This window comes from Aquiflexum lacus, from assembly GCF_015476655.1.
GTDB lineage: Bacteria > Bacteroidota > Bacteroidia > Cytophagales > Cyclobacteriaceae > Aquiflexum > Aquiflexum lacus.
This window is the reverse complement of record NZ_JABFHF010000001.1, coordinates 230,687-288,357: the sequence shown is the minus strand read 5'-3', so window position 1 is coordinate 288,357 and position 57,671 is coordinate 230,687. Positions and strand designations below refer to the sequence as shown.

The following is a 57,671-nucleotide window of genomic DNA, read 5'->3' as shown; positions in this document are numbered from 1 at the left end:
CTCCATGTTTTTCCATTCGGCGCAATGCAGTTTCGTCTGCCAACTGAGTAGGAGATCCACCAGCATCTACAACAACCTGAACTTGATACCCTTCTTCTACTGCACTAATAGCTGGAAATACTGTACAAACATCATTTGTAAGTCCCGCTAAAACAATATTTTTTTTTCCTGTTGCTAAGACCGCATTTTTGAATTCAGCATATTCCCATGCATTTACCATCCCGGTTCTTTTCACCCTTGTCTCATATTCTTTTGGGGCTATATCCAAAAAATCATTTATTAATGGGCCTTGAAAATTATTTTCATTACTAGTAGTCAAAATCAGTGGAATACCACACTCTATAGCAGTCCTTGCCAAAGCTCTTGCATTTTTGATCAATTGCTCATGTGAGATATTTCTAGCCAGTTTGATAGTACCTACTTGATGATCTATCAATAAGAAAACAGTATTTTCCGTATCGTATCTGCTCATTTTTATTTTATAATTATTGAAAACAAAATTCTAAAATCTTAGAATCATAAAAAATGTCAAAATCTATTAAAATGCTATCAAAACAAAGAAAATATCCACGAAAAATAAGGAGTTATCACTTTTGAAAATTCTTGATTTTCGTGTTTGGAACTGTGAAACCATGTTTGTTGTAAAATTTAAGCAAAATCAATATCAGCAGGATTTTTGGTATTTACTTTTATAATTAATGAAAATATTTTATGAATAAATCAACAAATTCAGCAACAGTCTTCATCCAGGACCAATCTTTTACTAAGACTATTAAGCTTTTGAATAAAGAGAAAAAAAATTCTTCTCAAATTTTGATCAATTTGGTTGACCATTTTAATCTTGATGAGCCTATTTGTTTTAAAGTTTTAAGAAAAAATAAAGAATTTAAAATTGGCCTGTCTGAAATTCTTGAATTATCTATTTCTTTTTCTCTCGAAAATCTAAATACCGAAACCTATCCAATTTCTTTTATCGCAGAATTAGAGCATTTATTTATGGATAATAGGATAGATGAAATGATTATTAAAGAACAGGATATGAAAAGAATCATATCAATAATTTCGGTCTTAAGTGACCTACAAAGTCCAAAGGAAAATAATATATTATTTATGTATTACTTCAGGATTTTTATCAAGGAATTGATTCTTTTTTCTAATTCATCGAAATCAGAAAACAGAATTATTAGTCGGGATGACCATATTTATTTATCCTTTAAAAGACTATTGACTATTCATCATATTAAAGAAAGGAAAATTCAATTTTACGCAGACAACTTATTTATTTCTAATCAGCAATTATCACTGATTGTAAAGAAAAAAACAGGCCATAGTGCAAAGTCAGAAATTCTTAAATTCCTACTTAGAAGGATCAAACAAATGTTGATTGAAACTTCTATGACTATTTCTGAAATCTCTTATTTTTTAAGTTTTAATTCACCTGCGGAGCTCAATAAGTTTGTAAAAAAATATACTGGACTTAGTCCCCAAAAATTACGGACGAACTTCCTTAAACACATCGAATCAATCTAAAATAAGCAAAATATCATATTTATTTTCATCGGGTTTATAGGAGGTCGAACATGATGCCAGCTAAAATGATACTCTCCAAGTTTATTTTCAAAATTTTTGAATTTGTTCAGATAGATTGTTTTGGATAGTTTTTCTCTTGAGTTTGTCACCCTGACATCTTCTCTCAGTTTTTTTTCATCATAAATTGAATCTTATACAATAAGGCTATTCATTTTACTTCAATACTACTTTACTTTTAGCATTCCAGGTGGAAACCTTTCTTTTTTATTATGGACATAGATAAAATCTTCTAATTTATCAGAGCGAATGTTTGTCTTTGGTGTGATTGATTTTAAACCTTTTTATCCAAAAAACGGTCTTGTCGTTTTATTAACGTCTGAGTTTACATAAGTCGCTTTTCTCTTTATTGCCTCCTTTTCTCTTTTAGCATTAAAGCCTGTGGCTCACGGAGGTCTCCTCTAATAAACCATAGTTTTTATTTCATTCTGCCGGCAAAAAAAGCTTCATCGTTCCTTTTTTAAACAACACTTCGTCCAAATGCCCCATTTTTTGTTGGTCAGTTGTCATTAAGTGCATATGCAGATAAGTGTCATGGTGGGTAAAAATTGCTTTATGCTCTGTTGAGAAGAATCCGATTAATTCCGATTGTTCATTGTTTACTTGATAATTCACTTGTCCTTTATGGGCTTCCTCCGGCGAACTGACATTTGAACCTTTTGGCAAATTCACGATATGGATTGTCGCATGTTCAACTATTCCGTCCATTTTAAACATATATGGTCGAGATAGGTTCTTAGTCACATCGTCGAGATATATTTCTAGTTGTTTAATTGTTTGAATGCTATCGGGTAAGGCCTGCTCTGTCCACTTCGAGATGTTTGCATAACCAAAAAATGGGGCTTTAATGTCATAAGTTTCCTCAACTTTCATTGTTGAGTCAGAAGTAACGGTTGATTTATAAGATTTACCGTCAATAATTAAAATTTCTCCTGCTAGGTATTCGACTGGTCCAAGTCCGTATAAATTTGTCTTGTTTGCAATGGTATCAAGGTTTATGTTTCCATAAAGTTGTCCATTCAACATTACTTTTTTCATCTCTCCAACAATTTTTACTTCGTTTGTAGAATGTTTGGCCTTGGTCGTGCAATTTGTTAAAGTCAAAATTGTCAAACAGAGAAGTATTGTTTTAAAATTCAATTTTATCATTTTGTTTTTTTTATTTGTCTTTCAACAATGAGGCATAACGTCTGAAGGTACCTCACAATAGGCGGCGACTTAGAAGTACTTCACTGTCAATCAAGTAACCCACTACAAATTTCACCAATCCTTACAACCACCAACTATTCTTTGAATGATTTCGATTGTCAATGGTTTGGAAATATATTCATCTACTATTTCAAATTGCAAAGCATTGTTAATATCCTCGACATTGGTTGAACTGCTGGATACGATGATTTTGAATTGCTTTTTCACGCAAGAATCCAAGGCTCCAAAACTTTTCAGAAATTCCCACCCATTTAAAACAGGCATCTCTAAGTCCAAAATTATTAAAGTTGGAGTTAAATTTAATGTTGATGTAGTCTGAAATTCTTGGTTGATGTAATTGAGGGCCTGAAGTCCATTATTAAAATCTAATACTTCACCTTTAAATCCAATAAAATTTAGAATCTTTCTATGTATCAGATTCAGTATTATATCATCATCAATCAAGATAATTTTTAGGGAGTTTGAGGAATTAACCATGAATGGGAAATTAGTTAAAGAGTGATCAATAGAATTTATATTGGTCTTTCTCATTCTGGTCATCCGAAAATATTAATTTATCTTGACATTAATCAATAATAATTACTTTTTTTTCTGTTTTCACGAAATTCCATTACCTAATTCGTTCATTTAAAAAATTTATCGTAAAACCTTATTACATCATTGTAAAAACCTGTTGAGCCTTTTATCAGCCTCCTACTCTCTCCCAAATAAATTAACAACCTTAAATTTATTTATTGATAAATGACCAGAATATATATGAAAATAAAAGGTAATCCTTTTAGAAAATTTCATCAGTTTTAATTAAACAGAACCAAATAGTCCGTTACCGAACGTTTTTGTCCGTAATAATTAAGTTTTTATCATGCAATGTTACTTTTTTGGGCCAAATGAGGGTTTAGAACTGGCATGAAAGTGGAATTATCCTTTGGAAAAAAGATTAAAAACTTGAATCCAAATAGTTTTTTCCTGATTTAGAAAACCATAAAAAAAATGATTAAAAACTACCTGAAAATCGCTTTTAGAAATCTTTTGAAAAAGAAAGCATATTCCTTTATCAATATATTTGGATTGGGACTGGGAATGGCCTGTTGTTTCATGATTTTTATGTTTGTCCAGGATGAACTTTCTTATGATACTTACCATGAAAAAGGAGATAGAATATACCGTGTGACACATGGGAGTCTTCCGTCCAAAGACCAACCTGAAAATGCGGGAGCAAATCCTTTTTGGGTTTGGAATAATGCACCGGTGGGACCTGCTCTCAAAAGCTATTTTCCTGAAGTAGACAAAGTGGTCCAATTCTCCGGTAGTTCTGATATTCTGCTGACTGATGGGGAAAATTCTTATCAGGAAGAGGGCGTATTTTTTATGGATTCGACAGCTTTTGATGTTTTTAGTTGGAAGGTGGTTAAAGGCGATTCCAAAAATGCCTTGACCGCACCATACAGTATGGTGATGACGGAAAGTACTGCCAAAAGGTATTTTGGAAACGAAGATCCGATCGGCAAAACTATGAAAGGAAGTGACTCCCCAGGAAGGTCAAACGCCGGGGATTATACCGTAACAGCGGTTATTGAAGATGTTCCTACCAATTCCCATTTCAAATTCAACATGCTGTTATCCTTAAGTACATTTAGGCAATATAGGCCTGAAGTATTTGATTGGTGGGGTTATGCAGATTTCTATACTTATTTCTTGGTCAACGAGAATTTTGACCTTGAAGCTTTTGAGCAAAAGATACCTGATTTTCTAGCTGCAAGGCAAGATGATCCACTCTATACCATCCGTGTCGAGCCATTGAAGGATTTTTACCTTAGAACAGATGCTGATAGACAACCCGGCGAAACAGGAAGTTTGTCCAATATTTATGTTTTTTCGGTGATTGGAATTTTCATTTTGGTCATCGCCATGATCAACTTTATGAACCTGTCCACAGCCAGGTCCATGGAGCGTGCCAAGGAAGTCGGAATCCGGAAGTCTGTAGGAGCTGGAAGAAAACATCTGGTATTCCAGTTTCTCGGGGAATCCATCATCATCGTGTTTCTTGCAATGCTGGCTTCAATCATTTTAGTTTCTTCTTCAATGCCACTTATCAATGGTATTACCGGAAAGGAACTGGAGTTGGCCCGGTTTATCAGTTGGCAAACTGTTCCTGCTTTGGTCGGGATTTTATTTGCAGTTGGGATTTTAGCTGGATCGTATCCCGCCTTTGTCTTGTCCGGATTTAGGCCTGTTCAGATCCTAAAAGGGATTTCTGTAGCTAATAGCAGTGGGGTCAGCCTAAGAAAAGGACTTGTGGTTTTTCAGTTCAGCTTGTCCATTATCCTCATTGCAGGAACCATCATAGTGTATAATCAAATGAACCACCTGTTGGACAAAGACATGGGCTTTGATAAAGAACAAATGTTGGTGCTTGATTATAATTATGATGAAATAGTCAACAGCAGGTCAAGTGCTCTCAAAAGCGAACTGGAAACAAATCCTGCAATTATTTCTGCAGCTTTCTCTAGGAGTGTTCCGGGTGGTTATTTCCCCAATGCCGGAACTGAAATAGAAAATCCAGATGGTGAAATGAAAATGGACGGACAGGCGATATTCCAGGTTGGGATAGATTTTATAGATCATTTTGATATGGAGTTGGTGGCCGGAAGATCCTATTCAAGGGATTTCCCTTCTGATTCCACTTCGGCCTTGGTCGTCAACGAAGCTGCTGCCCGTCAATATGGCTATGCCAATCCTGCTGATATTGTTGGGAAGAAATTTGACCAATGGGGAAGGTCAGGAGAAGTTATTGGAGTGGTGAAGGATTTCAATTTCATTTCCCTTCACCGCACCATCGAGCCATTGACGCTGCCATTTGTAGCCTATGCCAGTAGGTTCCTTTCACTCAAAGTAAAGTCTGACAATTTGCAGAAAACCATAGCTGAAGTGGAGGAGGTTTGGAAGAGTATCGCTCCTCACAGACCGTTTTTATACAGTTTCTTGGATGAGGATTTTAACAAACAATACCAAGCTGATTTCAAATTCAGGAAGATTTTTACCGCATTTTCTGTATTGGCGATACTGATTGCCAGTTTGGGATTGTTCGGTTTGGCTACCTATACGGCAGAAATCAGAACCAAGGAAATAGGAATCAGAAAAGTACTTGGTGCAGAGGTTTCAAGTATAGTCACTTTGCTGTCCAAAGATTTCATCAAACTTGTATTGGTGGCAATTGTGCTTGCAACCCCGATCACTTGGTATGCGATGAATAAATGGCTGGAAGGATTTGCTTATAAAGTGGAAATTGCTTGGTGGGTTTACCTATTGGCAGGAATGGTTGCCGTCATCGTGGCTTTGGCCACCATCAGTTCACAGGCGTTTAGGGCAGCGATGCTGAATCCGGTGAGGAGTTTGAAGAGCGAGTAAAGAAGGGAGGAAGGATAGAAGGTCGGGTATATGCTAGAAGCGAGAGTTTAGCGACGAGCGGAGAAAAGCAAAATAGACTGACAGCAAAAGAAGGCCTAATATTTCAAGTTAATTACATTAAAACAACATTAATGAGTATATCAAACCGAATTATTTTATTTTCCTTTTTATTAATTGGTTTAGTAATATTTTCTTGTAATGATGAAAAATCTAATTATCAAAGTGTTAATCAAAGTGCAATTGAATATCAAATTGATTCTATTGTAAAACCATTTATTTCAGATTCTTTAATTGCAGGAACAGTGGTAGGGGTGGCTCATAAAGGAGAGGTTAAACTTATTAAGTCCTACGGTTTCTCTGATTTAAATAAAAAAAATTCGTTAGAAAAAAATGCCGTTTTTCCCATTGCATCAGTTTCAAAAACATTTACTGCTATTGCAATAATGCAACTAGTAGAAAAAGGACAAATCAATTTGGATGATAATATTGAAAAGTTCATTGATTTTGACACAAAAGGCAATGTAATTACCGTTAGAGAACTGCTAAATCATACTTCTGGAATTAAAGACTATACTGAATCAGATATACCAAGCAAATTACAAAAGATTGGATATTCATCGGAAAACTTACTCCAACTATTAGAAGAAAAAGAGTTTGATTTTAAGCCTGGCGAGGCAATGGACTATAATAACTCGGGGTATTACCTTTTGGCAATAATAATTGAAAAGGTAAGCGGATTATCGTATCAACAATTTTTAAATGATAATATTTTTCAACCTGTTTCGATGACAAGCACTGCTAACTGCTATTCATTAACTGGAAACTTAATTGTTAATGGGTATAATTTGAGCAGAGAAGGAAACCTCAATGCAGCGGAAGTATTAGATTTTCAAATGGCTACAGGTGCTGGCTCGATATGTTCAACAGTTGAAGACTTACTAAACTGGCAAATCGCTTTTCATAAATCAAATGAGCTTTTAGAAAAGAATAGCTATAACACTATGATAACTGCCAATAAATTACAAAATGGAGGTTTCACCAAATATGGTCTCGGTATTGAAATAAATCAATACAATGGAAATGAAGTGTTTTCTCATAATGGAGTGATCGAAGGATATTTATCTGATATGAGGTATTTTCCCGAAAGCGATTTGATAATTGTAACTTTGATAAACACACTGGGAAAAATAAAGCCAATGAATGTTTCAAATACTATTGCTGATTACTTTATCCAAAATAAGAATGTTGCTAAATCCTATGATGGTAATATTGAAGAATTATCGGGCAGTTACATAGGGTTGGTTATGGGCATTAAAATACAAATGAGTGTTTTTGAAGAAAACGGGAAGCTATTTATTGAAAGCCGAGGAAATAAGTTTCAGATACAATTTATAGGACAAAATATGTGGTTAGCGGAAGATGGGTATACTTATACGTTTATCGAGAATAAAATGCAGGTAAATGATCCCAAGGTGAGTATAATATTTAACAAAGAGGAATAATACTCAATTTATAACCCTTGCTGATTGGCATTGGGTAGTGTCCTCGAAATGCATTTTGCTTAATGTACATTGTACCCCTATTTGAATTTTATCTTGGATATTGTCTGCCCTGTAAATTTTGTAGGCTTGTCCATATCACGGATTGCAAACTCAATTGCTTCTTCAATCAATGCCTTCACTTTTGGGTTTCTGTAGTCGGATGGCATTTTCACATCTACATGCCTTATCAAATTCCCAGTTCCTATCAAAAGTTTATTAGGATCTTTTAAAAGTGTCCCTTTATTAAATCCCAAATTCAGGTGGTTTGAATAGATCGGCAACATACAAAATGCATCTGTTAGCTTGTCTGAAATTGAAAATACTGCTGTCAAGGCGTGGGTATGATACAGAAGTTCATTGCTGTCAGGATATAAATCCAGGATATATTGGCGTATATCATTAAACAGGTCAATTACTTCCTGGTCTTTTAAGTCCAAGAAAAACTGAAAGTCAGGATGAATTGCTTTTGGTTTTGTCATATTGCATCATTGTCATATTGCATTGCACAAAATAGATTCCCTTCAGTGTCTAAAAACTTTGATATCCAGCCGACATAGGGTATTGCCGTCTTTGGCATAAGGACTTGCCCGCCATTATCCTCAACCTTTTTAATTATGGTTTCTATATTTTCAACCCCAATAGTGCATTCCAATCCAATTATTTTTTCAGAAACCGGTGAATATTTTCTTGACTGCATTGCTCCAATCAATTCTCCATCTTCAGTTTTATCAGCTTTGATTTGTAAAAAGTCATCTTGTCCATAAGAGTTAAAACCCCAATCAAAAACCCCATCATAGAATTTTTTAGCCCGTTCAATATCGTCTATGTGAATGGCGAAGTGTGTCAATTTGTTTTTCATACCCTAGTTTTAATTTGTTTCAGTGTTGTGGTTTTATTGCCTGCATAAGGTTTCGCAAATAAGAAGATTGGTTTTAAAAACTCAGAATACTTTCCTAACACCAACCATTAAATCAATTCAAGCATTCAATTTAAATTACAAAGCATCTGGACTTAAAAAAACATTAGCGGTTATTATCTATCCCTCTTGAAATTTAGGGTTTTCATAAATGAAAAAAATACCCTAAACACGGTATTTTTCGATGATATTATTGTATTCCCTAAATTTTGGACACCTTAAAGTGGCTTTGATCTGATCAATAATACCTGATAAAATAGGATTGGTATTTATCTCGAATCTATTCTTCATTGTCTTCAGTTTCCCTTTAATACCTATACATATTTTCCACCGCCACATTCAATTTTTTTTCATTATGCAGGAAATAGTCAAAGAAATCCTCGGGCAAAGTCAGGTGCCTGTTAACCTCATCATAAAAATGTAAAACCCTCGAATAAATCATTGTTTTCCCCTTATACAACCTGAAAGTCAAGGGCGCTTCCTGTAGTTCTGATTGGGTAACTTCCATTTCAGCTTCCCTTTTGAGATACCTGATCCAAATGTCCCGGTAACCCATATCATCAATTTTATCCAAACTCTCCAACTTATAATTTTCAATAAATTCATGAAGACTTTCAGGTTCGGTAAATAATTCATAATCAAAACCAATCTCCTCAACTGAGAACTTATGACTGGAATAGATCCCCTCTTCCAGTTGTCCCAATGTCAACCCGTTTGAGGAGGTAAACACCTTACTTTTCTTTGACAAGTATTCATTTAATAAATCTGTTGATTCCATGCTTCTATTTAGATCATATTAAACACAAGGCATTCATTTCCTCTTCTTTCTCGGTAATTTGTCAAGCAAAGTTACTAATTTTGCAGACTTATAAATTTAATTAATACCTCTATGTTTTGTCTTTGCAGACTATGGACTTCTATCTAAGTGATAGGCAGTCCTGAATAAATTCCAATCAATCTTTTTGGTCAAGACAATCAGTCTATGCTTTGTGAGTGCTGTCTTTTTTTTGATGGCATTGCTTTGTCCTAGTTGCTCTGTCGGGTAATACTGTCTATTCACTTCTCTACGATTTGAATTCAAGTATTCACCTGAAAGAATAAATTAATGACAAAAAAGAAATTGCCCGTTCGTTTCACGGGTCAGCACTTTACTATTGATAAAGTGCTAATAGAAGATGCAATAAAACAAGCAAATATAAATAGTCAAGATACGGTTTTAGATATTGGGGCAGGCAAGGGGTTTCTTACTGTTCATTTATTGAAAATCGCCAAGAATGTTGTTGCTATTGAAAACGACACCGCTTTGGTTGAACATTTACGCAAGCTATTTTCCAATGCCTGTAATGTTAAAGTTGTCGCTTGTGATTTCAGAAATTTTGAGGTTCCCAAATCGCCCTTTAAAGTAATCTCAAATATTCCATTTGGTATTACTTCAAATATTTTCAAAATCCTGATGTTTGAAAGTCTTGAAAATTTTCTAGGAGGCTGTATTGTCCTTCAGTTCGAGCCTACTCAAAAGTTGTTTTTTAACAAGATTTACAATCCCTATACAGTGTTATATCATACATTCTTTGATTTAAAACTTCTATATGAGGTAAGTCCGGAAAGTTTCTTACCTCCACCAACTGTCAAGTCAGCTTTGTTAAGCATTAAAAGAAAACAGTCGTCATTTGATTTTGAGTTTAAAGTCAAATACTTAGCGTTTATTTCCATTCTTTTAGAGAAGCCTGATTTAACTGTCAGAACAGCTCTAAAGTCGATTTTCAGAAAAAGTCAGGTCAGGTCAATTGCGGAAAAGTTCGGAATAAACCTTAATGCCCAAATTGTTTGTTTGTCCGCAAGTCAATGGAAAAACTGTTTTCTGGAAATGCTGGAAGTTGTCCCCGAAAAGCGACATCCATCCTAATTCAATGTTGCTTTGTCAGGATCGGATTCTGACAAGAAATCAATGGCTTACATATTCGTTTGACTAAGTTTTTCAATTTTCATTAACCATTTTGCGGTCAATTCATCTTTGGAAAGCCTTACAGGACCGAAAGTTGTATTTCGCACTTTTTTTACTCCAAAAAAAACACTGAAATCCTCAATCAGCCAAAGGCTCCTCACCGATTCCTAAAAAAAAATGGAGCTGGCAATATGACCAGTCTTGCGGAGGGCTGGCAGCGTTTTATTAAGTGGCTTTACAATCCGCACAAATACTTAGTTGTTGGCTGAAGTAATTATGATCATTAAACCTTTGGTTCCCAGAGATAATTCAATAATGGTTAAATTTGTAAACGAAAATAACTTTAAATTGAAATAAATAATATTTATTTTAGATAACACATTCACAACAATAAGAATGTTACGCTGGAAAAATATCAAATCTGTCTATAGCGACCCAATAATAAAGGTTTCCAATTTTGTATTAATTGGATTACCAATTGCAATCGATTTCTTAGGCCTATATAATAAAAAATTAAAGTTGGGAAATAGCTTTTACGAGATTTTTTATTCTAGCGTAGCGTTGTTAATTATGTTTATTCTTTATCGATCTACTGCTCCTACAGAAATAAAAGATTTCAAAAATATGGAAGCTTTTATTGAAAGGCGTAGGTTAAAATTAGCTGATTATCTTCCTGATAAAAAAAAGGAAATTGTTTTAGCAAATTTAGACGATGCTCAAGAAGAGTCAAGATACAAAATCATTAATCTAATGAGGCAAACTGATTCAGCTAGTGATGAGAAAACAAAACTACAAAAGCAATTAGAACTAAATGCTTTGGTTGATAATTTGTTCCCTGGTTGTTTGACTAGATATTTGGAAAATCAATGGATAAGTGTCAATAAGAAAATAACATTCCCGTTAGTCTGTTGTACTATTTTATATATTAGTGCTGCAATAATAATTGCTATAGTTTGCTTTCAACGAATAATGACTGTCATTCAAAATCAAATATTACCATGATAATTATTCCAAACTTATTCAAGGACAATCTCTCTTTAAATACATATTCTACAAAAACTTCAGAACTAGAAATTGTAAATGAATTTTTAGTTAATCGAAAATTTGTATTCGAAAAGACAAATGTTGTGTCAGATTCATACGGAAGAAAAGGGCAACGATTCTTAATTTTAGGTAACGACCAGGTTAAGAAATTTGAAGTAATTTTAAAAATTAAATTTAAAGTTTTAGCAGGATTTGAATTTGATGGGGGTTATGAAAGTGGTTCTTTTACTTCTTCTGACGAAGGCAATGTAGATTTTGATTTTGAAAATGATCCTAATGAAGATTCCTATTGTTGTAAGAGAATTAATGATAGACCTGCAAACCGAGAGTGCGAAGAAATAACTGCACCAGATTATTATGCTGCTGTATTAAAGTGTGCAATGATGGCGAATACAAAAAAGTGGTTTGCCGCAAATACATCAAAGGGGAATTGTCCGTAATGAATACACATTATATTTTTTAATGCGCTAAATAGTATAAAACAACTGAAAATTGACACCAACGTCAGACCGTGAAGAAAGTCCCGTTTATTCTTAGTTCTCCATTTTCAGGTCCTGCTAAAATTAGTTGAAGTTCATTTTGGGTATCCTTAAAATTTCACCTTGCAGCATATTCCTTTTTGACCATCTGCAGAAAAGCATTCCTTTTTGCCGGATCATTAAGAACAGGGGAAATGATCGCTGCCGCAGACTCCGTCAAGGCAACCTGCGAAAACCATAAAATAAACATATTTGACTATCTTAATGACGGGTTCGAAAGAGTCCAAAGCCATAAACAAAAAAGACCTTTATCAGCACCTACCCTCAGACTGGGAAGAATACCTGTCTAAATAAATTAACCTATCTCCGACTCCGGGACTGTCGGATGGATACCCATACTTTCTCAGGAAAATTTATTGCCAAATTAGCTGAAGTAACGGATTTTTGAACTTTTTAAAGAATTCAAAATATACAATTTAATGGAGGTTGGATATCTATTACTAAGTAGGAGGTAGTATTGATGATTTAATTCCTGAGATTGCTTTTGAATACCCGACTTGAAACTGAACAAAATCATTTCCTTTATTTGTTAAATTAAAGAATTGATAAAATCTTATGAAAAGTCGATCTTCTAACTTTTGACCTAAACCATGAATTAATTCAATCTTGTTTCTTACTAACGTAATGTTGTTAAATTCTGGGTCTTCATTAAATCTTGCTAAATTTAATGTCCTATTTATTGAATGTCTTTGTAAGCTTGGATTTATTCTAAAAATTGTAAAATCTGATATTCTGAAATCCAAATAGGTCTCTACCATACCAATATGTGAATTAATTCTTATTCTATTTTCACTTTCAATAGTATTTTCTGGGGTAAGTGTATTTAAAGATGATAAATAATACTCGTATCCAAAACTAACACCTAGCTTAGAACCAGATAAATATTTAGTTTCAAAGAAGTTAAAATTGGTTCCAAATGTTAATGGTCTTTTTTGGATTAGCTCCATCCTATTTGTGATTCTATCATTTTCAAAAATGACATCCTGAAATTCATTATCAAATCTAGAAATTTGGAAATAGGGATTAATATAATTAAAGAATATCGAATTAGAATTTGGTAAATTTTGAGTGTTTAGTGTTATTTTGAATTCACCTTCAGTCATGATTAATCCATTTGGTTCATTAAAAATGGTAGCCATTAAGTCTGTATAGACTCTTAAATCTATATTTAAACTACCTCCTTTTTGAAAAGTATGTGAAGAGCTTTCTTTCGTGAGAGTAAATGTTACATCATCAGGAATTAAATTATTTTTAGATAAATTATCATAATACAAAAAATCTCTTAACTGGATTCCAGTACTTAATTCAGATTTACTTTGCCTTACGTTATAAAAAAAATCTTCTAACCTTCCTTGGTTAAGGTGCTTCAAAGAGATAATCTTTTCATTTTCAAATCTATAATCAATAGGGTTATCAGTTTCAACAAACATCCTTTTTATCACCCCTTCTTCGACATGTATTGTAACAGCTGTTATTTTAAAAGGTGTTTTTAGGTGATTAATTTTTTTAGATTTATTTTCTAATAATTCCTTTTTTTCTAATTCATCTATTCTAAGATAGATTTTACTAATTTCAGTTTGAGCAAATGAAGAAGCAATGAATGTGAATAGGAAAAATATTATTGAAAATCTTTTCATAATTAATATTTTTTAAAGTAAATCAATGAATTGGTTAGAAAATTAATCAAAGAAAATAAAACAAAAAATACCCTATTCACGGTATTTTTTACCAAAAAATTAAAATTTAAAGCTGGTTAAAATAATATTTTTAGGTTTTTATTCCTACCCCCTCAATTATCCCTCCCCTCCACCTGTGCAAACTCTGCCAGTATCCTAGGTAGAAAATCTTCAACAGATATCCCGAACCGTCCCTCCAAGCCACCCACAAAAAGCGTAAGGTCCCTGAGTGGATTGGACTCGGACAGAAAGTCTATGGCAACCTGCCTCGACTTCCGGTGATGGTATAAGATAGCATAGATACCCTTGCCATACAAAAGGGTAAACTCATACCCATCTCCATCTATAAAACACCAAACATGATTGAAATAGGATTCCAGCACTTCGATATCATCCCTTAGTCCAAATTGATAATCCCTTACTAATTCCCTAAGTGCTGCGCTGTCCATGGAAGAAATATATCAATTGATTTTTAAGATAGGAACTGTTTTCTTTATTTAGAATTCCCGGCATTTTTAATAACAACCCTCCCCTAGATTAAACAACTACTTCTAAAGATCCTGCTTGATGGCTATATACATCATTAACGGTTCGGCTTTATTTTTTTGCCCTTTTCAGTTAAAAATCTCATTGTTCTCTGTTAGGATAATCGGATGTCCGTCCGTTATGACAATTGTATGCTCGTGCTGCGCCATAAAGCCACCTTTGTTACCAACCATTGTCCAGCCGTCATTAAGTTCAACCGTGTATGAGGACAAAGTTGAAATAAAAGTCTCAATTGCCACAACAGAGTTCTTTTTAAACCGTCTATGGTCAAATCTGTTTTTATAATTTAGTAACTCGTCCGGTTGCTCGTGTAAACTTCTTCCGATTCCGTGCCCTCCCAAATTTTTAACAACTTTATACCCTCTCTTTTTAGCTTCGGTTTCCATAAGATGCCCTATGTCAGCTATTTTTACTCCTCCTTTAATATTATTTATTGCCTTTTTTAATATTTCTTTAGATGCGTCAACTAATTTTTGATGTTGATGAATATCCTCTCCAAGGACAAATGAGCCACCATTGTCAGACCAATATCCTTCAAGTTCTGCTGACACATCTATATTTATTAAATCACCTTCTTTTAAAATTCTTTTATTTGATGGGATACCGTGACAAAATTCATTATCTACACTGATACATGTCCAACCTGGAAAATTGTATGTTTCGTAAGGTGCAGACTTTGCTCCATAGCTTTTTAAAATATCTGCTCCATAATCATCCAGTTTTTTAGTAGTCATGCCTGGTTTAGCAAATTTTATCATTTCCTTTAAGGTGTAGGCCACAACGTCACTTGCCTTTTTCATGGCTACTAATTCACTTTCTTTTGTTATTGACATATCGCTTATTTATTCTTAGGTTGTATGTTATTAAGCCTCACCGCTAATAAATTTGTCCGGAAAAACCAGACTATTTTTATTTAAACAGAAACAAATAAGCTAGGTTCACTAAACCTAACAATTCCACCTCAAACAAAAGATGCCAACTAAGTGGTATCTTTTGCCAAATCCGTAACCCTTTTTAGAAAATTTTAAAGCGTAAATCTCCAACAGGGTACTCCACAAAAGAAAGGCTAGTTCAAATTTGATGATTTTCTGAGATTTAAAATGACCATGCCTTTTGATCTCTGCAACCGGTTTTTTTCAGTACCTACCCTTTCAATTATCCCTCCCCTCCACCAATGCAAACTCCGCCAAAATCCTTGGAAGAAATTCTTCAACAGCTATCCCAAACTGCTCTTCCAAACCACCCACAAAAAGCGTAAGGTCCATGAGTGGATTGGATTCGCTCAGAAAATCAATGGCAACTTGCCTCAACCTCCGGTGATGGTATGAGATGGCATAGATTCCCTTACCATACAATAGGGTAAGTTCATATCCTTCACCATCGATGAAATACCAAACTTGATTGAAATAGGATTCCAGCACATCGATTTCATCCCTTAGCCCAAGTTGACAATCTCTTACTAATTCCCTAAGTGTAGCGTTGTCCATGGAAGAATTTTCTCCATTTATCTCTAAGGTAAAGCCCTTGTTGATGAAATCATCAATCAGAGCATTGAACATATTTTTTTTCAAGTGAGCTAAATTTCAATTACTCGTATTCTTTTCGACAGTTTTGAAAATCAACAATGTGCCTAAGGCAACAAATACAATTAAAGTAAAGTAATCAATAACAGTAGGGAAAATCGGTGCATCTGAACTTATAATGGTTCTGATTGACCAAACTCCAGTGAATAGTCCAATACTTTGGGCTAAAACATCAGTTTTTGATTTTTTAGACCACAAATAAATGGTATAAAAACTCACCAAAATCACAAAAACAAGTGTGATAATCTTAAATGTCCATGATCTGCTAAGGTTGAAATCATATCCAGAATCTTTAGTTATGATAAAATTAGGTACTTTACAGGTAATAGTAATTTTTTCGGGATCTATGTTTGTTACAATACCAGAGTAAGAAGCTTGTTCTTCAAAACTTAAATGGAATTTATAGGAATCAAAAGGATAAAAAATTGATGTTTCTTTATTTGGTGTCCATAGGATGGTTTTTGATGTAACAGTTTCAATTAAAGGTGGGAGTTTATAAACATATTCACCTTCTTTATTTTCCAAAAAAGTAGCAATCCAGTCTACTTTGTTTGAATATTCAATAGAACTGTCAAAAATGTAAGACCTTAATAATAAACTTCCAAACCTAGCACTATCTATATATGATTTTTCTCTGTCAAGGCACGGAAATGATAGGTCTTTCAACCAAATATTACATTGAAATTGTCGTTGCTTAAAATCATTTATGTCAATTAAATATTCTGTTTTTGGAAAGCAAAATAAAGTGTCCTGTTCATCAGCCGGATAATTATATGTCTGTTCATTATCATTCTGAATATCTTTAAAAAAGAAAAATGAAGTCGTCCCAATTAGGAGAATCAATAATATGAAAGCGAATTTTCTCATGTATCTGGTTTAGATTATGAAGGGGTCTTTTTTTATTTTGTAATTTTCAATTCTAAAACAACGCCTTTAATCAACCAGCACATTCCAAATGCCACTAATGCAACCACTTCAACTATAAATACAATTTTATGTTTTGATAGAAAATCACTATAGTTATCTAAAAAAGTCATGGGAATAAGAGTTAGGATACACAGCCACATTATTATACCGCAAACACGGTAAAATCTATTTCTTGATTTACGTTTATTTTTATTTTCATTAGGTGCTGTGATTCTTGGAAATTGAAAGAATGCTACTCCACCGAGGATAATAAAAAATGCACCTGCCGAGAGTAAATGGATCGTTGATACCCATTCAGGGTATATAAAAGAAAATTCCGTACAAGTGGTATTTTGTTGATGATAACTAGTGGGAAAAAAGGCAACTCCTAAAGCGCATAAGCCAGCTATATTCGTCCAAATATCCTCTAATCTGCCTTCCCCTGGATATAAAATAAGAAAAAAAGCAACTGCACAAACAAGTCCTACAAAAACATCCCCTGAAATGGTATAATAATAATGGCTAATTGATTCCTGAACTGTATAACATTGCTTGAATAGAAGCGATACCAATGGCAATAATATTACAATACTTAAACCTAAAATTCCAACAATCCTACGCATCAACCAAAAAGATAATATAATGACAGTTGTATTTCTATCTCTTATAATTGGAGTATTTGGATTTATTTTGATAGAGGCCATAAAAGAAATAATATTTAAAAATCAAGGTTAAATTACCAAAATTCAATATATATTTTAAAAATAATAAGATTTTTTTTTTAAATAAAACGCATCATTAAGAATAGGTTATGGTTTTATAAATATAAATTTATAATATCTTTATTATACCTTGCTGTTATAACCCGAACTCTCCAAAATCCTGAAGTAAATTATTTTTTAGTAATTTTTTAAAAAAAGTAATTTGGTTTAATTCCAACCCCTCAATTATCCCTCCCCTCCACCACTGCAAACTCCGCCAGGATCCTGAGAAGAGATTCTTCAACAAAGATCCCGAACCGCCCCTCCAAGCCACTGACAAAAAGCGTAAGGTCCCTGAGTGGATTGGATTCGCTAAGAAAGTCTATGGCAAGCTGCCTCAGCTTCCGGTGATGGTATAAGATGGCATAAATTCCTTTGCCATACAATAGGGTTAGTTCATATCCATCACCATCGATGAAATACCAAATATGATTGAAATAGGATTCCAGCACTTCAATATCATCCCTTAGTCCAAGTTGATAATCCCTTACTAATTCCCTTAGTGCTGCGCTGTCAATGGAAGAAATATATCAATTGATTATTAAAATAGGAACAGTTTTATTGTTTTAGAATTCTTGGTATTAGGATTAATAGCCCTCCTCTGGATTGAGCTTTCCATCTGATGGAGTCTTAGCATATCGAAAAAATCATTTTATGGAATCACTCCTCTCCTACTCTTTCCATCCTAGAAACTGGGATGTTTTTTGATACTTATCACAACCCGAAAACTTAAAACTCCATCAATAAACAATATTTCAATTTCCCTCCATTAAAACTGGAGATTTTGCCCTTCTTTTATTAAAATACCCTAAATACGGTATTTTTATAGTCCTAAACTTTTCTTTAATTTAATTCCAACTAATCCATTACCTTTAAATTAATGATTTTGAATCCTTTAGAATACCCTTCAAATGAGTTAAAGTTTATACGCCTTAATTTCCAAATCGGAAAGGTCAATTCCACAGAAATAATTGAAATTATTCGTGGCAAGATTATCAATATAAGTTTAGCCTCAAATTCTCCTCACTTACCAACTGATTTAGAAATTCGATTTAATAATTATGAAAAAAGGTGGTTAAATTTATTTGAACTTAAGAAATTCAATTTTTCAAGTTCCATTTATCAATAGTTTTGAAAAAACTTATAAAACATAATTATGAATGAGCAAGAGGAATTGAGACAGATAAGAAAGCTGATCGGAATTTGGCTCAATGATATCTCTCTTGCCAATGCTGAATTTTATTTTGATATCAACAAAGTTTCAGAGGACTTTTGTAGACAACTGCTCAATATGGTCTATGGCTATGAGCTGGTAGATCTTAATGACGAGGAGAACCCTAATTTTCCTGGACTTGACATTGGCGACAAGGATATCGCAAAAATCGCCTTCCAAATTACCTCTAGGATAGACCGTCAAAAGGTGATCAAAGATCTTCAGACTGTGATCAAGTACGGCTACGAAAAAGTATTCGATTGCGGAATAAAGTTCATGATTTTGAAGCTAGAGGGAAAAGTCACGTTCACCAAAAAAATGGATCCGACTAAGATCCTACCATCGTTTGATCCTGAAAGGGACATCATCTATCCCCAAGATATTATAAAAAAAATCAAGGCTATTTATAAAACTGAAGGAGACTTGATCAAGTTTAATAAAATCAAAGGACTTCTGGAGAAGGAGTTATATCCAAAATTTCCTTCACATATTATAAAGGAACAAGCTAAGGAGATCAAGGTTTTAACTCAAATGATGGAAATGTCCATTGAAAAAGGTTCAATGAGTAATTTCGGAACTTCCTACGACTATGCTGATATAGACCTCCAGCTACCTGTCATTAAGAGCCTCGTGCCAAGAGAATCTCTAATCAAAGAATACCTTTCTTTGTTAGCTGAAAACAGTATTCTTTGGGTTAAAGGGCCGTTTTCTACTGGAAAAACTAGTATTGCTGTCTCGGTATGCCAGAAGAACCGCAAAAATGCAATCTGGCTGGAATGCAGAGCCATCACAGAGAATCAACTTGTCGACCATTTGCTGAACTCCTTAAGTTCATTTCTAAATATTCGAAGGAAACCGAATTTTAGGCAGATGGTAGTGGACTTGATTGCTGCTTTGCCAGAGGAGACATTACTGGTTCTTAACGATGTGGTACAATTTAGTCAAATTGAAGCGTATGAGGACCAGATTTTATTTTTTCTGTCAGAACTTGAAGCATCAGGCCACAGAGTGTTGGTGACTTCTAATTTTTCTGCACCAGAAATATTTACTTACAAATATGGACTGAGAGTCGTCTCTAAAAATATACCTCCGTTTTTACCTGACGAAACTGCGCAATTACTAAAGACCTATGGAGCAAGTCCGGAAATCACTGATGTTCTTAGTGGACAGATAACTAGCTCAACACAGGGGCACCCTTTGCTGATCCGGTCGGCGGCAAAATACCTCAAAGAAAGAAATTGGAAGATTAATGATGAAGAGCTAATCGCAATATTCTCGGGAAAATTTGATCCATCCACCGACAAGGCAACTTATGGAAAACTCCTTCGGGAAACATCTGACAAAAAAACGGTAGAACTACTATACAGGTTGAAATACATCATAGGAAGTTTTTCAGGAACAATTGTATATGAAGTTGCTCAAATTGAACCTGCGATCGATAGAGTTGGTGAAAGGCTGAACGAGCTTTCTGATTTATGGCTCCATCAAAATTGCTATGGAAAGTATTTTGTCTCCCCACTCATTAAACATTTAGATGATAATGTAAATCTGGAAGTAAAAAAAGGAGTTTACCTTGCTCTTGCCAAAAATGTCCTTTGTGTCAATCCTGTCTCCCCAATTCAAGCATCTTCTGCAATCCTTTATTATTCGTTTGCAAATGATTTTAATAATGCAGCAATGGTATTAATCAAACTGCTGCAAGCCTTTGCCAAATCACCTGAACTGTTCTTTTAATGGAGCCTTAATATACATTGGTTCCATACCCCGTTACCAAAAGAAATCATTCCACATTTCAAGGTGCAAATTCGAGTGGGACAAATCCAACTCGCCAAGGACAGGGACAAGGAACTCAAATTCTTAAGGGAGGATCTGATCTCGATCCTAAGTGAGGAAGATACCGGGCTTATGGACAGGTATCTGGCCAATACTGCTCTGTTCCAGATCGATTTCACACGACATCCTCTGAAGGCGATGGATGAACTTACTCAGATTCAGCATGATGAGATCAAAATGAAATCAAATGAAGCTTTTACAAAAATACTTAAAGAAAACGGTAAGGTATTACTAGATGACAATCTATTGAATGGAATTTGGATGATATTTGCTCAGCTTAGCTCTTTTGACGAATTCCAATCCTGGGCAGAAAAACTTGCCCCAAGCTACCCAGAGAGTATTACTGATCCAGAAAGCAATGAAGCGTATGTTATGGCAGCGGCATCCATCTACCGAAATGTAATTGCTGCAAACTCGGCTTCGGAAAGTCCTGAGGAAACTCTTAAACTTCTTCTTAATATTGGTATAGAAAAAAAAATGTATTTGATATTTGCCTATTCGTTAAAGTATTTGATTAAATACATGGTGGAGAAAAATAATGACCTAAAAAGAGCTATTCTCTTAGTGGAAAGTTATCAGGCACAATTGGAAATGTCACGCATATATTTTTATCTAGTAAGGGCGGAACTTGGTGCATTGTGCCTAAATAAAGGAGAAAGGCAGCTTGCTTTCGATTATCTATCCCCCCTTAGGGAAACCGAATTGCCATTTTTCTATATTGAGAAACTAGACTATTTAATCGCTGCAATGCAGGTATTTTTTGACCGTGATAAGGAAATTTCAGCAGCCCAATCGTCTAGGGCACTTGAATTTTCTAAGAGTAATCAGTCAATTCTAAACATAGACAGGTTCAAAATTTACGGGGAGACAGCAGTTGGGTTGGCCCATACAAACAGGACAAGAGAGGCTCTTTATTTACTCGCTGAGGGCTATGAAAAAATACTGGACGAGTTTATTGACAGCGATGAATATAAAGCGGTCATTATCCGCTTTGGCCACACAATCATGTATGTGATGCAGATCCTGAACTACCAGAAACCAATAGACTTCGGCGAAAATCAAAAATTTGTAATTCCAGAGCCAGGATTCTTTTATCGCAATAATGATGCATTGCTTCAAGGAGGTTTTTATTTCGAAGAGCGCAAGTATATGGTGGCTACTCTCACTACCGATGGTTTTGAAGAAATTTTGGATTTTGAAAATGCTAGGAAATGGGCGTATAAGGCAATAGAGCTGATTACTTCGTTGCTTGAAGAGCCAAGATTTATTGCCTTAATCCAGAAGTTCGTCTTTTATCCCGTTAACGACAAGCAGTACTTGCACGCCTTTAATATGCTCGCAGAGGTACAGAGTTTCTATAAAAGAATCGCAAAAAAAGTCGAAGATAGCAATGAGAGCCAGGAGGAAACTGAAATTGGGGAGATGGTCAGGGCAGCGGGTTTGCTATCCGGAGACATAGAAATCTATCTGTACATCCTTTTCCCTGTAGCATTGGACTTTTCGCTAAGTATTTTAAGCGGAGAGATGAAAAGGGAAGATTACGAGACTCACATCGATGCAGTCTTTCATTCCGGGAACTACAATATATTTGACCCAGAGGAGTTTGCCTATGCAAAATCGGTATTTGAAAATATCTTAGTTCACGGAATGGACTTTAATGGTTTTATGGAGGTTCATGGAAAAATCACAAGTTCAAACAAAGATTTAATCCATAAAATAGGCTGTTTCTTGTTAAGCACATTTTCCAGTCCTACAGAGGCAGCAAACATCCATCTTGCTAATCTAATTACTCTGGATAAAATCTACAGGGTGACTTTTAAATCATTTTATAATTTTCAAGTGATTCCTTATTTTGAAAATTTTTGGAAACTAAAGTTCAAAAATGATCCTAAGGCATTTCAACATTCCGAACACCTTTTAAATAGGGGTTTTCCTTTAATTGAAAAAACCATTCCGCACAAGAGGATTAAAAAGATTTTTATTGTATTACTAAACCACTTGTCAATTTCTCTTTCTTCGGAGATTGAACAGTTTATTGAAACAGAAGATTGAGAAATATCTAAGGAAAAACTCTTTGATTAGCTATAAAACCGCAATCAAAAATCAAAAGTTGGTTATCTCTTCAGTCAAAAAATAATTTGGGACACCAGGTGTCAAAATGTGGCATTTTTCTTCAAGCAATGAGGAGGTAAGTACAAGAAAAAAGCTCGAAGGGAACTCAATGGTAAAACTTATGATGAAATACCGGAGATTGAGTTGCGGAAATTTATTTAATTAAACATAAGAAGTCTTATAACTTAGGGGTGCAATTTAGATTTCACTTTGTCACGATAAAATACAGTATTTATTATCAATGCAACTTGACCTTAATGAATACATTCATATCAATGTATCAATTCAAATTCAAGCGAAGTCAAAATAATATACAATAATATGAGAGACGAAACTATTAGAGATTTGCTTAGAAACCTGAATAAAGGGAAGGGTAAAAATCTTGTCTTTAAAAGCTCAATAGGTGGTAATATAGAATTTGCCAAGGTTTGGATTTACCAAAAGAATGGATTCACCTACAAGTCTCAGTTTTTTTTCCTGATCAAGAATGATCTTGGCAAGTATGTTGCAGCTGTTTGTGGATTCAACAATTTACATTGGTACACTTTATTTGAAGAAAGGAGGAAAGGATATTTATCAAAAGCCCTAAAGGAATATATTATTCCTTTCATTTGGGGGAAAGAGCTGCATCCTATTGAGTATCCTATTAATATTTCAATTAGCAGAGGAATTGGACCAAGGAATTTCAAAGCCTCTATCAACTTGGCTAAATCAATTGGTTTCAAATGTGCTAATCCAAATGAAGATTTAGCAGAGATGAATTTAAACTATAATGAATTAAATTTCCCTACAAATAAACTTAAAGTTGATCACTACATCAGTAAGCAATCCATAGATTCCATAAAACAAAAAACTAAGACCATTATAGACATCTATAACCAAATAAAGGATGAAATTTTCGTTAAAGTAGGTAATCAGGATCTGGATGAGTTTGACATTCCTTACAAGTTGTCACTAAAATTAGATGCTATTTTTTGGGAATATGAGAATAAAATTTCTCATTAAAAAATTAAAGACTATCGGCTCAAAATACTTCTGATACCAATATAAAACTCCTTATTTGTTGAACCAAAAGTATTATAAACTTAATCCAAGCAGACTTCTGTTTTCTGTAATAATTTCTATTCCAGAATAATTAAAATCTCCATCATCAGTCACAATGGATAATCCTTGATCCAATGCCATCTCATAATATAAATAATCATTGAAATCAGAACTAACTGGTAAATTTTTAATTAGATAACCTAACTCGTATTCATACTCCTTGTCAATAATTTTGAAATAAGGTAAATAAGCCTGAAAGTCAGATTGAAATCTTTTAAAGGTATTGGAATATTCTTCCATCCCTCTAAAATCTTTCTTAAAATCCAATTTTGGTTTAGTTCCTGTTTTCAATTCTTCCATCTTCAAATAATCAGAAAAAGCAATTCGCATCAAAGCATTGAAGACTTCTGAGATCAAAATTGTATGACAATAAATAGGAGATTCATTTTCAATTAAAGAATCTAAAAATTTAATGTATTGTACACCATTAGTATTTGGTCCAGGTGGATTTCCTAAAGCAAAAATCCAAACATTAGCATCTAGGAAGTATTTCTTTTCTATATCGATTGTCTCTTCAGAAAGTTTAAAAAATCCTTTCCTCATAATTAAGCATTTTCAAGATACTCAATCATTGATTCTTCCCTTGCATGCCTTTTAGCTTCATTTAAAGCATTTTCCTTTACCCACTCAATTTTTTTTAGAATATCTTCACTGGCTTCAATGATCTTCATTTTTTTTACAGATTCCGGTGCGTTTAAAAGAAGTTTCCCAATAGAAGCATTTAAAAATGCTGTAGTACATGTTTCTATTGATTCAAAGCTCAATGAAAATTCATTTCGCAAAGCGAATTCCTCAGTCAATGCATTATATACTTTAAGGCCATCAGAATGAAGTATCGCAATATTTTTAGAGAGTATTTCTTGGATTTTTATCATTGGAGTGCAAACTTAATAATATTATACAATATACTATATATCTCTGAATATGTTTTATTTACAATTAAAAATTAAATTAATTACTGTCCCAGGGAAATTGGGAACTGACCAATAATTTACCAAGCAATCATCATTAGTCCAGCAAAGTCCATTAGTGATTATTTGGAATCCATGTTTATGATAATCGCAATAATCTTTCGAATAAGACAAACCCAAACCACCTGGTGCATCTATCTTTGTACTATTGGTCTTAATTAGAGCCCACTCTATCGCTCCTTGAGGTGAATTAATTTTTCCTCTTGTAAATTTTGAGATTGGATCCAAAAACCCAACCCCTAAATCTACCAAGGTGAATTTTAATTGAAATAATTTAGGATAGTATTGGCCACATGCAAAAATTGGGTCTTCTGTTTTTGCATGGGTTTGAATATTTGCGAAAATCTCAAGAAAATGTTCCAACAAATTAGCTTTGACCTCAGGCATATCCTCAAAAGCTTTGTGACCAAATAAAGAATCACCTATATAGCCGTAAAATTCCCCATCACTATCTGTTAAAAATCGTGTTAGTTTAACAGTTGTTTCCCTATTATCAATCAAAACTTCCCCATTCTCAGATGGTTTCAAAAATCCATTTCTTTGAAATATTTCAAATTTCCCATTTATATCCTTCTTATCAATATAGAATCTATGTCCCCAATCCCGATTCAATACAAAGATTATTGAGTCAAGTATGGCACAAAGGTTTGCGTCAATCCAATTTAGCTCACTAAAATCCAAAAATATATCCAAAGAGGTCTTTCCCCTATAATAATCAAATATATCGTACAGTTTTCTTAAAGCTGGAGGACCCGAAATCAACCGACCTTCAACAGTATACTTCTCTGTAGCATTTGATTTCATAATATTGATTCAGTATTTATACTTTCTATATTCCTTCCAATTGTTCAAATATAGAAAAACTTATCTTAGCTAAATGAACCTAATTTTTGAAGTTGCTTTATATCTTTAACCAAACTATTCATTCATTTTCAGGAGGGAAAAATGGAGGAAAGACTTATAAGTCCAATCTTAGTAAAGCCTTTAATAAAATTTTGAAAAAAGTAATGGATATAAATTTTTTCTCTCCCAAGTCAGTCTAGTTTTATGGAGATCAATCATATTTCGAACCAACCTCAGATCGTGAAGAACTTACTGATGAGCAACTTGTCGGTTGGTTTCAGAGAATTCATATGGATAAAGGGTTGGGAGAATTGAATAAAGGTGATATTCCACCTGAGAAATAAATGTATCCATCCGACCAACAGCTATAACAAATAAAAAAAACACTGCCCAGTTTTTGACCTTTAGTGATATAATAAATTATAAAATCTAATTGATTCTGACACAACTGGCTCTCTTTTAAAACCAATATCAGGGATGGTCAAAGAAAATTAAGATTGACCGGTTGAAGAGGATTCCTCCAAACTGAACTTCCTGCACCAATAATAAAATGTTGTCTTTGAAATGCCCTCTTCCTCAGTGCAAAAGAGGCTTAACTTTTTCCAGAAGCCTGCCACCTATTAAACACTTCGTAATACTCATCGATGTTGATCTTTTTCATGATGCACCTTTACGAAGTTATCACCGTCCAGGAAATATGGGGTTTATCGGATGGATAAGGATGTCAGTCAACAGCCACTAGCAAAAAGCCCTGATAGATGAATGCATCAATCAGGGCTTTTTTCAAGGGCTTTCCTCTAGTGGGCTAAATGTTATGCACAGTTGTTCTTTTAGAAGGGTATGTCAAGTCTGTCATTTTCAATATTCAATAGTTCGGTTATTTCACCATTTGACTTTACACTTAGTATAATGGTTCTTTCATCATTCACATCAAATGTAAAATTATAGATGTTGAAAGGTTTTGAAGTAAAACACTCCACTTCACGTTGTCTAAACCAAGTCGAAAAGTCTGCTAAATATATAACCTGACTATCTTTTAAGGCAATGTTTGTTAAATTGTATTTTTCAGCAATGTGTGTAATTGCGATTATTTTTGCACCGTCTTCGTCAATGTAAAGTTTATCACTTTTAGGAAACAACTTAGAAATTCTTTTCCCAATTTTTATCCATCCATCTATTCCCTTTTCTAATTTGTCACCTACTGATATTACATAAGCAATAGAACTTAATGTTGCCACTAATAATATCCAATCAGCACCTTTTCCAAAATTTGTTTCTGTTATCTCTACTTCGTTGTCAATATATTTAAGTTGTTCAAGTATTTCATCAAGCTCAGTCGAATTTATCTCTGAAAGATTGAAATTCATTAAATCATCGGATAGTCCAGTTGGAATAAATACTATTTTCATCTTATTGAATTTCTATTCGTTCATAATTAGTGATATCACCGTCTGAGGCGATTAAATAGACATACCTATATTTTTTACTTTCAAAAGTTATATTAGCACAATTGACCTTGTCCAAAGTTTCCTCATACGGAAAGTCTATGTCAGAATCATATCTATCGATACCTTTATCAACGAGCTTCTCTGATTTTGTTATTTCTGCATTCTTAACTCCCTTGTGATTGATTAAGTCATATCTGCACAGATTTTCAAGCAAAGTCAAATTAAGAACTCTCACAATCTTACCTTTATCTCTTTTGCTTTTTATGTGATTGGATATTTTTTCCCAAATAGATAAAGTTTCATCAGCTAATGGAATTATGTCAATTAAAACTTGAAAAAATATCCCTGCATATTCACCAATGTAAGCGGATGCATGTCCTCTGCGAACATTAAAATAAAACAGTGTATTGTCTTCCTCAATTTTATATAGTTCCTTTCGTATGTCTATCCAAAATTGTTCAATTTCAAACTCATCTTCAATTGAGTCAGTCTTTAGATATTCTATGTTTATTCTTTCCATTTGTGTCGTTTTTTGTCGTTGTCACGTCTTTTCAATTGTACGTAACGTCCAACTATCATCCGTAAGCTGGACTTTTTAAATATCTATAAAAGTATCTCTTCCCACTAGCCTTTGCAAATAGCTCGGTAAGCTTATGGATGATAGTGTTTGTTACAGGCCGTTTTGATGCCAGTCAGGGAGTCTGCCGAATTCATTTTTATATTGGTTGGTAAGTTCGAGTTCAACAACCATTGGAAAATCAGAATACTAATGATCATAAGTGAGCCACCAATAAATCTTAATGGTTTTTAGACCTTCGTTCAGCATTTGTTTTGGAAATGAGTTGGCACGTTTAATCCTTTTTTGTTCGCCAAATCTGTTTGGATGATACCCGTTGACAAGCCGGTCATAAATTCCTCCTTTTCTGTGTTTGATTTTGCCATCTTTTGTTCGCTGGCCACTTGATCCAATATAAATCAGTTCTTCCTTGTTGTTAATGATTCTGTATATGGTGTACACACCGGAACAGTCATTCGGAGCATTGCATTTGTCTCTAAATTTGTCGTTTATTTGAAATAGGACATCCCGTTCCGCTTATATTTTTCCAGTTCTTCAAACTTCATAACTAAGTGTTATATTGATGTTGATCGTACACTGACCTCACGTCAATTCCATAGTTCACTCGATAGTCATTAATCTCTTGTTCAGTAAGTTTTTTTATGTATTCGAGAATTTTAGAGTTCGCTTTTATTGGAAAATAAATAAGAGGTAAAGGAAGTCTCACGTTCCCGACCTCAATAGGGTTTGCACTTTCGTCCAAAAGGAATAATACATCACCGCCTGTTGTAATAGGATGATGCTTCTTTTCTTCATGGAAGGGAGTTATGTCAACTAATGTTCCATTTGGGTTGTGCCATACTGCATGATGTGTTGCAAATAAGTAGTCCCCAAAATCAGGATTAACACGATGATGGAAAGTCCATCCATACTTAACAGCTCCTCCTTCTTGATCGACCTTGTTCGAAACATTCTGAATGCAATGTGTTTGCAATGCGTTAGGGTCTGGTCTATAGTAAGCTAATCCCAGAATATTGGCATTCCGTGATCGAGCAAATCCTTCAATTGCCTCTTGTCTATCTTCATAAGTTATCATCTTCTAAGTCCTCTATGGCCTGTAACGTTTAATATACGCCAATTATGTCTTATATCTCTTGATTTTTAGTTATTGTCGCAATGAATTGCGGATATTTCCAAATTAACATTTCCTAAACCTACCAAATCCCACACACAAAAAAAATACCCTGATCAGGGTATATTTGCCTCTATAAATCAAATAAAAGCCCGGAATCCGGAGCTTCTGTTAATTGCTATTAAAGACTTTAGGAAAATGGGAAGTCAAAGACTGGAAGGATTTAGGTTCGAGTTTGAAGAACTAATATGGGAATAATATTCTGGTTCAACACATTTCTTTTTAATCAATAAAATAAGATAAAAGTTAGGTATTTTTTAATTTTAATCCTTGACATACATATTCCAATAGTTCTCCAGGATCTACATCAATTGCAAGTGCTATGAGATACAATTCATCAGCTCTAAGTTTCGTCTGAGGATTGTTAGTTAATTCAGTTAACCTTGGTTTACTTAGGCCTGTTTTTCTGGCAACATCGGATTTATTAATAGATTTTTTAGCAAAAAACTCTCCTAATCTGGTCATTTGTTCAGTAATTCTTTCAATAAAGATAGACAATCGATAAACATTTTCAGAATTATAGAATAAATTTATTTGTAATGTTAAGAATTACTTAATATATTTACAGAAAGTCTTAAATAATGATAGTCTTTGATAAAGAAAATGAGAAAATACATATTCATATTCCTTTGACTGGATATGAAGAACTCTTATCATATCAAAGGAGTATTTTGGGAGTTTTAAGTGAAATCGAAATTCAAGATTGTAACCCCGAATTAAAAGAACATTTAAAAAAAGTGTATTGTCTTTTAAGTCATTTGTTAATGGACTCAAATTTGAATCATTAATTAATATAAATTATGGAGCAAAGGATCCTAACAACTATTTCAAATTCAAACTCTTCCAGTTTGGAAAAATATAGGATAGGTCTTGAATACCAAAATCCAATTCAATCTGAACAAATATACATCCATAGTTCCCCAACCATCTTCGACATCATTTTCGAAAGAAAACCAAAAAACCCTATTTAGAACCTATTTTCCCAGGATTGGCCGGCATATAAGCCCACATGTAGACCAAGACACCCTTTTCAGGCCGGCAGTCCACCCTTCTTTAAGACAAAAGACTTAAGACTTAAGATACAAGACTGGCGAGCCCTTTGCTAGCAGGGCACTTCTCAAATCGAATCTAGTCTTTTGATCCAGCCGCAATGGTAAGTCTTGGTACTTAGTACTATGTACTTTGTTCAATTTCCCACCTATAGGGGCTGTATTTCCATCATATCTAAACTTCCCTCCAATGAAGCTATTCATCAAATACTGCTTCCTGGCACTCCTATGCCTATACCGAAGCCATCCAACAACCACCCCCTTTAGCGGGCAGGGGGCAACACCCCCCACCCTCCAAGGTCTCAAAGCCGTCGCCTACATCGGCAGCCGCTACCCCTGCCTCCTCGCCAAACTCCTAAACCTCTCCCACCTCATGATAATAGTAAGACAAACATTCCAATTCCCCTTTCCACCATCCCATACTTTTTTACCCCGAGCCAAGTCTCAATTCTCACAATTCCCTTCTTGGCTTCCCGATACTCGGGACAGGACTTTGGTTCTTGTCTCTTGTTTCTCATATCTCATCTCTCACATCTCAAATCTATTCTCCCGCTTCTCGCTTCTCGCCTCTCTAACCCTCCTCCTATTAGCACCAAAAGTTGCCCTCACCCAATCCACCGGAGTTCTCTCATTTGACCCCGCTCCGGTGGTTATTTATGGGGAAGTGGAGTCCTATCATCGAGTCGATTCTATCAATATTTATCTACACCACAATTTGTTGAATTCCAATAATAATATACCCAAGGGTTTAGTAAAATCTATTAAACTTCAGGAGGGAAAGATCTTTGAAGGAACCAAAAACAAGAAAACCTTCCAGTTTACATCCGATCTGCAACATGAGAGTGGGCTATTATCCATACAGGTAGAAGGTTATTATCCGATCCAAAGATTGAGAGTTTACCGGGGAGATACCATTAGAGTCAGAATTGACAGAAATAAAAACATGGTTTTCTTCAATGGTCCCTATGCTGACAAATACACCTGCCAATACCTCACCACATATCTTGTGGAACAAGCGAGGCTAGAGGCAAATCCAATAATGTGGGTGAAAGACAAAGAATCCTTTTTGGAAAATGAAGGTATAGTACAGCAGATTTCCGATGCCGATAACGCCATTCGAAAGACACATCTGATCAGTTCAGACCAGGAAAGTATCAATATCATCCGGGATTTTTTGAAAAAGGAACCATTCCAAAATCCTTCATGGAAAGTAATGGAATCATATTCAGATAGACTTGAAAATGAGATCCATCAACAACTTTCAGCAGATCTGTATGGAAAAATAGCATCCTCTTCCACCAAAAAAGCCCTGACCTATTCAAGGTTTTTTCCTGAAAATGCAAGTTTATTGGCTGACCTATTACCACATACCATTGAGGAAGGTAAACTTTTTGGTGACTCAATATATTCATTTGAGTTTGCAGAATACCTCTATGAATTGGCAAGGTTTAATACGCTTGTTCATCAAGGCTCATTTTATGAACAGGTTTCTGAATTGCCTCAGGCCATTAAGGAGGTAGTAATCGGGATGTACCTTATCGAAAATATTTCCATTGTTTCAGAGCCTGGATTTAGGGATTCTCCACTTTACACAGAACTCATCTCCGATTGGCTTATTCAGGAGGTAGACTATATCCTGGACCATATGTCTGTCGGTTCAAAACTCTCTTCTGAAATCTTGCTTGACTTAAAAGGCGATGAAGTAATACTCGACAAATACCAAGGGAAAGTTCTTCTATTAGACTTTTGGTTTACGGGCTGCAGGGCATGTCTGGAACTATACTCCAAGATCATTTCACCCCTTAAAAAACACTACTACGATGACCATGATGTAAAATTTGTTTCCATATCAGTGGACAAAGATCCTACTTCATGGGCCAAAAGCATTGAATCCGGAAAATACACTTCCCCTCAAGCCATCAACTTAAATACCCGAGGCCTTGAACATCCATTTCTGGAGCACTACAAAATAAGGTCCTTTCCTACTGTCTATTTGGTAAATGCCCATGGGCAGTTGGTGAAAACCAGAGATTTTCCTAAGGATGTCCAAAGTTTTATTAACCTGATCGAATCCACAAAAACCCAAAACTAACATGAAAAAAACCTACTTACTTCTATTGGTATGGATGATAATTCCATTCATAACAAATGCCCAGTCTGAGGCAGAATTTGCCATCAGAGGGAAAATCATCAACAAAAGTGACAATGAAGCACTGCCAGGTGCTATCATAAAGGTCCTTGATAAGGAAATTGCTGCCGTTGCAGATGAAAAAGGTGAGTTCCAACTCAAACTTGACCACGGTGAACATCGGTTGGTTGTCAGTTACATTGGTTTCATCACTGTGGAATATAGCCTCTCAGTACCTAATGAGGGGTCGGTGGTAATTTTAATGGAAAACCGGGAAATCGACATTGAACAGTTTGATCTGGTTTCCACTGGATACCAGGAACTTTCCACCCAAACTGCCACAGGCTCTTTTGTAAAGATTAACCAGGAGATGGTTGATAGGCGGATCAGTACCAATATTTTGGACAGGCTGGAAGACATTACTCCAGGTCTGATTTTTAACAGAAATGGTCCGTCCGATGATGTTTTGAGTATTCGTGGAAGGAGTACGATTTTCGCCAATACCATGCCTTTGATCATCATTGACAGGATTCCCTTTGATGGACCTTTGGAGTCAATAAACCCAAATGACGTAGAAAGCATAACAGTTCTTAAAGACGCTGCAGCCGCATCCATCTGGGGTGCCAGAGCGGGAAATGGGGTAATTGTAATCACTACAAAATCCGGGTCTTACAATCAGGGGGCAAGGATTTCTTTCAATTCCAACATGACCATTGGAGAAAGACAGGATTATCACTATTTGCCCCTTATGGGAATCTCAGACTTCATCGACATTGAAAAGTCACTTTTCGAACGGGGTTATTACAATAACCGGATCAATAATATTACCAGACCTGTACTTTCACCTGTGGTGGAAACTCTCCTTGCTGCCAGAAACGGGACTATTTCCCCGGACCAGGCAGATGCCCAATTGAACCGGTTCAGGAACAATGATTTCAGGTCGGAACTGTATGACCACTATTCCAGAAACAGTGTTTTTGAGCAATATGCCTTGAACTTAAATGGCGGCACAGAAAATTTCAGATATGTTTTCTCCACTGGATTTGACAACAACCGGTCGAATACAATTGGGAACCAGATGCAAAGGATCACATTGAACAACAAAAACTCTTGGAACCTATTCAACGACAAAGTGGAGTTTTATACAGGCCTTTATTTCTCAAGACAAAAATCCTTTCAGGATACTGAAATACCAAATACCCATCCTTATGAATCCTTGACAGACCATAACGGTTCTCCTGCAATGATTGTGGCGGGATTCACTGACAGGTTCAAGAACCAATTCACTGATTCAGGTCTGTTGGATTGGGACTTCAGACCCCTTGAAGAAAGAGGAATGCTGGACAACAGAACTATTTCCAATGACCTGAGAGTCAATACCGGGATAGTATATTTCCCCACCAGGGATCTGTCTTTAAGAGCAGACTACCAATATTGGAACAATAGCTCAGACACCAGAAACCGGACACCTCAGGAGGCATTTCAATTACGGAATATGATTAACAGTTATTCAAGTATTGATGATGATGGACTTATCAGAAGACCGGTACCTCTAGGAGATAGACTATTTGTGCAGAATGGTACCAACTACAGCCATACAATAAGGTTGCAAGCGGACCACAGCACGCTGATCGGCAATGACCATAGGATTGAGTCTATTGCCGGGTTTGAATTAAAAAACCAGACGAGCTTATCCAGTGGAAGCTTTTTCTATGGATATGATGATAGAATTGGCATCAGTACCCCTGTTGATTTCGTTAACAGATTTCCCCAGCTTTATAGTCAAATCTATCAATTTTCCATACCCTCAGGCATATCACATTCCGGAATGATCGACAGGTTCGTTTCCTATTTTGCCAATACAACATACACTTTCAGAAAAAAACTCATATTGACTGCAAGTGCAAGGAAGGACAAATCAAATATTTTCGGAGTCGAAACCAACCAGAAAGGCGTACCCCTATGGTCTTCAGGATTAGGTTGGATCATCAGTGAAGAGCCTTTTTTCAAATCCACGAAAATAGATTTCCTAAAGGCAAGGTTAACGTATGGTTACAATGGGAATGTCGACAAAACAGTCAGTGCCTACCCTACCGCAATGTACTTTACGAGTAATCCCATTATCCCAAATCTACGGTATGCGCAAATTTCAAATCCTCCGAACCCTGAGCTGAGATGGGAAAAAATAGGCATTTGGAACTTTGCAGTTGATTTTGCCTCCTCAAAAAACAGATGGTCGGGAAGTCTTGAATTCTATCGAAAAGAGGGCACGGATCTAATCGGTAATTTCCTTACCCCGGCCTATATCGGGGTGGGTCAAATGAGGGGAAATTTTGCCACAACGGAAACAATGGGGATTGATTTTGTCCTACAGTCCAAAGTCATAAACAAACAATCTTTCCAATGGAATGCCAATTTCTTCTACAGTCACATCAATGAAAAGGTCACCCAATATGATATCAATTCCCATGTCATAAGCTATCTCAACTCCGCAACTTCTGCATTTCTGGCCCCATTGGCAGGTAAGCCTCTTTTCTCAGTTTACAGTCTGGACTGGGCAGGACTTGACCCCAATACCGGAGATCCTTTGGGAGTTCTGGAAAATGTCCCCAGCAACAATTATTCACGGATAATTTCTGAAACTACACCTGAAAACCTTATTCACCATGGGGCTTCAAGACCGACTCATTTTGGAGCATTCCGCAATGATTTAAGGATAAAGGACTTCAGTATTTCCTTTAATATCTCTTACCGTTTGGGATATTACTTCAGAAGAAGTTCAGTGAACTTTGCCAATTTATCAAGAGGTATCATTGACCATGCAGATTATGCCAACAGGTGGCAAACACCAGGTGATGAATTAATCACCTATATACCTTCAGAACCTGCAAACCTGAATGTCCAGAGGAATACCTTTTATTCCAATTCGTCCATTCTAGTTGACCGTGCTGATAATATCAGGTTCCAGGACATCCGCCTTTCCTACAGTCTTTCGAATGCAAAATTCAAAAGATTGCCATTTGAAAGGATAGAAACTTATGTATATGCAAATAACCTAGGCATAATCTGGAAGCATACTAATGATATAATCGATCCTGACTTTAGATCCATGAGACCATTGAAAACCCTCGCGGTTGGATTAAAAGTTGATTTCTAGTACGAGTCAACTTGGAAGGAAAAACCCATGTCAGCTTAGGATTGAAGATGGACTTAAATTAAATAAAACATTGAATTCCAGTCCTCTTTGAAAAAAGAATAATTCCTCCCAATCAGCTACCGGTTTACTTTCTCATAATTGGTTAAACGTTGATAAAACCCAAATGTAGCTTTCGGAAACACAAAAGGTGACGAAACTTCAGTGTAGTTAATTTCTGAAATTTTGAGGATGTATGTATTCCAAAAAATCAAAGAAGTTCCCAATATACCTCTTCCAAAGCCGAAAGAGGTTGGGGATTGGGAGGTTTTTATTAAATCCATAAGTAATAATTGAAATTCGATCTGATTCCTCTCATTGTAAAAACAATTCCCAAATTCCAAATCAATTCTAAATCAGATTACTAAATACAGTTAAAACAAAAAATCATACATCATGAAAAAGCATATATTAATATTCTGTTTTCCCGCACTGTTTCTGATATTATCGGCATGCGGTGACTTTCTGGACGCAAAACCTAACAAATCCCTTGCAATTCCTGATAATTTGGACGACATGGAAGCGTTGTTCAACAACAATTCAGAAATAAATGCGGAACTTGTTATCCCCCTACTTGCTGCTGATGAATATTTCACAAATGATGGTGGCATTCTATCTTATCAACAGTGGCAAAGAGGTATATACTTATGGGATGAAAATCCATTTGATCTTGAAGAAAGAGTGACTGAATGGCTGATACCATATAGAAATATATTTAATGCAAATCTCATTTTGACTTCAGTAGATGGGGTAGCAGGAAATGTCGAAAGAAAAAAAAACCTTAAGGGAACTGCATATTTTATAAGAGCTTACAGCCTCTATGTAATTGCAAAGATATTCGTTCCTGAATTTAAGAATTCAAACAATGATAATAACAAATATATCCCTATACCGAAGTCTCCAAACCAAAATGATCAGAGCCAAATTGGAACAATCAACGAGGTATACCAAATGATTATCGGAGATTTAATGGATGCCCTTGAATATCTTCCCGAAAATCGAGACTTCCCGACTTTACCATCCAAAAAAGCTGCAAACGCACTTTTGGCAAGGATATATCTGGATATAGAAAATTATGAATCAGCCCTGGCATATTCAGACAAAACCCTTGCGTCAGGAATAAACTTAATGGATTTTAACGAGCTAAATTTAAACCTTCAAAATCCCTTTACTTTATTCAATGAGGAAGTAATTTATTTTTCCAGGTTGATGTCATATTCTTTTAACACATCACCACAGACAATAATCAATCCTGAACTTTTAAATCTTTATGAAGAAAATGACCTTAGAAAACAGGCCTATTTTATAACCCGCCCGCAGGGGAATATCAATTTTACTGGCAGTTATACCGGAACTTCACAATTCTTTTCAGGATTGGCAACAGATGAGATTTTATTGATAAGAGCTGAATCTTCCCTAAGGACAGGAAACTTGATTGAAGCTTTAGAGGATTTAAATCTTCTGCTTTCCAAAAGATACCAAAAAGATAATTTCGAAGCCTTTCATTCAACTGAATACAAGGAAATCCTGACAAGGGTCCTTGAAGAAAGGAGAAAAGAATTGGTATTTAGAGGTCTAAGATGGGCCGATATAAAAAGAATGAATAATGATCCGGATTTTCAAATTACTTTAAGAAAGTCAATTGAAGGTGAAGAGTATATTTTGGAACCCCAATCCCCAAGATATATATTTCCAGTACCACCTTTAGAAAAATCATTTTATTGAAAGAGAGACTGGAACATTCCAGTCTCTCTATTTTAAATCAAGGCAACACCCTTACAACAGTATTTAAAGGCTTCAAAGGATTCCCCTCAATTCCATCATAAAGGCAATGAATGGGAAGAGAGGTGGAATTACATTCGAAATCCACAGACTCTTGCATTCCTGTAAGCGGAATCCATTCATCTTCAACCGGATCATATCCATATTGGACCTGATTGGTATCCATTGGATTTGTAAATGCAAGCGCAAACACTGCTGCCAGCACCAATCCAAGGAGCGGTAACATTTTCATTAACTTTTTCATCGTATTGTAATTTGTATCAGGCAGCAAAACTGCCTGATGGGTTGAACATTATTTTGACTATCCCCAAACTCATAATTTGAATTATGGGAACAGCATCGACCGATTGGCAGGAATCCCACCATTGGGGACGGTCAGCCCCTCGCACCGCCGGGTTCAGCTTGTCTCTCACCCCAAGCTTCTGAGAGATGCGGCACAAGATTTTGAAGTCACCATCAAACCACCAATTAGGTATTTGGATCAGGATTTATATTTGTTTTTTTATTTATCCATAAGACTAATACAGTTATTACGGTCAGGGCGGCATTAAACCAAAAATGTGCTGCCCAGCCCATGCTTTCCAAAAACCCTGCACAGTTGCAGGGTACCCTAGGAAATGCTCCCCACCAAATCAGCCCCACATAGGTATTGAATACAGTCAACAATAACAGTGAACCTATCAGCCCCCACCACCTTGTCAATGCAAATGCCAACAAAAGGGCAAGCAGGATTTCCGAAATAGGAACCGCATAGCTGATAATATCTGCCAGTTCCTTGGGAAAAGTCTGATTGTGGAAGGCATTCCAGCTTCTTTTCCAGTCCAGTAATTTCTCCACCCCTGTATAGGTCCAAATTACTACAAGAATAAAAGTAGCGGTTTGTTGGCTTACCGATTTGGAGTCCATCCACATGATTTTGTTTTGGGAAAGCATTTTTAACATCAAATTCTTGGTTAATTTTCCTTGAATTTAACAAAGTACCCATTCGGCTAAAAAGATGACATTGAATACTTTTCAAAATTTCCCTAAATCAATTTTTGAAAAACGAATTCGGAAAATACCTGTTCATAGTAAATCTGAATTTTGTCATGAAACACTGAAATTGTTATGTTTGTCTAGATAGGATCTTAATTTTTAAAAAATATCATTTTTAATTTGATAAAATATGAAGAAAATTTTGCGGACAGTTTTACTGAAAAAAGAATTTGATCACTTACTTCGGGTCAATGAGAAAACCTATGAGCAACTAGCCCCTTATCTTCAGGTCAAACAATATTCAAAGGGGGAAATTATCAAAAAACCAGGCGAGATAGAACATTATGCAAGGTATGTTTACAGAGGTCATATTGCTAAAATGATCCCATCTGAAAAAGGAAGAGACTACAGGGTAAGGATATTTGGCTCGGGAAAAATCGCTTCCGATTTAGCTTCTTATTTCAATAATGAACCATCAGATTTTTACCTCAAAGCACTCAGCTATGTTTCTGTATTCGAACTCCTTGACGAAGCAGAAATGATTTTGCTTAAAAAAATACCTGATGTAGCAGAATTAGCATCTTATATAAACAGACAGATTTTAATGGATGCTGTTTTGTGGCATGAAGCATTTAACCTTCCTCGAGAAACCGCATTGAAAAAAATGAGAAAGCATTTTCCACACGAGATGAACCATTTTTCCAACAAAGACTTGGGCTACATACTCAAATGCTCTGTTTCTACCATTTCAAAAATCAAATCTTCGATGGATGATGTTTATCCTGCCCTCTAAGGAAAATTCCCATCTGGTTCAATTCTTCCCTAACCATTTTGCTAAAGCATCCTGTTACCTTTTCAAACATTGGCAGGTCTGTCTCACAGATCATATATACAGCTTGATAAAACTTTAGATCCTCAAACTTGGGAATGATTTGAAAAAACGGGCTTAAAAGAACTAGCCTCTCAAGATATACCATAACCTCAAAACCTTTGCTTTCTCTGCCTTCTTCTAAAAATTCATTAAACGGTTGTAACCAGTGTATTTCCAAACCCTCAATTGGATTTATAAGGAAAACTTTGTCCAAGTTTGTTTCAGGAAACTCCTTTGCAGTGGCAAGAATCCTCAAAAAAGACATTTTTGGAAGAATTTTAGTATCTTCCTTTGGTTGAAAAGAAATCATCTCATGATTTAAAATATTGTTTTTACAAATGGGTAAAAAATAGAATTCACCACTTTTATAATTAGTAAATCTGAATTTTGTTTTCCTATACCTTTCCAAAACGAAGGAATTGTAGTTATCTATTTCCATTTCTATACAAATTTGGATCAATCATTAAACCACCATCTGAAAGAGCGTCCAAGAATGCATTGACTGCCTTATCCCCACATTTAGGGACATTCATTAATTCATTCTTTGTACTGAATGAGGCTAATTTCACTAGTTGTCCTAAGGTTACCCCTTGTCTGCTGGCAGGAATACCCAATGACAAAAGCTTCTGTGGGGTACACAACGCATATTCAATTATCGATGCAACCCTATACCTCATTGAGGACTTGATCCTGTCTTGCAAAAACAACCAACAGTCAAAATCCCAATAACTATTGAGGTAATCAGGAGCCTCTCTTTCAACCCAATTTATATCAGAATTAAGGTAGATACTTTGGGACATCCCTTCAATCTCCCTTAGTAAAAGCTTGGGCCCAACATTTTCACCTTGGTTTGGTGTAAAAGAAAGACTGAGAGAAATCACAGGATCACTTTCAATATCAATATGAGAAACCCAATTCTGAAGCATAAAATTGAAGCGGCTCCTTTCGTAGGAATCAAACCTCCAATAATATTTACCGGTATGTGAATAAAGCACATCAAGCTGTTTTTTGGTCATTGCCTGCATAAACAATTCTTGGTTTTAATACATAACTAGGCTCTTTTCCGGTACTGGCTTGCTCAAAATTAAATAAATTGATACCTGCTATAAAACCAGTCAAACGCTTTTTCAAGGAATTTACCGAATTTGATTTTCTATAAGCTAATTCAGTAAATACTACAATTTTCACCTCTTTACTTTTGGATAAAATACCTATTGGAATTAGGTTTAATTATTAAGGGATTAGTCCTTTTGGATTTTTAATGTTCCTATCCTCTTTTAAATATTTTAGGTCTGGGGCATAATTCCCTCAATTAAGATTTAATTTAACCCTAAACAATGTAATGCCGAATGGAAACAATAAATAAACCTACTATCACAAATCAAACTGAATTTAAAGTCCTCAACCATTATTATAAAATTGTGGATTATGAAGTCAATAAATGGGCTGAGGATTGCAGTTTATTTAAAAATGAAGAGGAAAAAATCCATTCCCAAAACCAGCATCTCAACAAATTCGCTTCAAGGTTATATCCAAATGCCAACCTTAACGAACTGCTTCCGATAAGTAAATTGATTATGGTTCTCTTTTTGGCAGATGATAGAGCAGATAGGCTTCAAGGAGCAGAAAGGGTGGGCTCTTGGAAAAACATGCTCTCAGAATTTGAATTTGGTCTAGTTAGAGAAAATGTATTTTGTTGGGATAGCTTGCTATCCGACTTTTCGATGATCAATCATAGTTCCAACATCGCTTCAATCGCATTAGCGGGAAAAAACATTTGTGAAATGGTAAGGAACTTTATCAAAGCAGGTATCTGGGAATCCGAAAACCTTCTTGAATCCAGCCCTCCCCTTCCGGCCGATTATCTGAAAAAACTGAAGCATAGCTCTGGGGCTGAAATAGCCATTCATTACCTGACCTTTATCCAAAGCAATAAAATTGATCCGGCAACGCTTTATTCACCTGAATTAAAGCAATTGAGAAAAACCCTTCTGTTACTGATCTGCCTTTCAAATGACCTGGCATCATTCAGGAAGGAGGAAAATACAGGAGATTTCCATAACCTAGTACTTTTGTATGAAATCCATTTCAAACTGACCCGAATCGAGTCCATAGCCAAAGTAACTGAAAAACTGAAACTCCTGAAAGAGGACTACCTATCACTCCAAAATCAGTTAATCAACAATCCTGGTATTTGTATAGAGAAGAAGAATTCAATCTGCGATTCTTTTAACAATTTGTTGCTTGGTTGTGAGATATGGGCAAAAGAGGATACTGGGAGGTATGAGTGAGAGGGTTTACATTCACCTAAAAATAACAAATAAATTAGGTAAAACCCCTCTCCTTTTGACCGTCTCTTTATATTAATTTCTTAAAGGTTTTACTTGAAACCCAGTGAAATTGTTAAGTCACAGGAGCCCCCATCATTTCCCTTCGGAGATACCGGTAATTCCCTTTGGTGAAATGCTTTTTAACCCAACTGTCTGTTGGATCCAAAAACCTGATTTCCGGGTCATTAGTGCCAGATTCTGACATTCTATTGGCAACTTGCCTGAAATAAAAATGGGTCTGAAGTCTGAAAAATTCCACTGTATAAACATCAGAAACAGCGCTGTCCCCTTGAATAAGCAGCATATTTTCATCATTGGAATGAAGGGAATTAGGTGAAAAATTAGCAGATCCAGTAAAAACTGTGGGATTGTTATCCATAACATCAATGGCCATATATTTGGTATGGACGAAAAACACATACCCTTTGGTCCTAAAATGAACCTCTCTCCTCATCCAGTTTTCAAGATTCCAACCAGGAAGCCTCCTCCAGTTTCCCATTGATCCTCTAGTTCCAAGACCCTGACCCAAGACAATTCTGGTATTAGGGTCTTTTTCAAGTATATCCTGTACCCCTATACCACGGCTTTTTTGCTCCATGAGAATGTATCGAAGGTATTCTTTTTGGTTGTCAAAATATTTGGAAAGTCCCGGTGAAACACCAAAGGCAGATGTAAAGATCAAAGAACTTTTAGCATTGAAAGCTTTGGATCCATACCAGTCTAGCATAGAAGTGCCCCTTCTTGGACTGAAGATTACTGTTGTTCCTTCAGGAAGGGTATCTCCGGGATTAGGTGTCTTGGTTTCACAGAATGCCCTTAGGTCTTTTCTTAATGAGTCCTTAGCCACCATATTGAAATATTCAAAAAAGAGACCTGCCACATTTACGTCCCTGACGATATGCCCTGTATTGCTCTGTCCAAGGAATCCGGAAGAGGATATATTGGTGCTTCCTGTCCATACCTCCACAGGTCGGTTATTTTTACAAAGGATTATAAATTTATTATGGGGTATTGCAACATGGTGTATTCTTTCTTTAAAATGCATGTTTTTGGAATTGAGATAGGGGGTTATGGCATCTTTATTTGAAATGCCATATTTGGTCTCTTTTCTTACATTTCCTGATATCTGGTAATGACCAGCTTCATATGATATCTCGACTTTAGCACCTCTTTTACCCGCTTCGACAAGAGCAGTGATCACAGGACTATATGAAATCTCATAGAAGCAGCAATGAAGGCTATAGCTGCTATCAGTTGCCTGCCCAATAAAACCGAGAATGCCTTCCAAAAGTCCTCTAGAAAGCCATTTTGTTCTTGGGTTTTCAGGATCGTTCAAAATCAATTCCAATTGATCTGAAGGAATGTCATCATCAAAATTATCTGCATACGCCTGACTGACTATAGCGCCCCTATTAAACAATACTGAGTTTTTTCCGGTCGTTTCGCTTTCGGTCCTTATCTTGATTTCAATATCCGTACCTCGCCTCAGGTTCGAAAAGTCGTTAGATTCCGGCTTGAAAAGTGGCCTGACAACATAAGTATATTCTGTATCCGGTTCGGCATAATAATGGCCCCACCTAAAATCCTGGACGGGATGTTCAGTGGTTGAAAATCTTTGTCCTGCACTAGGATCTGGCACTAAATCTTTAAAGCATTTGAAACCTTTGAGCCAATATATCCTATCGCTAGATTTCCTTCCAATCCCAAAGCCAAGAAAGTTTTTGAGATTATTTTCCTCTGAATTCATGGCAAGAATCACTGCCCTTGTTCCTGAAATGGCCCTTACCGAAAAGCCGTTTTTTGAAGCTATTGTTTTCATATTAAAAATATTTGGTGAATTGAAAATAAAGAAATAACAATTAATCTTTCTATGGACAAAATCTTCTTCCCCTTACCTGAATCCCGTAAAATCCTAACCCTACATTTTACTTAAAAACCACCTTGGGCTGAGTCTGTTCTATAAATCAATTAGAAAGAAAAATTGAATCATTAATGCTGTTAAATATAAAAAAAAATGCGACAAAAATGAATGTATTTTTTTCGCAGACACTTGATTTTCAATTGAAATCCTTTAAAACACTAAGATTATAATTAGCATATATATATTTCTTCCCAGTGAAAATCACATCATGAATTAAAAAAGGATTTAAAAAAATTAAAGTTGGGTCATCCCCCTCCGACCATCTCCCGACCATGTCCCGTGTCTCTCCCGACCATTCGCCTACTTTTGGCTAAATTTTTAGAATCTATAGGACTTAACCGAGAAGATGGTTTTTTATAGAAACTGAGATGGTTTTCGCGGAAATTACTTAAACCTACCTTTGCACTAAAAGTGTCTGTAAATATTTTTTTAGGTTGAATCGTTTTGATAATATTTTTCGGTCATCCCTTTAATACAATCCTAAGCTTCTCCATATCCTTACTGATCTTGATATCTAAGATTTTCGCATAATGCTGGGTCTGTTTGAGGGATTTATGTCCGAGCATTTTTGAGACTGTTTCAATGGGTACACCATTCCCTAAAGTAATTGTGGTAGCAAAGGTATGTCTGGCGATATGAAAGGTCAGTGGTTTGTTGATTCCACAGACATCGGCGATTTCTTTCAGATAGGAATTCATTTTCTGGTTGCTCAAAACAGGCAATGCATATCCTATATTCTCACAATATGGATGGTTTATATATTTTTGGATAATTGACAGGGCCTGGGGGAGTAAAGGCAGTCTTGTTGGGGTTTCTGTTTTTTGTCTTTGGGTAAATATCCACTGTTCCCCATCTATTCCCAATTTGATCTGCTCCTTGTTCAGATTTTTGACATCTATATAGGCAAGTCCGGTATAGCAGCAAAAAAGAAATATATCCCTGACCTGTGATAATCTTTCTATGCTAAATTCCTTTTTTCGGATACTGTTCAATTCTTCATTACTCAATACCTCTCTGACAACTTCCTTTTTAATCATTTTGAATCCAAGGAAGGGATCCCTGATCAACCATCCTTTTTTGACGCAGGAGAGTACGATCTTTTTGAAATTTGCCAGATATTTTACAGTAGTATTGTGGCTGCAATTCCTGACAGTTTTCAACCAAAATTCATAGTCTGAAATAAATTCATAATTGAGCTGGTGGATTTCTATGTCTTCCTTCTGGAATTTCCATTGTATAAATGACCTGGTGTGTTCCAAGGAGGTTCTGTACCGTTGAAGGGTCCCGGCAGCAAATCCTTTGCCTACTAGGACTTCAACCTGTTCATTGTGAACATGGAATACCTCCAATATTTTTTTTCGATCTTCAGTTTTCCCAAGGAGAATGTTTTTGATGTTTTCGGCAGTCACATCTTTGTTGTTGTCCATCAGTAAAATTTTAGCCTGAAGGATTTTCATTTGAAATGAATCCAGGAAAGCATTCAGTTGTCTCACATCCTCTTTGTTTCCCATTGCCCTTCCCTGCCCTTGATTCCACTTATGTACTTCACAAACCCTTTTTGTGGAGATTTCTTTAGAATCGCCATCCACGGTCACTCGAGCGTAGATGTATTTCTCTGATTTCTTACTGTTTTTGATTGTTTTTAGAAAAAACATCAATCCAAAGCTTTTGTCCAGCATAATGTTGTTTTTTATTGGTTAAATAAATATCTAAAAACATGCTAACCAATACAAGATGTTCAGCTATTGAACATGTTGTTTTTCAGTAGTTTAAACCACCTAAAAAGCGTCTTTTTTTTGAAACCAAAGAACGCCACGAATGACGCTTTTGAATTTTGGGTATTTTTGAAAAATTTGGTGGTTTTGACACCAAAAACAAAAAGCCCACAGTTTGTGGACTGTAGGCTTTTTATCAATAAAATGAATTAAAATTGATTGAAAATGTGCTTAAAATCGCTTTAAATCCACTTTTTCAATTTTTTGACTTATTTCGATCAAATCTGGAAAATCTTTAATTCTTCAAATTTGAACGTTTTGTTAGCCATTTCAGCAGAGAGGAAGGGATTCGAACCCTCGATACCCTCACGGGTATACACACTTTCCAGGCGTGCTCCTTCAACCACTCGGACACCTCTCTATTAGTCCCCATCTAAATGGGAGTGCAAAGAAATACATAATTAAAAGCCTTTGCAAACTTCTCCCAAAAAAATTCGAATGCAGATTTCACGCTTAATCTATAATATCTACTAATATCAAATATCTATCAATATCTAATTCTGTAAGGATCAAATAATTAATTATAACAGACCTGGTTATATTCAATTTCCCATCAATGACATCTCCCCTATCATCGGGGTTATCAATTTTCTCCTGATTTCCGAATCCTCTTTTTCATTGGCCAACAAAAACATCATCTTAGTAACCGCAGCCTCTGTAGTGATATCTCCTCCACTGAGTACTCCTATCTTTTTTAGATCCTTGCTCGTCTGATACCTGCCCTGAATTACGCGACCTCCATTACACTGCGAAACATTTAGAATGATCAATCCCTTTTTCACAGCCCTATCCAAGGAATTGATAAACCAGGATTCACTGGGGCTGTTACCCGAGCCATAGGTTTCCAACACAACTCCCCGCATGCCATCAATATCAAAACAAGAATCCAGAATCTTGGAGGTAATTCCAGGAAAAAGCTTAATTACCATTACTCTGTTATCAAGTCGGTTGTAAAATTTCAGCTTTTTACCCTCTTCAAATGGTTTGATCGCAGCATAATTATAATCTATGATAATCCCTGCCTCTGCCAAAGCCGGGTAATTTTCCGACTCAAAGGCATCAAAATGGATACTTTGAACTTTCTTTGACCTATTTCCCCTCAACAGCATGTGGTTGAAAAAAATGCAAACCTCCGGTACCACGGGATTGCCATTGGCTTTGGCTGTGGCAATCTCAAGGGCTGTCATCAGGTTTTCCCTGGCATCGGACCGCATGGCTGAAATCGGCAATTGCGCTCCTGTAAACACTACAGGTTTGCTCAGGCCCCTTAATATATAACTCAGCATGGAGGCAGAATAAGCCATGGTATCTGTTCCGTGCAAGATCACAAAACCATCATAGCTGTCATAATTCTCATAAATGATATAAGCCATATCTATCCAGTGCTGCATATTGACATTGGATGAATCGATGGGTTCGGGGAAAGAAATGACCGTGATGGCAACATTCAAATTGGTCAAATTGGGTATTTTCTCCATAATTTGACCAAAGTTAAATGGAACCAATGCGCCTGTTTCATCATAGGCCATACCTAGCGTTCCTCCTGTGTAAATGATCAGCACTGAGGAGGTAATGTCACTCTTAGCAGCGGTATTGAGTCTTACTATTTTATAGTTCATGACTTGAAATGATGAAAAATGCTATGCGCATTTTGTTGGGTGATGGTGGAAACCTGCTCCAATGAGCTTTCGGTAAGGTCACCGACTCTTTGAGCAATCAACGGTATATATTCAGGAGAATTTCTTTTCCCCCTATGCGGTATAGGTGCCAGATACGGACCATCAGTTTCCAACACCACATGCTCCAAGCCCAATTCTGGCAGCACCTTATCCAATCCTCCATTTTTATAGGTGGAAACGCCACCTATTCCTAGTAGAAATCCCAGTTCGATGATTTGCTTGGCTTGCTCAACACTACCTGAGAAGCAATGGAAAATCCCATTCAAGTCTTCGGTTTTCGCTTCTTTAATGATGGCTATGGTTTCATCCATTGATTCCCGGCAATGCAGGACAATCGGCCATTTCTTTTTCTTTGCCCATGCGATCTGAATTCTCAAAGCTTCCTTTTGCTGCTCAAAAAAAGTCTTGTCCCAATAAAGGTCCAAGCCTGTCTCCCCAATTGCTGCAAACTCCCGTCTTTCAATCCACTCTTCCATCACATAAAGCTGCTTTTCAAAATCCTTTTTCACATCACAGGGATGGAGTCCCATCATGGGAATACAAACCCCAGGATATTTCAGTTCTGCTTCCAACATGGAATCGATGGATTCCACATCGATATTGGGCATATAAATGCTTTCCACCCCATTTTCACCAGCAACCCTAATTACTTCTGACCTGTCATCATCGTATTTTTTGGAATAAATATGGGCATGGGTATCTGTGAATTTCACTTTGGTATTGGTTAATGGTTTTTGGTTTATTCTAAATTCTCGTCTCTTGGTTCTCGATTCTCCCATTCTGCCTATCCCATTTCGGACGTGACGTGCCTCTGACGGGAAATCCCACGGCATTTATCTGTGCCTCATGGTTCTCAGCTCTCGTTTCATGGTTCTCGCATCTTGGTTCTCGCTTCTCCCCTCTTGATTCTTGGTTCTTGTTTCCCCGATATTCATCGGGGCAGGCTTTGGCTCTAACGTCTTTAAGATGTCTCCTGCCGTCGACATGAAAAGGTGAAGTCTTTCTCAATAGTTTATTCATGATTATATCAAACCATCTTTCGGTCTCTCTATTCTCGTCTCTCGCTTCTCGCTTCTCGCTTCTCGACTCTTGGCTCCCCGATACTCGGGACAGGCTTTGGTTCTTGGCTCTTGGCTCTTTTCTCTTGGTCCTAACCTCAAACCTCTACTCTCACATCCTCCTCAATACTTTCTACCCTTCCAATTTGTTTTGGCAGGCCAAAAATAATAAAGTATCGTGGACCAAGACGTAATCATATAATATATTTCGAATAAGAAAAGATCCAAAACAGCCAACTTCACTCCGGGTTTTATAGCAAAAGTGTAAATAAAGACGCCTTGTGTTAACACTTTGGTAAACCATAAACTGAAACCTAGTAGAGGATGTAAAAAAACCAACAATATAATACTTGGAAAAAAAAACACTTGAATGGCCAAAATCAATCTCCAATAAAGCGGCAGTGCCATGGCACCCGACATCCATCGTTTTCTTTGTTGAAGTAATCCAAGATAGCTTTTTTGAGGTTTGGTTTTTATAAGGTTATCCTTGGATACTTGCTGCAGTACTTTGTATCCTTTGGATTGGATATTTCTGGCAATTTCAAAATCTTCTGTAAGGGAAAAAGGAATCCCCTCAAATCCACCCACAGATAGGTATGCTTCTTTTGATATCAACATATTATTGCCCATGGAGGTGACAGAAAAACCAAGATCTGACATCACTTTGACCATCCCCAAGGTCAACCACCAATCCATGCCCTGCATTTTTCCAAAAACACTATCTGATTTGACATGGGTAATTCCCGTAACAATACCTGCTTGGGTATTTTGGTATGCCATCACCATACTCCTAACCCAATTCTGAGGCAAATGACAGTCTGCATCTGTGAAAAGTAAAACCTTCCCATTGGCGTATTTGGCCATTTGGGAAAGTGCGTTGGCTTTGCCGTTAGTTTTGGTACTGTCACCTTCTTGGATTTGAACCAGTTTCACATGATCATTTTGATCTGAGAATGCTTTTAACAAAACTTCTGTTTCATCAGTACTGCTATCATTTCCCAATATTATCTGAAGCTTATCTTTTGGATAATTGAGTTTGGCAATGGACTCTAAACATGCAGGTAAATTCTCTTCCTCATTTCTGCTGGGAATCAAAATACTGACAAAGGGGAATTCAGAAACCTCTTTTTTCACATAATCCTTAAAGTTCAACCTCAACAAAAACCAGAGCGAAATATCTTGTAACAAAAGAATAACGACCAATATTACCGCTAAAAAAATCATAATAAAGCTGTCTCTAAACCTGAGTCATTCAAAAAATCCAAATAATCCGGCAGGACTCTTTTGATCATTTCTTTGGTTTTTTGTTGATCATGAAAAACAACAATGGAACCATTTCTTGAATACTTTATGGATTTTTTCAGGCATTCCTCTGCGCTTTGGGTAGCATCAAAATCACCCGAAAGTACATCCCACATGATCACATCATAATCGGCCACAACTGATTTAAACTGTTTTTTGGTGATTTTCCCATAAGGTGGTCTGAAAAGCCTACTCGATATTGATAAAGTCTCTTGGATCTGTAGTTGACAATTATCGATTTCTTCGAGATAAACTTCATAAGGAGTCTTAAATCCATTTACATGGTGCATGGTATGATTTCCAATCCCGTTTCCTGATTGAAGAACTTCTTGGGCCAATCGATGATTTTTTTGGATATTATCTCCGACCATAAAAAATGTGGCATTCATATTTCTTTTTGCCAACTCATCCAAAACATAATCAGTCACTCCTGATACCGGACCATCGTCAAAAGTCAGGTAAATCTTGTTTTCACTCCTCTCCTTGTTCCATACAAATTGTGAAAACATTCGGGGTATCAATGCAGGTACATGGTGTATCCAAACCATGATTATTTAAATCTTATGCTCAGCAAAGTAATATCATCCCGTTGCTGCCCACCTACTGAAAAATCTTTCAAATCTTTGAAAAATAAATCATGGAATGTATTAGGTTCTACGCAAAGCTGGCTTTTAACAAATTGATGAAATCTCTCATCCCCGTATTCTTCTTCGGCACCATTAAAAGTTTCAGTAAGTCCATCGGTGTATAAGTGGATCGTAAATCCTTTCAGATGGGACCTTTTGCCTACTTCCAAAAAAGGCAACTGCTCAAATGCCCCTAAAATAGTTGTACCTGCCCCCAAATTTTCACTTCTTTTTTCTCCCTCCCAACACAACACAGGAGGATTATGCCCGGCATTCACATAGATCAATTCCCTTTTTTTATAATTATAATAACCTAGAAAAAAAGTGATAAACCGTTCTCCTTTAGTGTTATCAAAAATGGTATAATTCAATTGCTCCACGATCATTTTGATGTCTGATGAACTCCTGAGCAGTGTCCTCAATGCAGCCTGAAAATTAGACATCAACAATGCTGCAGGCATTCCTTTGCCTGAGACATCTGCAATACAGAAAAAAACCTCATCTTCTGACTTCTGAATCAAATCATAATAATCCCCGCCAACAGTGGAATGTGGTACATAGGTGACTTTAGCTTTTAGCTTTTCAGTTTGAGGAAGTAAGGCCGGAAAAAGCATCCTTTGCACATTGGAGGCGATCTCAACCTCTCTTTTCAATCTTTCCTGCTCCAATTGTCTTTTGGCGAATCTCTTGTTTTCCAAAGCAACCACCATAATGTTGGTCAAAGCCTGGGTAAAGTTCAGGTCAAGGTATTCATCCTCAAATTTTTTCCTGAGAAAAAGTATCGCAAGCATCCTTTCCTTGTGGTATACAGGTAGATAACTTTCCAATTCAGAAAAAGAATAACCGTGATCAAGTTCAATATTCAACTCCCCTGATTCCTTGGAATAATTTACTTTGCTTTCCGGAATCCGCTCCGGTATAATATTTTTAATTCCATGGCTGATCTTCAGCTCGAATTGCTCTTGGTCTACCATGTATAAAAGTATCGACTTGATGTTCAAGTGAACCAAGCAAGTAAATTTAAAAATATTTAAGAGAACTGAAGCGGATTTATTTTCATTGATAGCCTGAGTAATCTCGAGTAAGGCTTTTAACTCGAGTTCCTTTTTTTGATATTTTACCGTTTGTGTGGTCACTTTTATTTTTTTAAATGGCATTATGCTCCATCAGACCTTTTTTTGTTGCCAAGTAATACAAATTTTTTCCTGATCCTTTAAAATCAACTTGATCGAAAATCTCTGTATCGGGTTCGGTCAGGCATTTGATATAGGCTTTTTCGTACAGCGATTGCAAGGTAGCCAAAAGCAATTCATCTTCCCAAGCCAACGTTTCTTTTAAATAGCTGAAAGGATGAACAAAATAAAGTTCATCCAGCAAGTCAAACTCCTCATCAGTCATAATTTCCATTTCGTTAAAGTCTGTAAAGTTATGGATTTACTAGGAAAATGATATTTGAATCGCTGCATATCTTCAAGTAATTGTTGGAGGTCGGAAGTCGGAAGACTGAAGACCGAAGATAAAAGGATAAAGGATAAGGTGATGCTTCATTGCGCCTGCCTGCCTTTGGCAGGAGGAGCATTTGGGAAACTTTGATATTTTAAACAGTCCTTCGTGCGACGTGGCAATCTCTTTAGATGAAAGATGAGGGGGTGAAATAAAAAAAAACATTAAAAAAAGTGTCAAGTAAATTTAGGAGTTGATATACAGAATGGGAGTGTTAGCTAAACTCTGCCCTTCCATTTCTTTTCACCAAAAAACGTAGCCGTTACGGTTCCTATCACAAAGAAAGGATGAATCACCGAGGTGACCAAAAAATTGGCAAAACGTTGATGAATCCTTAATTCGCAAAGTACTTTCCCTAAAACAAGCCATTCTGCCCCGATTTTCACAGCCCACAAAAACAGAAAAACAAGCATAGAAAAACCCCCTTGGAAAAGCAGCATCCAACTTGACAGAAAAACCAACTGTAATAAAACCGGGATCACAGCACTCAAAAGGTGCGACAGATTACCATGCATCCTCCACTTAGAAGTCCAACGGCTTCTTTGCGCTAATAAACCTTCCCAGGAATCCTGCGGTTGGGTATACACCAAGCCTTTGTAATCATTCACATAAATCGCTGACTTGGCACCAAACTTCTTGACTATTTTTTTGAGCAGAAATTCATCATCCCCGGTCATCACATGTTCATTTCCGCGATATCCTTCTACTTCAATAAATGCGCTTTTCCTGTATGCCATATTAGCTGCGCTGCACATAATCGGAGAGCCAATCTCAAATCCTGCTTTAGTTACCAACAGGATGCTTGCCCACTCAATTTGTTGGAAACTGGAAAAAAATCCTTTATCATCTTTAGTCATCACAGGACCTGCCACCATTTGGATACCAGAATCTTCAAAAAACCTAAGCTTTTCCTCAATCCAATTTTCAGGCAAAATACAATCTGCATCTGTTGTGAAAATGATTTCGCCTCCAGCTTTCTTTACCCCTGAATCAATGGCGGCTTTTTTTCCCATCCCTCTATTAGAAATCACTTTAATGGGGATTCGAGGATTAATTTTTTTCAGAAAATCTTTTACAAACTGGCCTCCGCCATCCTGACTTTGGTCATCAATAAACAGTACTTCATAGGGACTAAAGCTTATTGAAAGGACACTATCTAAAATATTTTGAAGGTTCACCAGTTCATTTCTAAACGGTATAAGAATGCTTACCTTTCGATTTAAATTAACTTTTGGTCTTACTTCTTTCTGTTTGTTCCATATAAACGACAGTTGTAAAAGTGCAATCACATAAAGTATCCCAATCAAAAGGTAAAATATTGCCATGAATTCCTAAATTGCGGTAATGGGTAAAGAAGAAAAAAAAGAAGCAAAAGAAAAAATAATATTGGGAATTGACCCTGGAACCAACATCATGGGTTATGGTGTGATTCTAATCACAGGCAAAAACCACAGTCTACTGCAATATGGGGTAATCCATCTTAAAAAATATAGCACCCATGAACTGAAGCTCAAAAAAATTTTTGAAAGGATCACAGGACTCATAGATGAATTCCATCCGGATTCGGTGGCATTGGAAGCTCCTTTTTATGGGGAAAATGTACAGTCTATGCTCAAATTGGGGCGGGCACAGGGTGTGGCAATGGCTGCGGCTTTGGCACGAGACATACCCATTTCAGAATATTCCCCCAAAAAAGTGAAGCAATCTGTCACAGGCAATGGCAATGCCTCCAAAATACAGGTAGCTGAAATGCTCAAAACACTCCTGAAAATCGAGGAAATCCCAAAGCTTTTGGATGCAACAGATGCATTGGCGGTAGCGCTATGCCATCATTTCCACGACGGTCGTTTGCAGACAAGGGGAAGGACTGCAGGGTGGAAATCATTTTTGGAAGAAAATCCAGGGAGGGTCAAGGGACTTTAATCAAAATCCGGTGTTGAAATGAACAAAATCCCTGTTATACATGAATTATACCCGGATATTCCTGAAACCTCTTTGCACTTATTTTTCGATAAACTTCAGGAGAAAACTCTTCAAAAAGGTGACCTCCTAATCAGTGAGGGACAAATCTGCCAACACATTACTTATATCCAATCCGGTATTGTTAGAAGTGCTTACAAAAGAGATGACAAAGACATTACCATTAGTTTTAGTGGTGAAGGGGAATTCATTACTGCCATGTCAAGTTTTATTTCCCAAACACCTACTTACGAGAATATTGAGGCTTTAAGTGAAACCCATGTTTTGCAGATCAGCTATTCTGAATTGATGGCACTCCTGGACCAGGATAAAAATATGGAACATATATACCGCTTGATTTTGGAACGGTATTATATCTCCCTTGAAGAGCTATTGATATTTTCAAAATTTAAATCCGCAAAGGAAAGGTACTTGGAGTTGTTAACAAAAAAACCTTTGATCATCCAATATGCTGCGGTAGGCCATATAGCCTCTTATTTGGATATGAGTATTGAAACATTGAGCAGGATAAGGTCAAGCATGTGATTTTTTTGATTTTTGTCAAAGGCTAATCAAAACAAAATTTTTTAAATTTGGAATAACCTTTATATCAAATTGAAATAGCAGGATACTATCTTATTCTAACCCAATGGCTATGACATTTAAACCTTTCTTACGAATAGCAGGACTTCTTTCAGTTTCCCTGTTTATCCTTATGAACTGTTCGGATTCCTCCAACGAACAGACTTTCGATTCTTCCAAACTGAGGAAAGCCTCTCAAGAGGAAATTGAAAAAGTCATTGAGGATTTTATTTTGGCGGAAGACGGTGATGTCATTGAAATCCCCTCAGGATTCTACAGCCTCAAAACCCAGTTGATACTGGACTCCAAAAACAACATCAGCATCAAAGGGGCAGGAATGGGGGAAACAGTCCTTTCATTTCGTGAGCTTAGATCTGGGGGTGAAGGTGTCAAACTGGTGGGCAACAATGTCAAGATAGAAGATCTAAGTATTGAGGATGCTCCAGGTGACGGAATCAAAAGCCAGCATAGCGATGGCATCACCTTTAGGCGCATCAATGTCACCTGGACCAACGGAGACAAATCCAAAAACGGCACTTATGCCATTTACCCTGTTCAGTGCAGCAATGTCATGATCGATGAATGTATTGCTTCCCATTCCAAGGATGCAGGGATTTATGTAGGTCAGTCTGAAAATATCATTGTCAGAAATTCTCTTGCCTTTGGGAATGTGGCAGGGATTGAAATAGAAAATTCCGACAATGCAGAAGTTTATGGAAATAATGCTAGGGACAATTCAGGAGGTATTTTGGTATTCAACCTGCCAGGACTTCCAAAAGCCGAGGGCCGTGGTACTAAGATTTATGATAATGATATCACGTCCAATAACCATGTCAATTTTGCGGTTCCGCTAAGTGATGAACCAAACGGAAACACCGTAACCATGATTCCACCCGGATCGGGAATCATACTTTTGGCGGCAAAGGATATAGAGGTTTACAACAACAGAATTCACAAAAACAAAACCACCGGAATCGCCATTGCCAATTATCACATTACAGGTTTTCCTATCGAAGCACCAAATTGGTCACCATTCACTTCCAATATTTATGTGCATGACAATGACTACAAGCGAACCTGGAAAATCCCTGACTTGACCAAAGAGTTTGGGCAATTGATTTCGGTCTATAATGCCCATGGCAAAGGGAAAACCCAGGACATCATCTATGATGGGTTTTGGGACAAAAGCATCAGCGACGATATATCAACCAATCCCATGAAAGTATGCATCCGGGAAACCGGTATGGAAAAACTGCATTTCACGCTTTTTGACCTTTGGGAAGGCGAGGAAAACATCAAAGCATCCAAAGACTATACCCCTTTCCAATGCGAAACGGTAATCAAGACAGATGTAAGTGCCGTAGCTAAATTATAATAGCATGAAGTTCAGTCAGCCATATTTTCCAGCAGGAATCTTTTTCATTTCCTTGATATTGGGTTTCGGTTGCTCTGGGGAAAAAGGGCAGGAAAAAACTGTGGAAGAACGGGCGCAGATCGAATATACTGATGCCCCGGATATCAATATAGCATCAATTGATTTTAATCAGATTCCTTTCAAAACACTTTCGGAATACGGGTTTTTCAAAGGTCAGTTAAGGGCATTGGATCCTAGTGGGAAGCTTGTCAATTACGAACCTTCATCTTCACTCTTTACAGATTATGCTTTTAAATCCAGGTATATATGGATGCCGGAGGGGACTTCCGCCAAAATCAATCAGGATGTAGGCGGCTCTTTTGATTTTCCTGATCAAACCATCATCATCAAGAATTTTTACTACCCGGTGGATTTCAGAAATCCGGAAGGGGAAAAGAGAGTCATCGAAACTAGGCTAATGGTCAAGCGTCAGGGAATATGGGAAGCTTTTCCTTACATCTGGAAAGATGATCAGACCGAGGCGGAGTATAAAGTGGTGGGTGCCGAAAAAGAAGTGAGTTGGACAGACCAAAACGGCAATGAAAAGGTCATCAATTACATCGTGCCCAATAAAAACCAATGCAAAAGCTGTCACAACGAAAATGAGGTGATGGTTCCTATTGGAGTTAAGGCAAAATACCTCAACCACTCTATCCAATTCGGAAAGGAAAGCAAAAACCAATTGGTCAAATGGTCAGAAGCGGGATATCTTGAAAATATTCAGGATTTAAACCATTATACCGCAATGGTAGATTATAGTGATGGTTCCCAACCATTGGAATTACGTGCCAAAGCCTACCTGGACATCAACTGTGCCCATTGCCACCGAGCAGAAGGACCTGCAAGTACTTCGGGGCTTTTTTTGGATTATGAGGAAACTGACCCAATGAAACTTGGGGTTTTTAAAACTCCTGTTGCTGCCGGTTTTGGAGCAGGGTCTTTCAAATATGCCATTTATCCCGGTAAAGCAGACGAATCCATCATGACTTTCCGGATGTCCACCAACAAGGTAGGAGCCGCCATGCCTGAAATCGGAAGGGTCAGTGTCCATAAGGAAGGGGTTGAGTTGATCAGGGAGTGGATTAATGGGATGAAATAAATGGAACGCAGATGAAGCTGATTTTACTGATTCACGCAGATAAATAATCAGTAAAATCAGCTAAATCAGCGTTCCATCAAAACTTACAGGCTCCTCATTCTTTTTAATCCTTATAAACCCCGCTCGGCCATTTGTCATTTCCGGCATTAGTATCTGTAATGACCTTGTCAGGGTCAATCTCCACTGCTACCACCTTTTTGTCCACTTTGAGCAGATGGTTCCACTGATTGCCTTTGAACCAAATCTCTACAGGAAGCATCCTTCTTTCTTTTTCCCCATCATCATATGTGATTTCCAATAATACCGGCATGGGCAGTTCCCCAAGATTGGAAAGTGACACTATATAATTGGCACCGTAAGGAAAAACACCATTGATGGCCAGATCAATATTGGCATTGCTGTAAAACCAGCCTTTCCAGAACCAATCCAGGTTTTCACCTGATACATTTTCCATATGGTTAAAAAAATCTGTGGGCTGGGGATGCTTATAAGCCCAAGCTTTGATATAAGATCTAAATGCTTTGTCAAACCTTTCATGATCCAGAACATATTCCCTCAGCATGATGAGTCCCAAAGCCGGCTTCATATAGGCTACCATTCCAAGGTTATTGGTCTGGGTGCGGTCTGCATGGGTGGCTATGGGTTCCCTGTCCTTATTGGTCAGCCAACCAAGGTACCTTCTGGTCTGTATCAGGTTATTGGTATACTCACCATCATTGAAAGCGAGGTAACTATAATAATTGATAAAAGTATTGAAACCTTCATCCATCCAGGCATGTCTCCTTTCATTGCTTCCGACAATCATGGGAAACCAGTTGTGACCGAATTCATGGTCTGTTACTCCCCATAAACTTTCTCCTTTTGATTGCCAGCTACAGAAATTGACGCCAGGATATTCCATACCGTTGATTTCTGCAGCTACATTTACCGCTACGGGATAAGGATATTCATACCACATTTCGGAATAATGCTCTACGGAAGCTTTGCTGTATTCAGTAGATCTTCCCCAAGCATCTTCTCCATCACTTTCCTGTGGATAGACCGATTGGGCCAAGGCTTTTTTACCACTTGGAAGATTGATCCTGGCCGCATCCCAGATAAATGCTTTTGAAGATGCAAATGCGATATCCCTGGAATTTTGGATTTTAAAATGCCAGGTTTGTGTGCCACTTTGTTTTGCCCTGTGATTGGCATAATCTGTTATTTCTTCAGGACTGATGATATAAACCCGCTCATCACTTTCAGAAGCACTTTTCATCCTGTTTTGTTGCTCCTTGGTAAGCACTTGGGATGGATTCATCAATTCCCCTGAACCGACTACAATGTGGTCAAAAGGTACGGTTACCCTATATTCAAAATCACCATAGCCCAAATAAAACTCCCCTGCACCTAGGTAGGGATCTGTATTCCATCCGGTCACATCATCAAAAACCGCCAACCTAGGATACCATTGTGCCATAGCATAGATAGTCCCATCCTTTACTTTAAGCCG

56 protein-coding genes and 1 tRNA gene (2 of these 57 running past the window's edge) are annotated in these 57,671 nt (G+C 36.5%); 18 read left to right on the top strand and 39 right to left on the bottom strand.

Going from position 1 to position 57,671, the window contains the following annotated elements; translation table 11 throughout:
- A protein-coding gene (locus HMJ38_RS01260; protein WP_194972556.1) for an isochorismatase family protein crosses the window boundary here: on the bottom strand, positions 1-472 show its 5' portion. The gene continues 119 nt to the left of window position 1, outside the view; the window shows 472 of its 591 coding nt (coding positions 1-472); it begins with the start codon at positions 470-472; its stop codon lies off the left edge, out of view.
- 239 nt (positions 473-711) lie between these two features.
- Here HMJ38_RS01260 and HMJ38_RS01255 point away from each other — a divergent pair, with 239 nt between their 5' ends.
- Entirely contained in the window at positions 712-1,530 is an 819-nt protein-coding gene (locus tag HMJ38_RS01255; protein WP_194972555.1) for a helix-turn-helix domain-containing protein, read from the top strand.
- Between the two features lie 480 nt (positions 1,531-2,010).
- On the opposite strand, the gene HMJ38_RS01250 is transcribed toward HMJ38_RS01255, so the two are convergent.
- A complete protein-coding gene (locus tag HMJ38_RS01250; RefSeq protein WP_194972554.1) occupies positions 2,011-2,625 on the bottom strand; it encodes an acetolactate decarboxylase in 615 nt (204 codons plus the stop codon).
- Positions 2,626-2,847: 222 nt separating this feature from the next.
- The gene (locus HMJ38_RS01245; RefSeq protein ID WP_194972553.1) at positions 2,848-3,327 is read right to left on the bottom strand and encodes a response regulator; all 480 of its coding nucleotides are present in this window, start codon (positions 3,325-3,327) and stop codon (positions 2,848-2,850) included.
- Positions 3,328-3,786: 459 nt separating this feature from the next.
- Here HMJ38_RS01245 and HMJ38_RS01240 point away from each other — a divergent pair, with 459 nt between their 5' ends.
- Positions 3,787-6,204 (top strand): ABC transporter permease, encoded by a 2,418-nt coding sequence (locus HMJ38_RS01240; RefSeq protein ID WP_194972552.1) that lies wholly within the window; start codon positions 3,787-3,789, stop codon positions 6,202-6,204.
- Between the two features lie 131 nt (positions 6,205-6,335).
- Positions 6,336-7,706 carry a serine hydrolase domain-containing protein gene (locus HMJ38_RS01235; protein ID WP_194972551.1) on the top strand — a complete coding sequence of 457 codons (1,371 nt, stop codon included), beginning with the start codon at positions 6,336-6,338 and terminating at the stop codon, positions 7,704-7,706.
- Between the two features lie 77 nt (positions 7,707-7,783).
- Here HMJ38_RS01235 and HMJ38_RS01230 read toward each other — a convergent pair whose 3' ends face one another.
- The 4 genes from HMJ38_RS01230 to HMJ38_RS01220 all read right to left on the bottom strand — a co-directional run bounded on the left by HMJ38_RS01230 (position 7,784) and on the right by HMJ38_RS01220 (position 9,439).
- Entirely contained in the window at positions 7,784-8,224 is a 441-nt protein-coding gene (locus tag HMJ38_RS01230) for a DUF1801 domain-containing protein (protein WP_194972550.1), read from the bottom strand.
- Positions 8,221-8,604, bottom strand: a complete 384-nt coding sequence (locus HMJ38_RS01225) for a VOC family protein (protein ID WP_194972549.1) — start codon at positions 8,602-8,604, stop codon at positions 8,221-8,223. Before HMJ38_RS01225 ends, HMJ38_RS01230 begins: the two co-directional genes overlap by 4 nt.
- 222 nt (positions 8,605-8,826) lie before the next feature.
- Positions 8,827-8,952, bottom strand: coding sequence for a hypothetical protein (locus HMJ38_RS25490; protein WP_262892858.1), 126 nt, complete (start codon positions 8,950-8,952; stop codon positions 8,827-8,829).
- Between the two features lie 16 nt (positions 8,953-8,968).
- Positions 8,969-9,439 (bottom strand): hypothetical protein, encoded by a 471-nt coding sequence (locus HMJ38_RS01220; protein ID WP_194972548.1) that lies wholly within the window; start codon positions 9,437-9,439, stop codon positions 8,969-8,971.
- A 327-nt stretch (positions 9,440-9,766) separates the two neighbouring features.
- Between HMJ38_RS01220 and erm the strand changes: the two genes are divergently transcribed.
- From erm to HMJ38_RS01205, 3 genes are all read left to right on the top strand, one after another.
- Entirely contained in the window at positions 9,767-10,567 is an 801-nt protein-coding gene (gene erm / locus HMJ38_RS01215; protein WP_194972547.1) for a 23S ribosomal RNA methyltransferase Erm, read from the top strand.
- Between the two features lie 435 nt (positions 10,568-11,002).
- Entirely contained in the window at positions 11,003-11,608 is a 606-nt protein-coding gene (locus tag HMJ38_RS01210; protein ID WP_194972546.1) for a hypothetical protein, read from the top strand.
- The gene (locus tag HMJ38_RS01205; protein WP_194972545.1) at positions 11,605-12,090 is read left to right on the top strand and encodes a hypothetical protein; all 486 of its coding nucleotides are present in this window, start codon (positions 11,605-11,607) and stop codon (positions 12,088-12,090) included. Before HMJ38_RS01210 ends, HMJ38_RS01205 begins: the two co-directional genes overlap by 4 nt.
- Before the next feature lie 157 nt (positions 12,091-12,247).
- On the opposite strand, the gene HMJ38_RS25485 is transcribed toward HMJ38_RS01205, so the two are convergent.
- The 8 genes from HMJ38_RS25485 to HMJ38_RS01170 all read right to left on the bottom strand — a co-directional run bounded on the left by HMJ38_RS25485 (position 12,248) and on the right by HMJ38_RS01170 (position 18,113).
- Entirely contained in the window at positions 12,248-12,379 is a 132-nt protein-coding gene (locus tag HMJ38_RS25485; RefSeq protein WP_262892857.1) for a hypothetical protein, read from the bottom strand.
- Positions 12,380-12,629: 250 nt separating this feature from the next.
- The gene (locus HMJ38_RS01200) at positions 12,630-13,826 is read right to left on the bottom strand and encodes a hypothetical protein (RefSeq protein ID WP_194972544.1); all 1,197 of its coding nucleotides are present in this window, start codon (positions 13,824-13,826) and stop codon (positions 12,630-12,632) included.
- Positions 13,827-13,978: 152 nt separating this feature from the next.
- Entirely contained in the window at positions 13,979-14,314 is a 336-nt protein-coding gene (locus HMJ38_RS01195) for a hypothetical protein (protein WP_194972543.1), read from the bottom strand.
- Between the two features lie 165 nt (positions 14,315-14,479).
- A complete protein-coding gene (map, locus tag HMJ38_RS01190) occupies positions 14,480-15,244 on the bottom strand; it encodes a type I methionyl aminopeptidase (protein WP_194972542.1) in 765 nt (254 codons plus the stop codon).
- 318 nt (positions 15,245-15,562) lie between these two features.
- The gene (locus HMJ38_RS01185) at positions 15,563-15,982 is read right to left on the bottom strand and encodes a hypothetical protein (RefSeq protein WP_194972541.1); all 420 of its coding nucleotides are present in this window, start codon (positions 15,980-15,982) and stop codon (positions 15,563-15,565) included.
- Positions 15,983-15,994: 12 nt separating this feature from the next.
- Positions 15,995-16,861, bottom strand: a complete 867-nt coding sequence (locus HMJ38_RS01180) for a hypothetical protein (protein WP_194972540.1) — start codon at positions 16,859-16,861, stop codon at positions 15,995-15,997.
- Positions 16,862-16,893: 32 nt separating this feature from the next.
- Positions 16,894-17,604, bottom strand: coding sequence for a hypothetical protein (locus HMJ38_RS01175; RefSeq protein ID WP_194972539.1), 711 nt, complete (start codon positions 17,602-17,604; stop codon positions 16,894-16,896).
- A 239-nt stretch (positions 17,605-17,843) separates the two neighbouring features.
- On the bottom strand, positions 17,844-18,113 hold the full coding sequence (locus tag HMJ38_RS01170) for a hypothetical protein (RefSeq protein ID WP_194972538.1): 270 nt from the start codon (positions 18,111-18,113) through the stop codon (positions 17,844-17,846).
- A 704-nt stretch (positions 18,114-18,817) separates the two neighbouring features.
- On the opposite strand from HMJ38_RS01170, the gene HMJ38_RS01165 reads away from it, so the two are divergent.
- The 3 genes from HMJ38_RS01165 (at position 18,818) to HMJ38_RS01155 (ending at position 23,824) form a co-directional block, all read left to right on the top strand.
- Entirely contained in the window at positions 18,818-20,608 is a 1,791-nt protein-coding gene (locus HMJ38_RS01165) for an SMEK domain-containing protein (RefSeq protein ID WP_194972537.1), read from the top strand.
- Between the two features lie 276 nt (positions 20,609-20,884).
- On the top strand, positions 20,885-22,759 hold the full coding sequence (locus tag HMJ38_RS01160; RefSeq protein ID WP_194972536.1) for a hypothetical protein: 1,875 nt from the start codon (positions 20,885-20,887) through the stop codon (positions 22,757-22,759).
- A 381-nt stretch (positions 22,760-23,140) separates the two neighbouring features.
- Positions 23,141-23,824, top strand: a complete 684-nt coding sequence (locus HMJ38_RS01155; RefSeq protein WP_194972535.1) for a hypothetical protein — start codon at positions 23,141-23,143, stop codon at positions 23,822-23,824.
- A 72-nt stretch (positions 23,825-23,896) separates the two neighbouring features.
- Here HMJ38_RS01155 and HMJ38_RS01150 read toward each other — a convergent pair whose 3' ends face one another.
- The 8 genes from HMJ38_RS01150 to HMJ38_RS01115 form a co-directional block, all read right to left on the bottom strand.
- Positions 23,897-24,466, bottom strand: coding sequence for a PIN domain-containing protein (locus HMJ38_RS01150; RefSeq protein ID WP_194972534.1), 570 nt, complete (start codon positions 24,464-24,466; stop codon positions 23,897-23,899).
- Positions 24,467-24,468: 2 nt separating this feature from the next.
- Entirely contained in the window at positions 24,469-24,798 is a 330-nt protein-coding gene (locus HMJ38_RS01145) for an STAS-like domain-containing protein (RefSeq protein ID WP_194972533.1), read from the bottom strand.
- A 54-nt stretch (positions 24,799-24,852) separates the two neighbouring features.
- Positions 24,853-25,698: a hypothetical protein gene (locus HMJ38_RS01140; protein WP_194972532.1), complete on the bottom strand. Its 846-nt coding sequence runs from the start codon at positions 25,696-25,698 to the stop codon at positions 24,853-24,855.
- An 869-nt stretch (positions 25,699-26,567) separates the two neighbouring features.
- On the bottom strand, positions 26,568-27,146 hold the full coding sequence (locus tag HMJ38_RS01135; protein ID WP_194972531.1) for a hypothetical protein: 579 nt from the start codon (positions 27,144-27,146) through the stop codon (positions 26,568-26,570).
- A 1-nt stretch (position 27,147) separates the two neighbouring features.
- Entirely contained in the window at positions 27,148-27,705 is a 558-nt protein-coding gene (locus HMJ38_RS01130; RefSeq protein WP_194972530.1) for a hypothetical protein, read from the bottom strand.
- A gap of 246 nt (positions 27,706-27,951) precedes the next feature.
- Positions 27,952-28,203: a hypothetical protein gene (locus HMJ38_RS01125; protein WP_194972529.1), complete on the bottom strand. Its 252-nt coding sequence runs from the start codon at positions 28,201-28,203 to the stop codon at positions 27,952-27,954.
- Between the two features lie 106 nt (positions 28,204-28,309).
- Positions 28,310-28,837, bottom strand: coding sequence for a hypothetical protein (locus HMJ38_RS01120; protein WP_194972528.1), 528 nt, complete (start codon positions 28,835-28,837; stop codon positions 28,310-28,312).
- A gap of 342 nt (positions 28,838-29,179) precedes the next feature.
- Positions 29,180-29,398 (bottom strand): helix-turn-helix domain-containing protein, encoded by a 219-nt coding sequence (locus tag HMJ38_RS01115; RefSeq protein ID WP_194972527.1) that lies wholly within the window; start codon positions 29,396-29,398, stop codon positions 29,180-29,182.
- Between the two features lie 774 nt (positions 29,399-30,172).
- Here HMJ38_RS01115 and HMJ38_RS01110 point away from each other — a divergent pair.
- The 3 genes from HMJ38_RS01110 to HMJ38_RS01100 all read left to right on the top strand — a co-directional run bounded on the left by HMJ38_RS01110 (position 30,173) and on the right by HMJ38_RS01100 (position 37,028).
- Positions 30,173-32,074, top strand: a complete 1,902-nt coding sequence (locus tag HMJ38_RS01110; protein WP_194972526.1) for a TlpA family protein disulfide reductase — start codon at positions 30,173-30,175, stop codon at positions 32,072-32,074.
- Between the two features lies 1 nt (position 32,075).
- Positions 32,076-35,267, top strand: coding sequence for a SusC/RagA family TonB-linked outer membrane protein (locus HMJ38_RS01105; protein WP_194972525.1), 3,192 nt, complete (start codon positions 32,076-32,078; stop codon positions 35,265-35,267).
- Between the two features lie 432 nt (positions 35,268-35,699).
- A complete protein-coding gene (locus HMJ38_RS01100; protein WP_194972524.1) occupies positions 35,700-37,028 on the top strand; it encodes a RagB/SusD family nutrient uptake outer membrane protein in 1,329 nt (442 codons plus the stop codon).
- 37 nt (positions 37,029-37,065) lie between these two features.
- On the opposite strand, the gene HMJ38_RS01095 is transcribed toward HMJ38_RS01100, so the two are convergent.
- Positions 37,066-37,329, bottom strand: coding sequence for a hypothetical protein (locus HMJ38_RS01095; RefSeq protein ID WP_194972523.1), 264 nt, complete (start codon positions 37,327-37,329; stop codon positions 37,066-37,068).
- A 224-nt stretch (positions 37,330-37,553) separates the two neighbouring features.
- A complete protein-coding gene (locus HMJ38_RS01090; RefSeq protein ID WP_228779817.1) occupies positions 37,554-38,018 on the bottom strand; it encodes a MauE/DoxX family redox-associated membrane protein in 465 nt (154 codons plus the stop codon).
- 232 nt (positions 38,019-38,250) lie between these two features.
- Here HMJ38_RS01090 and HMJ38_RS01085 point away from each other — a divergent pair, with 232 nt between their 5' ends.
- The gene (locus tag HMJ38_RS01085) at positions 38,251-38,853 is read left to right on the top strand and encodes a Crp/Fnr family transcriptional regulator (protein ID WP_194972521.1); all 603 of its coding nucleotides are present in this window, start codon (positions 38,251-38,253) and stop codon (positions 38,851-38,853) included.
- Here the strand turns inward: HMJ38_RS01085 and HMJ38_RS01080 are convergent.
- Genes HMJ38_RS01080 through HMJ38_RS01070 form a run of 3 tightly spaced genes read right to left on the bottom strand, consistent with a single transcriptional unit; the run spans position 38,816 to position 40,119 of the window.
- On the bottom strand, positions 38,816-39,370 hold the full coding sequence (locus tag HMJ38_RS01080; RefSeq protein WP_194972520.1) for a hypothetical protein: 555 nt from the start codon (positions 39,368-39,370) through the stop codon (positions 38,816-38,818). The two genes, HMJ38_RS01085 and HMJ38_RS01080, sit on opposite strands and share 38 nt — an antisense overlap.
- Positions 39,357-39,956 (bottom strand): hypothetical protein, encoded by a 600-nt coding sequence (locus HMJ38_RS01075; RefSeq protein WP_194972519.1) that lies wholly within the window; start codon positions 39,954-39,956, stop codon positions 39,357-39,359. Before HMJ38_RS01075 ends, HMJ38_RS01080 begins: the two co-directional genes overlap by 14 nt.
- Positions 39,928-40,119 carry a hypothetical protein gene (locus tag HMJ38_RS01070; protein WP_194972518.1) on the bottom strand — a complete coding sequence of 64 codons (192 nt, stop codon included), beginning with the start codon at positions 40,117-40,119 and terminating at the stop codon, positions 39,928-39,930. The genes HMJ38_RS01075 and HMJ38_RS01070 overlap by 29 nt, the downstream gene beginning before the upstream one ends.
- Positions 40,120-40,280: 161 nt before the next feature.
- On the opposite strand from HMJ38_RS01070, the gene HMJ38_RS01065 reads away from it, so the two are divergent.
- A complete protein-coding gene (locus tag HMJ38_RS01065; protein ID WP_194972517.1) occupies positions 40,281-41,222 on the top strand; it encodes a terpene synthase family protein in 942 nt (313 codons plus the stop codon).
- A 112-nt stretch (positions 41,223-41,334) separates the two neighbouring features.
- Here the strand turns inward: HMJ38_RS01065 and HMJ38_RS01060 are convergent, their stop codons facing one another.
- The 10 genes from HMJ38_RS01060 to HMJ38_RS01015 form a co-directional block, all read right to left on the bottom strand.
- Positions 41,335-43,080: a phospholipase D-like domain-containing protein gene (locus HMJ38_RS01060; RefSeq protein WP_194972516.1), complete on the bottom strand. Its 1,746-nt coding sequence runs from the start codon at positions 43,078-43,080 to the stop codon at positions 41,335-41,337.
- Positions 43,081-43,643: 563 nt separating this feature from the next.
- Positions 43,644-44,861, bottom strand: coding sequence for a site-specific integrase (locus HMJ38_RS01055; RefSeq protein ID WP_194972515.1), 1,218 nt, complete (start codon positions 44,859-44,861; stop codon positions 43,644-43,646).
- Positions 44,862-45,231: 370 nt separating this feature from the next.
- Positions 45,232-45,318: transfer RNA gene (locus HMJ38_RS01050), tRNA-Ser, on the bottom strand.
- Positions 45,319-45,499: 181 nt separating this feature from the next.
- Complete coding sequence (locus tag HMJ38_RS01045) at positions 45,500-46,576, bottom strand: asparaginase (protein WP_194972514.1); 1,077 nt, start codon at positions 46,574-46,576, stop codon at positions 45,500-45,502.
- Positions 46,573-47,349 carry a TatD family hydrolase gene (locus tag HMJ38_RS01040; RefSeq protein WP_194972513.1) on the bottom strand — a complete coding sequence of 259 codons (777 nt, stop codon included), beginning with the start codon at positions 47,347-47,349 and terminating at the stop codon, positions 46,573-46,575. The genes HMJ38_RS01045 and HMJ38_RS01040 overlap by 4 nt, the downstream gene beginning before the upstream one ends.
- Positions 47,350-47,817: 468 nt before the next feature.
- The gene (locus tag HMJ38_RS01035) at positions 47,818-48,828 is read right to left on the bottom strand and encodes a glycosyltransferase (protein ID WP_317174479.1); all 1,011 of its coding nucleotides are present in this window, start codon (positions 48,826-48,828) and stop codon (positions 47,818-47,820) included.
- A gap of 86 nt (positions 48,829-48,914) precedes the next feature.
- Positions 48,915-49,544 (bottom strand): polysaccharide deacetylase family protein, encoded by a 630-nt coding sequence (locus HMJ38_RS01030; RefSeq protein WP_194972511.1) that lies wholly within the window; start codon positions 49,542-49,544, stop codon positions 48,915-48,917.
- Positions 49,545-49,546: 2 nt separating this feature from the next.
- On the bottom strand, positions 49,547-50,758 hold the full coding sequence (locus tag HMJ38_RS01025) for a GAF domain-containing SpoIIE family protein phosphatase (RefSeq protein ID WP_194972510.1): 1,212 nt from the start codon (positions 50,756-50,758) through the stop codon (positions 49,547-49,549).
- Between the two features lie 10 nt (positions 50,759-50,768).
- Positions 50,769-51,029, bottom strand: a complete 261-nt coding sequence (locus HMJ38_RS01020) for a hypothetical protein (protein ID WP_317174478.1) — start codon at positions 51,027-51,029, stop codon at positions 50,769-50,771.
- 314 nt (positions 51,030-51,343) lie between these two features.
- On the bottom strand, positions 51,344-52,450 hold the full coding sequence (locus HMJ38_RS01015) for a glycosyltransferase (RefSeq protein WP_194972509.1): 1,107 nt from the start codon (positions 52,448-52,450) through the stop codon (positions 51,344-51,346).
- A 19-nt stretch (positions 52,451-52,469) separates the two neighbouring features.
- Between HMJ38_RS01015 and ruvC the strand changes: the two genes are divergently transcribed.
- The 4 genes from ruvC (at position 52,470) to HMJ38_RS00995 (ending at position 56,179) form a co-directional block, all read left to right on the top strand.
- Positions 52,470-53,048: a crossover junction endodeoxyribonuclease RuvC gene (gene ruvC, locus HMJ38_RS01010; protein ID WP_194972508.1), complete on the top strand. Its 579-nt coding sequence runs from the start codon at positions 52,470-52,472 to the stop codon at positions 53,046-53,048.
- Positions 53,049-53,066: 18 nt separating this feature from the next.
- The gene (locus HMJ38_RS01005; RefSeq protein ID WP_194972507.1) at positions 53,067-53,630 is read left to right on the top strand and encodes a Crp/Fnr family transcriptional regulator; all 564 of its coding nucleotides are present in this window, start codon (positions 53,067-53,069) and stop codon (positions 53,628-53,630) included.
- A 109-nt stretch (positions 53,631-53,739) separates the two neighbouring features.
- A complete protein-coding gene (locus tag HMJ38_RS01000) occupies positions 53,740-55,041 on the top strand; it encodes a parallel beta-helix domain-containing protein (RefSeq protein WP_194972506.1) in 1,302 nt (433 codons plus the stop codon).
- 4 nt (positions 55,042-55,045) lie between these two features.
- Positions 55,046-56,179: an SO2930 family diheme c-type cytochrome gene (locus HMJ38_RS00995; protein ID WP_194972505.1), complete on the top strand. Its 1,134-nt coding sequence runs from the start codon at positions 55,046-55,048 to the stop codon at positions 56,177-56,179.
- A 103-nt stretch (positions 56,180-56,282) separates the two neighbouring features.
- Here HMJ38_RS00995 and HMJ38_RS00990 read toward each other — a convergent pair whose 3' ends face one another.
- Positions 56,283-57,671: the 3' portion of a M1 family metallopeptidase gene (locus HMJ38_RS00990; RefSeq protein ID WP_194972504.1), read on the bottom strand. Its footprint extends 570 nt past the window's final position; only the last 1,389 of its 1,959 coding nucleotides appear in the window; its start codon lies off the right edge, out of view; it ends in the stop codon at positions 56,283-56,285.

Bases quoted from the DNA above. Each gene is read 5' to 3' on its own strand.
- ruvC (WP_194972508.1), top strand. From the start codon at position 52,470: ATGGGTAAAGAAGAAAAAAAAGAAGCAAAAGAAAAAATAATATTGGGA.
- HMJ38_RS01105 (WP_194972525.1), top strand. From the start codon at position 32,076: ATGAAAAAAACCTACTTACTTCTATTGGTATGGATGATAATTCCATTC.
- HMJ38_RS01210 (WP_194972546.1), top strand. From the start codon at position 11,003: ATGTTACGCTGGAAAAATATCAAATCTGTCTATAGCGACCCAATAATA.
- HMJ38_RS01235 (WP_194972551.1), top strand. From the start codon at position 6,336: ATGAGTATATCAAACCGAATTATTTTATTTTCCTTTTTATTAATTGGT.
- HMJ38_RS00995 (WP_194972505.1), top strand. From the start codon at position 55,046: ATGAAGTTCAGTCAGCCATATTTTCCAGCAGGAATCTTTTTCATTTCC.
- HMJ38_RS01045 (WP_194972514.1), bottom strand. From the start codon at position 46,576: ATGAACTATAAAATAGTAAGACTCAATACCGCTGCTAAGAGTGACATT.
- HMJ38_RS01005 (WP_194972507.1), top strand. From the start codon at position 53,067: ATGAACAAAATCCCTGTTATACATGAATTATACCCGGATATTCCTGAA.
- HMJ38_RS01015 (WP_194972509.1), bottom strand. From the start codon at position 52,450: ATGGCAATATTTTACCTTTTGATTGGGATACTTTATGTGATTGCACTT.
- HMJ38_RS01135 (WP_194972531.1), bottom strand. From the start codon at position 27,146: ATGAAAATAGTATTTATTCCAACTGGACTATCCGATGATTTAATGAAT.
- HMJ38_RS01075 (WP_194972519.1), bottom strand. From the start codon at position 39,956: ATGCAGGCAATGACCAAAAAACAGCTTGATGTGCTTTATTCACATACC.
- HMJ38_RS01095 (WP_194972523.1), bottom strand. From the start codon at position 37,329: ATGAAAAAGTTAATGAAAATGTTACCGCTCCTTGGATTGGTGCTGGCA.
- HMJ38_RS01060 (WP_194972516.1), bottom strand. From the start codon at position 43,080: ATGAAAACAATAGCTTCAAAAAACGGCTTTTCGGTAAGGGCCATTTCA.
- HMJ38_RS01155 (WP_194972535.1), top strand. From the start codon at position 23,141: ATGAGAGACGAAACTATTAGAGATTTGCTTAGAAACCTGAATAAAGGG.
- HMJ38_RS01200 (WP_194972544.1), bottom strand. From the start codon at position 13,826: ATGAAAAGATTTTCAATAATATTTTTCCTATTCACATTCATTGCTTCT.
- HMJ38_RS01080 (WP_194972520.1), bottom strand. From the start codon at position 39,370: ATGGAAATAGATAACTACAATTCCTTCGTTTTGGAAAGGTATAGGAAA.
- HMJ38_RS01145 (WP_194972533.1), bottom strand. From the start codon at position 24,798: ATGATAAAAATCCAAGAAATACTCTCTAAAAATATTGCGATACTTCAT.
- HMJ38_RS01090 (WP_228779817.1), bottom strand. From the start codon at position 38,018: ATGCTTTCCCAAAACAAAATCATGTGGATGGACTCCAAATCGGTAAGC.
- HMJ38_RS01140 (WP_194972532.1), bottom strand. From the start codon at position 25,698: ATGAAATCAAATGCTACAGAGAAGTATACTGTTGAAGGTCGGTTGATT.
- map (WP_194972542.1), bottom strand. From the start codon at position 15,244: ATGTCAATAACAAAAGAAAGTGAATTAGTAGCCATGAAAAAGGCAAGT.
- HMJ38_RS01085 (WP_194972521.1), top strand. From the start codon at position 38,251: ATGAAGAAAATTTTGCGGACAGTTTTACTGAAAAAAGAATTTGATCAC.
- HMJ38_RS01000 (WP_194972506.1), top strand. From the start codon at position 53,740: ATGACATTTAAACCTTTCTTACGAATAGCAGGACTTCTTTCAGTTTCC.
- HMJ38_RS01195 (WP_194972543.1), bottom strand. From the start codon at position 14,314: ATGGACAGCGCAGCACTTAGGGAATTAGTAAGGGATTATCAATTTGGA.
- HMJ38_RS01220 (WP_194972548.1), bottom strand. From the start codon at position 9,439: ATGGAATCAACAGATTTATTAAATGAATACTTGTCAAAGAAAAGTAAG.
- HMJ38_RS01100 (WP_194972524.1), top strand. From the start codon at position 35,700: ATGAAAAAGCATATATTAATATTCTGTTTTCCCGCACTGTTTCTGATA.
- HMJ38_RS01160 (WP_194972536.1), top strand. From the start codon at position 20,885: ATGAAATCAAATGAAGCTTTTACAAAAATACTTAAAGAAAACGGTAAG.
- HMJ38_RS01130 (WP_194972530.1), bottom strand. From the start codon at position 27,705: ATGGAAAGAATAAACATAGAATATCTAAAGACTGACTCAATTGAAGAT.
- HMJ38_RS01180 (WP_194972540.1), bottom strand. From the start codon at position 16,861: ATGAGAAAATTCGCTTTCATATTATTGATTCTCCTAATTGGGACGACT.
- erm (WP_194972547.1), top strand. From the start codon at position 9,767: ATGACAAAAAAGAAATTGCCCGTTCGTTTCACGGGTCAGCACTTTACT.
- HMJ38_RS25485 (WP_262892857.1), bottom strand. From the start codon at position 12,379: ATGTTTATTTTATGGTTTTCGCAGGTTGCCTTGACGGAGTCTGCGGCA.
- HMJ38_RS01165 (WP_194972537.1), top strand. From the start codon at position 18,818: ATGAATGAGCAAGAGGAATTGAGACAGATAAGAAAGCTGATCGGAATT.
- HMJ38_RS01205 (WP_194972545.1), top strand. From the start codon at position 11,605: ATGATAATTATTCCAAACTTATTCAAGGACAATCTCTCTTTAAATACA.
- HMJ38_RS01150 (WP_194972534.1), bottom strand. From the start codon at position 24,466: ATGAGGAAAGGATTTTTTAAACTTTCTGAAGAGACAATCGATATAGAA.
- HMJ38_RS01055 (WP_194972515.1), bottom strand. From the start codon at position 44,861: ATGCTGGACAAAAGCTTTGGATTGATGTTTTTTCTAAAAACAATCAAA.
- HMJ38_RS01225 (WP_194972549.1), bottom strand. From the start codon at position 8,604: ATGAAAAACAAATTGACACACTTCGCCATTCACATAGACGATATTGAA.
- HMJ38_RS01065 (WP_194972517.1), top strand. From the start codon at position 40,281: ATGGAAACAATAAATAAACCTACTATCACAAATCAAACTGAATTTAAA.
- HMJ38_RS01030 (WP_194972511.1), bottom strand. From the start codon at position 49,544: ATGGTTTGGATACACCATGTACCTGCATTGATACCCCGAATGTTTTCA.
- HMJ38_RS01110 (WP_194972526.1), top strand. From the start codon at position 30,173: ATGAAGCTATTCATCAAATACTGCTTCCTGGCACTCCTATGCCTATAC.
- HMJ38_RS01020 (WP_317174478.1), bottom strand. From the start codon at position 51,029: ATGGAAATTATGACTGATGAGGAGTTTGACTTGCTGGATGAACTTTAT.
- HMJ38_RS25490 (WP_262892858.1), bottom strand. From the start codon at position 8,952: ATGAAGAATAGATTCGAGATAAATACCAATCCTATTTTATCAGGTATT.
- HMJ38_RS01175 (WP_194972539.1), bottom strand. From the start codon at position 17,604: ATGGCCTCTATCAAAATAAATCCAAATACTCCAATTATAAGAGATAGA.
- HMJ38_RS01240 (WP_194972552.1), top strand. From the start codon at position 3,787: ATGATTAAAAACTACCTGAAAATCGCTTTTAGAAATCTTTTGAAAAAG.
- HMJ38_RS01255 (WP_194972555.1), top strand. From the start codon at position 712: ATGAATAAATCAACAAATTCAGCAACAGTCTTCATCCAGGACCAATCT.
- HMJ38_RS01120 (WP_194972528.1), bottom strand. From the start codon at position 28,837: ATGATAACTTATGAAGATAGACAAGAGGCAATTGAAGGATTTGCTCGA.
- HMJ38_RS01245 (WP_194972553.1), bottom strand. From the start codon at position 3,327: ATGAGAAAGACCAATATAAATTCTATTGATCACTCTTTAACTAATTTC.
- HMJ38_RS01115 (WP_194972527.1), bottom strand. From the start codon at position 29,398: ATGACCAGATTAGGAGAGTTTTTTGCTAAAAAATCTATTAATAAATCC.
- HMJ38_RS01230 (WP_194972550.1), bottom strand. From the start codon at position 8,224: ATGACAAAACCAAAAGCAATTCATCCTGACTTTCAGTTTTTCTTGGAC.
- HMJ38_RS01250 (WP_194972554.1), bottom strand. From the start codon at position 2,625: ATGAAAAAAGTAATGTTGAATGGACAACTTTATGGAAACATAAACCTT.